The 48,128-nt window shown below is 37.2% G+C and carries 48 protein-coding genes (1 of these 48 only partly in view); 6 read left to right on the forward strand and 42 right to left on the reverse strand.

Annotated features, from left to right (window positions below; translation table 11 throughout):
- A protein-coding gene (gene leuB, locus BUA88_RS05160) for a 3-isopropylmalate dehydrogenase (protein ID WP_072913616.1) crosses the window boundary here: on the reverse strand, window positions 1-351 show its 5' portion. It extends 741 nt beyond the left edge of the window; 351 of the gene's 1,092 nt are visible here — the first part of the coding sequence; it begins with the start codon at window positions 349-351; its stop codon lies off the left edge, out of view.
- A 177-nt stretch (window positions 352-528) separates the two neighbouring features.
- Between leuB and BUA88_RS05165 the strand changes: the two genes are divergently transcribed.
- Window positions 529-1,323, forward strand: coding sequence for a biotin--[acetyl-CoA-carboxylase] ligase (locus BUA88_RS05165; RefSeq protein WP_072913620.1), 795 nt, complete (start codon window positions 529-531; stop codon window positions 1,321-1,323).
- A 23-nt stretch (window positions 1,324-1,346) separates the two neighbouring features.
- On the opposite strand, the gene BUA88_RS05170 is transcribed toward BUA88_RS05165, so the two are convergent.
- The 6 genes from BUA88_RS05170 to hcp form a co-directional block, all read right to left on the reverse strand.
- Window positions 1,347-2,045: a hypothetical protein gene (locus BUA88_RS05170; RefSeq protein ID WP_072913623.1), complete on the reverse strand. Its 699-nt coding sequence runs from the start codon at window positions 2,043-2,045 to the stop codon at window positions 1,347-1,349.
- A gap of 24 nt (window positions 2,046-2,069) precedes the next feature.
- Window positions 2,070-3,032 carry a putative ABC transporter permease gene (locus BUA88_RS05175; protein WP_072913626.1) on the reverse strand — a complete coding sequence of 321 codons (963 nt, stop codon included), beginning with the start codon at window positions 3,030-3,032 and terminating at the stop codon, window positions 2,070-2,072.
- Window positions 3,033-3,076: 44 nt separating this feature from the next.
- Window positions 3,077-4,099, reverse strand: coding sequence for an Mbeg1-like protein (locus tag BUA88_RS05180; RefSeq protein WP_072913628.1), 1,023 nt, complete (start codon window positions 4,097-4,099; stop codon window positions 3,077-3,079).
- Window positions 4,100-4,156: 57 nt separating this feature from the next.
- Window positions 4,157-4,558 (reverse strand): hypothetical protein, encoded by a 402-nt coding sequence (locus BUA88_RS05185; protein ID WP_072913630.1) that lies wholly within the window; start codon window positions 4,556-4,558, stop codon window positions 4,157-4,159.
- A 103-nt stretch (window positions 4,559-4,661) separates the two neighbouring features.
- The gene (locus tag BUA88_RS05190; RefSeq protein WP_072913631.1) at window positions 4,662-5,252 is read right to left on the reverse strand and encodes a hypothetical protein; all 591 of its coding nucleotides are present in this window, start codon (window positions 5,250-5,252) and stop codon (window positions 4,662-4,664) included.
- A gap of 11 nt (window positions 5,253-5,263) precedes the next feature.
- Complete coding sequence (gene hcp / locus BUA88_RS05195) at window positions 5,264-6,904, reverse strand: hydroxylamine reductase (RefSeq protein ID WP_072913639.1); 1,641 nt, start codon at window positions 6,902-6,904, stop codon at window positions 5,264-5,266.
- Between the two features lie 131 nt (window positions 6,905-7,035).
- Between hcp and BUA88_RS05200 the strand changes: the two genes are divergently transcribed.
- A complete protein-coding gene (locus tag BUA88_RS05200) occupies window positions 7,036-7,716 on the forward strand; it encodes a Crp/Fnr family transcriptional regulator (protein ID WP_072913640.1) in 681 nt (226 codons plus the stop codon).
- The gene (locus tag BUA88_RS05205) at window positions 7,700-8,725 is read left to right on the forward strand and encodes a PAS domain-containing protein (protein WP_072913641.1); all 1,026 of its coding nucleotides are present in this window, start codon (window positions 7,700-7,702) and stop codon (window positions 8,723-8,725) included. Before BUA88_RS05200 ends, BUA88_RS05205 begins: the two co-directional genes overlap by 17 nt.
- Here BUA88_RS05205 and BUA88_RS05210 read toward each other — a convergent pair.
- A complete protein-coding gene (locus BUA88_RS05210; RefSeq protein WP_143151401.1) occupies window positions 8,715-10,019 on the reverse strand; it encodes a S41 family peptidase in 1,305 nt (434 codons plus the stop codon). The genes BUA88_RS05205 and BUA88_RS05210 overlap by 11 nt on opposite strands.
- 72 nt (window positions 10,020-10,091) lie before the next feature.
- Window positions 10,092-11,078: a biotin synthase BioB gene (gene bioB, locus BUA88_RS05215; protein WP_072913647.1), complete on the reverse strand. Its 987-nt coding sequence runs from the start codon at window positions 11,076-11,078 to the stop codon at window positions 10,092-10,094.
- A 152-nt stretch (window positions 11,079-11,230) separates the two neighbouring features.
- On the opposite strand from bioB, the gene BUA88_RS05220 reads away from it, so the two are divergent.
- A complete protein-coding gene (locus BUA88_RS05220; RefSeq protein WP_072913648.1) occupies window positions 11,231-11,788 on the forward strand; it encodes a biotin transporter BioY in 558 nt (185 codons plus the stop codon).
- Window positions 11,789-11,870: 82 nt separating this feature from the next.
- Window positions 11,871-12,953, forward strand: coding sequence for a metallophosphoesterase (locus BUA88_RS05225; protein ID WP_072913651.1), 1,083 nt, complete (start codon window positions 11,871-11,873; stop codon window positions 12,951-12,953).
- Here BUA88_RS05225 and BUA88_RS05230 read toward each other — a convergent pair.
- The 16 genes from BUA88_RS05230 to BUA88_RS05305 all read right to left on the reverse strand — a co-directional run bounded on the left by BUA88_RS05230 (window position 12,922) and on the right by BUA88_RS05305 (window position 30,722).
- Window positions 12,922-13,866 (reverse strand): glycoside hydrolase family 3 protein, encoded by a 945-nt coding sequence (locus BUA88_RS05230; RefSeq protein ID WP_072913654.1) that lies wholly within the window; start codon window positions 13,864-13,866, stop codon window positions 12,922-12,924. The genes BUA88_RS05225 and BUA88_RS05230 overlap by 32 nt on opposite strands.
- Window position 13,867: 1 nt before the next feature.
- A complete protein-coding gene (locus BUA88_RS05235; RefSeq protein WP_083572405.1) occupies window positions 13,868-14,398 on the reverse strand; it encodes a GtrA family protein in 531 nt (176 codons plus the stop codon).
- The gene (locus BUA88_RS05240; protein WP_072913662.1) at window positions 14,385-15,848 is read right to left on the reverse strand and encodes a family 43 glycosylhydrolase; all 1,464 of its coding nucleotides are present in this window, start codon (window positions 15,846-15,848) and stop codon (window positions 14,385-14,387) included. Before BUA88_RS05240 ends, BUA88_RS05235 begins: the two co-directional genes overlap by 14 nt.
- 143 nt (window positions 15,849-15,991) lie before the next feature.
- A complete protein-coding gene (locus tag BUA88_RS05245) occupies window positions 15,992-17,128 on the reverse strand; it encodes a hypothetical protein (protein WP_072913664.1) in 1,137 nt (378 codons plus the stop codon).
- Between the two features lie 17 nt (window positions 17,129-17,145).
- A complete protein-coding gene (locus BUA88_RS05250) occupies window positions 17,146-17,520 on the reverse strand; it encodes a hypothetical protein (protein ID WP_072913667.1) in 375 nt (124 codons plus the stop codon).
- 94 nt (window positions 17,521-17,614) lie between these two features.
- Complete coding sequence (locus BUA88_RS05255; protein ID WP_083572406.1) at window positions 17,615-18,700, reverse strand: HAMP domain-containing sensor histidine kinase; 1,086 nt, start codon at window positions 18,698-18,700, stop codon at window positions 17,615-17,617.
- A complete protein-coding gene (locus BUA88_RS05260) occupies window positions 18,697-19,368 on the reverse strand; it encodes a response regulator transcription factor (protein ID WP_072913669.1) in 672 nt (223 codons plus the stop codon). The genes BUA88_RS05255 and BUA88_RS05260 overlap by 4 nt, the downstream gene beginning before the upstream one ends.
- Window positions 19,368-20,603, reverse strand: a complete 1,236-nt coding sequence (locus BUA88_RS05265; RefSeq protein WP_072913671.1) for a YkvI family membrane protein — start codon at window positions 20,601-20,603, stop codon at window positions 19,368-19,370. The genes BUA88_RS05260 and BUA88_RS05265 overlap by 1 nt, the downstream gene beginning before the upstream one ends.
- 88 nt (window positions 20,604-20,691) lie before the next feature.
- Window positions 20,692-21,363, reverse strand: coding sequence for a response regulator transcription factor (locus BUA88_RS05270; protein WP_072913674.1), 672 nt, complete (start codon window positions 21,361-21,363; stop codon window positions 20,692-20,694).
- A gap of 11 nt (window positions 21,364-21,374) precedes the next feature.
- Window positions 21,375-22,415, reverse strand: coding sequence for a HAMP domain-containing sensor histidine kinase (locus BUA88_RS05275; RefSeq protein WP_072913676.1), 1,041 nt, complete (start codon window positions 22,413-22,415; stop codon window positions 21,375-21,377).
- Window positions 22,412-23,329 carry a hypothetical protein gene (locus BUA88_RS05280; RefSeq protein ID WP_072913680.1) on the reverse strand — a complete coding sequence of 306 codons (918 nt, stop codon included), beginning with the start codon at window positions 23,327-23,329 and terminating at the stop codon, window positions 22,412-22,414. The genes BUA88_RS05275 and BUA88_RS05280 overlap by 4 nt, the downstream gene beginning before the upstream one ends.
- A 33-nt stretch (window positions 23,330-23,362) precedes the next feature.
- Window positions 23,363-24,712: an MATE family efflux transporter gene (locus tag BUA88_RS05285; protein ID WP_072913684.1), complete on the reverse strand. Its 1,350-nt coding sequence runs from the start codon at window positions 24,710-24,712 to the stop codon at window positions 23,363-23,365.
- Between the two features lie 17 nt (window positions 24,713-24,729).
- Window positions 24,730-25,452: a diacylglycerol/polyprenol kinase family protein gene (locus tag BUA88_RS05290; protein WP_072913687.1), complete on the reverse strand. Its 723-nt coding sequence runs from the start codon at window positions 25,450-25,452 to the stop codon at window positions 24,730-24,732.
- Between the two features lie 70 nt (window positions 25,453-25,522).
- A complete protein-coding gene (locus tag BUA88_RS05295; protein WP_072913692.1) occupies window positions 25,523-28,594 on the reverse strand; it encodes a glycoside hydrolase family 3 protein in 3,072 nt (1,023 codons plus the stop codon).
- A gap of 94 nt (window positions 28,595-28,688) precedes the next feature.
- On the reverse strand, window positions 28,689-30,017 hold the full coding sequence (locus BUA88_RS05300) for a sensor histidine kinase (RefSeq protein WP_072913695.1): 1,329 nt from the start codon (window positions 30,015-30,017) through the stop codon (window positions 28,689-28,691).
- On the reverse strand, window positions 30,018-30,722 hold the full coding sequence (locus BUA88_RS05305) for a LytR/AlgR family response regulator transcription factor (RefSeq protein WP_072913698.1): 705 nt from the start codon (window positions 30,720-30,722) through the stop codon (window positions 30,018-30,020). It abuts the gene before it with no gap.
- Window positions 30,723-30,884: 162 nt separating this feature from the next.
- On the opposite strand from BUA88_RS05305, the gene BUA88_RS05310 reads away from it, so the two are divergent.
- The gene (locus BUA88_RS05310) at window positions 30,885-31,316 is read left to right on the forward strand and encodes a hypothetical protein (RefSeq protein WP_072913702.1); all 432 of its coding nucleotides are present in this window, start codon (window positions 30,885-30,887) and stop codon (window positions 31,314-31,316) included.
- A gap of 7 nt (window positions 31,317-31,323) precedes the next feature.
- Here BUA88_RS05310 and BUA88_RS05315 read toward each other — a convergent pair whose 3' ends face one another.
- From BUA88_RS05315 to BUA88_RS05400, 17 genes are all read right to left on the reverse strand, one after another.
- On the reverse strand, window positions 31,324-32,421 hold the full coding sequence (locus tag BUA88_RS05315; RefSeq protein WP_072913716.1) for a radical SAM/SPASM domain-containing protein: 1,098 nt from the start codon (window positions 32,419-32,421) through the stop codon (window positions 31,324-31,326).
- Between the two features lie 215 nt (window positions 32,422-32,636).
- Entirely contained in the window at window positions 32,637-33,740 is a 1,104-nt protein-coding gene (locus tag BUA88_RS16460; RefSeq protein WP_242939582.1) for a GNAT family N-acetyltransferase, read from the reverse strand.
- A gap of 313 nt (window positions 33,741-34,053) precedes the next feature.
- Window positions 34,054-34,293 carry a hypothetical protein gene (locus tag BUA88_RS05330; protein ID WP_072913717.1) on the reverse strand — a complete coding sequence of 80 codons (240 nt, stop codon included), beginning with the start codon at window positions 34,291-34,293 and terminating at the stop codon, window positions 34,054-34,056.
- A gap of 64 nt (window positions 34,294-34,357) precedes the next feature.
- Window positions 34,358-35,047: a DNA alkylation repair protein gene (locus BUA88_RS05335; protein ID WP_072913718.1), complete on the reverse strand. Its 690-nt coding sequence runs from the start codon at window positions 35,045-35,047 to the stop codon at window positions 34,358-34,360.
- A gap of 17 nt (window positions 35,048-35,064) precedes the next feature.
- Window positions 35,065-35,649, reverse strand: coding sequence for an ABC transporter ATP-binding protein (locus BUA88_RS05340; RefSeq protein ID WP_072913719.1), 585 nt, complete (start codon window positions 35,647-35,649; stop codon window positions 35,065-35,067).
- A 75-nt stretch (window positions 35,650-35,724) separates the two neighbouring features.
- Entirely contained in the window at window positions 35,725-36,540 is an 816-nt protein-coding gene (locus BUA88_RS05345; RefSeq protein ID WP_242939583.1) for an N-acetylmuramoyl-L-alanine amidase family protein, read from the reverse strand.
- A 117-nt stretch (window positions 36,541-36,657) separates the two neighbouring features.
- Window positions 36,658-37,653 carry a dihydroxyacetone kinase subunit DhaK gene (gene dhaK / locus BUA88_RS05350; protein ID WP_072913723.1) on the reverse strand — a complete coding sequence of 332 codons (996 nt, stop codon included), beginning with the start codon at window positions 37,651-37,653 and terminating at the stop codon, window positions 36,658-36,660.
- A gap of 16 nt (window positions 37,654-37,669) precedes the next feature.
- Window positions 37,670-38,062 (reverse strand): dihydroxyacetone kinase phosphoryl donor subunit DhaM, encoded by a 393-nt coding sequence (dhaM, locus tag BUA88_RS05355; protein WP_028248097.1) that lies wholly within the window; start codon window positions 38,060-38,062, stop codon window positions 37,670-37,672.
- A 34-nt stretch (window positions 38,063-38,096) separates the two neighbouring features.
- Entirely contained in the window at window positions 38,097-38,717 is a 621-nt protein-coding gene (dhaL, locus tag BUA88_RS05360) for a dihydroxyacetone kinase subunit DhaL (RefSeq protein ID WP_072913726.1), read from the reverse strand.
- A 109-nt stretch (window positions 38,718-38,826) separates the two neighbouring features.
- Window positions 38,827-39,858, reverse strand: a complete 1,032-nt coding sequence (locus BUA88_RS05365; RefSeq protein ID WP_072913729.1) for a S66 family peptidase — start codon at window positions 39,856-39,858, stop codon at window positions 38,827-38,829.
- A 21-nt stretch (window positions 39,859-39,879) separates the two neighbouring features.
- Complete coding sequence (locus BUA88_RS05370; RefSeq protein WP_072913734.1) at window positions 39,880-44,112, reverse strand: hybrid sensor histidine kinase/response regulator; 4,233 nt, start codon at window positions 44,110-44,112, stop codon at window positions 39,880-39,882.
- A 16-nt stretch (window positions 44,113-44,128) separates the two neighbouring features.
- Window positions 44,129-44,890: a response regulator gene (locus tag BUA88_RS05375; RefSeq protein WP_072913738.1), complete on the reverse strand. Its 762-nt coding sequence runs from the start codon at window positions 44,888-44,890 to the stop codon at window positions 44,129-44,131.
- Window positions 44,891-44,909: 19 nt separating this feature from the next.
- The gene (locus BUA88_RS05380; RefSeq protein ID WP_072913742.1) at window positions 44,910-45,482 is read right to left on the reverse strand and encodes a precorrin-2 dehydrogenase/sirohydrochlorin ferrochelatase family protein; all 573 of its coding nucleotides are present in this window, start codon (window positions 45,480-45,482) and stop codon (window positions 44,910-44,912) included.
- A gap of 62 nt (window positions 45,483-45,544) precedes the next feature.
- Window positions 45,545-46,294, reverse strand: a complete 750-nt coding sequence (locus BUA88_RS05385) for a hypothetical protein (protein ID WP_072913747.1) — start codon at window positions 46,292-46,294, stop codon at window positions 45,545-45,547.
- A 110-nt stretch (window positions 46,295-46,404) separates the two neighbouring features.
- Window positions 46,405-47,103 carry a hypothetical protein gene (locus BUA88_RS05390; protein WP_072913752.1) on the reverse strand — a complete coding sequence of 233 codons (699 nt, stop codon included), beginning with the start codon at window positions 47,101-47,103 and terminating at the stop codon, window positions 46,405-46,407.
- Between the two features lie 96 nt (window positions 47,104-47,199).
- Complete coding sequence (locus BUA88_RS05395; RefSeq protein ID WP_072913755.1) at window positions 47,200-47,670, reverse strand: PDDEXK family nuclease; 471 nt, start codon at window positions 47,668-47,670, stop codon at window positions 47,200-47,202.
- Window positions 47,643-47,996, reverse strand: a complete 354-nt coding sequence (locus tag BUA88_RS05400) for a hypothetical protein (RefSeq protein WP_072913760.1) — start codon at window positions 47,994-47,996, stop codon at window positions 47,643-47,645. The genes BUA88_RS05395 and BUA88_RS05400 overlap by 28 nt, the downstream gene beginning before the upstream one ends.
- Between the last annotated feature and the right edge of the window lie 132 nt (window positions 47,997-48,128).

Genomic DNA, 48,128 nt, shown 5'->3' on the forward strand with positions numbered 1-48,128 from the left:
TTCTTCATATAAATATGCTGGACGAAGATTTGCGAAAAGATTAAGACTTTTGCGAAGCTTTAATAGACCTGCTTCTGGACGCTTGTCTGCTGGTAGCTTGTACCATGGGCTGGTGGAAGTATTTCCTCCAATAGAACCCATAAGAACTGCATCACTAGAAAGGGCAGCCTTGATTGCATCATCTGTGAGAGGTTCACCACATGCATCAATCGAGCAACCACCCATAAGAATTTCAGTGTACTTAAATTCATGTCCATACTTTGCACCGATTGCATCGAGAACCTTTACCGCCTCAGTAACAATCTCTGGACCAATTCCGTCTCCTCTAATTACGCCTACATTGAAAGTCATGATAATATCCTTCCCTTATAAAAACCATTTTTAATAGTTTAATACAGTAAAGTGTGAAATTCAAGAACGAGAACCCCTTTTTTACATCTTTGACAAATTAGCCTAAATACTTCTAAAATATATCAGAAGTGTTAGTGAACTTTACCACACTAAAGTGCTAAATATAAAGGAAATAATATGAGTTCAAAAGACAAAGTACTAGAATTTCTTGAAAATAATAAAGATAGTTACACCTCAGGCGAGGCAATTGCCACTAGTCTTGGGCTTTCTCGCAATGCCATTTGGAAGTCTATCAATGAGCTTCGCAAGGCTGGATATGCTATAGACGCTGTTAGCAATAAAGGTTATAAGCTTGCTGATAACAACGATATTTTGTCTGCAGCTGGAATTATTTCTTATTTAGATGATTCACTTAAGGATTTTTATCAGAGTGGCGATGATTTGATTCGTATATACGATAACACTACATCTACAAACAGATTAGCAAAAGAGGCTGCCATTGCAGGTGCGGTGCACGGCACAGTTATCATAGCCAAAGAACAGTCCGCAGGTCGTGGCAGAAAGGACCACTCCTTCTATTCTCCTGATGGTGGTCTTTATATGAGCATCCTCTTAAAGCCTGAACATCTTTCTACTTTAGAACCTGATGCGATTACAACTTTGACAGGTAATGCTGTTTGTGATGCTATTGAGACCTTAGTAGGTGTACGTCCGAGAATCAAGCCAATCAATGATTTATTTATAGACGATAAGAAAATCTGCGGCATCCTCACAGAAGCTGGCACAGAATTTGAAACTGGCGATGTTCAATGGATTGTCGTAGGAATCGGCATCAATTTTGATTCAGATATTTCTGCCTTTCCTACAGACATCAAAAAAACTGCCACCAGCCTTTTTGCTCCTGGTAAGAATACCATCACAAAGAATCAGCTGGCAGCAGCGATAATGAACAAAATTGTCAACTATACTTAGTTGACAATTTTATAACCCTCTGGTCATATATCCTCATTACTAAATTTGACTTGTTTCTTTAAATCCCTTCCTATAGAATCCTCCATCTTCTGCACTTCCTTCTCAACATATCTATCAACAAAGCCTTCCTTAAAATACTCTTCGTCGGCTTCACTTTCTCGGTTGTCCTTATTCGTATTAAAATCTTCCTTTTCTTCCTGAAGACTTTCAGTCAATGTTTTTACTAGATTTTCCTCATCCTGAAGATCATGTTCTCTCTTCAAATGCTTGAACAATCTGCCATCATGCAATTCCTTGTCAGCTTTAAGCTGTTCTGTAAGTCGGTTATACTCTCGGTCTTTTGCTTTTCTTTCTTCAATATACTTGCTGAGGACATCTGCTCTTTCAAATTCGAATTCACCGACCCCATCGTAGTGACCTGATACATAGCTCTCAACTTCACTGTCAAACCATTGTTGGTCTTTATTTGAAACAGTCTGGCCATTAGCTATCTTGCCAAGAATTTCATCCATTCTGGATACATATTCCCTATAAGCTTCTGAATCCCTATTAAAACTAATCGCTTTAGACTTCTCAGTGCCTTCTTTCGAAAAAGAAACAGAGCATGCCTCCAGCTTTTTTTCTTCTCCAAGTACAGGCACACCATTATTTGAAACACCATCTTTTCTTGATGGTATCACAGTTTTATTTGTTAAATTGAGATTTGAAGCTTTTACATCCATTTTGAATCTCCATAAAACATCAATTTACCAGCTTCTTTTTTCAAGTCTCAAACGCTCATGCTCAATTTCATCCATCAACGCTTTTGCAGGAACAGTAGCTGTACTCTCGTCATACAGCAATTCTATAAGCTGATTTTGCTTTTCAATTAGGTTGTTTTTAATAAAACTGGTTGGTTCTAAGTTTTCCCTGAGTTGCTCTCTTCCAGCTTTAATGCTTGCATCCCACTCAGCTTTGTTCTTTTCATACTGTTGATTTAATTCGTCGATACGTTTTTCAGCCTCAATTCGAAACTTCTCTGTCTCCAATCGGATTTCTTCCATTCTGGCCTTAACCTTTTCTGTACGATAAATTACGTCAGGATATGCATCGGCAAATCGACGGTAAAAGATTGATCTATTACTAAGTAGCAAATGTACATCCTTGCTTATGGCCTCCGTATTATCAGCTTCACTGGATTCAACTCCAATTTTTACAAGCTTTAATACAAAATGAGAAACACTATAATCAGCTAGAATAATGGCAGAAAGACATCCAGCGATTATTTCTTTACTAAATAGACTTAGTTGTTCAAAGAAGCCATATAAAACCGGATTTACGATATGGATAATTGCAACTCCACCTAATCCAAAAAGAATCAGATTTCCAATCCACACTCGTCCATTTAGATTCATTGGCTTCTGGCTATAATCCCACCATCTGGCATGAAATCGCATTTCCATAAAGTAGCTGGCGAGATATTCAATCAAGCCACATACAATCAAAGATATTGCAAAGGTGGTTCCTATACCCTTCTCCACAGGGGTGAGCCCAGCTACTGTGAGTGTGATAAGCGCAGCTCCGGCACCATAAATTGGAAGCCATGGGCCAATGAGAAATCCTCGGTTTATAAATCGGCCAAACTGTCGATATTTCAAGGTTACCTCAATGCACCAGCCTACGAATGAAAATGTAAAGAATACCAATATCAAATTTATAAAGAATTCCATATGTTCCTCCAAAAGCACCATACCTTATAACAATTTTATTAGTATTACTTTCTCTTACCCGCTTTTACTGTCTGAGAGATTGCCTTTAAGGATTTCAAACCGCCCTTCTTGAAATCTGTGAGAGTCAATGCTCCTGCTGCTTCGAATATCGAGAATAGTTCTTCCACAAAATTATCCATCTCATCTTCTGTCATCTTTGCAATACTATCCTTTATCCATTTATCAGCCATAACAGCTGCCTTTGAAATATTTTCTACTGTAACAAGTGTCTTTCCTTCCACACACCATGTAGCAATATTGTGCTGTAAAACAGCAACTGCATTGCTTTTAACCACTATAGGCTCACATACTGGTGTCATAAGAAGCCCCACAATAGTTTCCTCAGGCACAATACTTATAATCTTTGGAAGTATATCCTTAATAGTTTTGCTGGATGCCACTTTATCCATAAATCCCGGGCCATCATTACTATAAACAGTAAGTATTCTTTGCTGAATGTCTTTATTACACTTAGCAGCAGCAAAAACTGAAAGATGTCCACCTTTGGAATGTCCACCAACACGAAGTAATCTATCATTGTCTTTCGCTATACGATTAATGTATTCTACAGCCTCCTTCTCAGCCTCTGTTTCCTTGATTGCCAGCATGAAATCTTCCTTCCAGCCTACTACCGTATCGTCTGTACCTCTAAAACAGATATAGCTTGTGCCATCAGGAAGCAAAAATTCCATAGCTGCGAACTGAAGAGTACGGGAGGTATCAATCAGGTTAACATAATTTCTAATTCTCACATCTTTATAGCGACTCGTTTGAGAAATTGCTTTTAATGTAATTGGAGAATCCTTGAGAATTGAGCCATCTCGAAAGCTATCCTCATCATAAATCTTCTCAAAATAGATATCGCTTACTTCTTTTATACTCAAAACTTTTGGAGCATCACCATCAAAAATACCATCCATATCAACATAAGAAACACAGGATAGTACAAGATTATCTACTACATTGAAACCATCCTGCCAGAACTCCAAATCACCACGCCAATTTATATAATCCTTTATTGTCCCCATAGTTAATCCTCCAATTTAGAACTGAAAATAGCCCTGAGATTTTCTCAGGGCCTGATATTATTCCTCTTCTTCAAAATCAAATTCTTTGAATAGATACTTTCTACAGAATAACAATAATGCTATAGCCATGACTCTGATAAGCATACTTAGAGACTCTTCATGACCTGCAACTATTCCTCTTGCTATTGCAAATATCAATACTTCGATGATTGTATTCATAGAGTGCTTAACAAGCATTCTTACAAACTCTATTACAATAATAACGCTGAAAGCAGATACCAAAAGTGTTTCCATATAAGCCAATGCTTCTGTATCCGGTGAAGTAAATGCAAAGGCATCAATAATCAGACGATAGCCGCCGTATACTATTCCAACCAGAAGTATCGCTGCCACCAGCTTTTCAAGAATATTCGGCAGCTTAATAATGGTTCGATTAAATTTCTTTTTCTTTTCTTCCATACTGTCCGTCCCTCTATTAATAATCTAATATATACGAACTCTTGGAAAGAATTATACACAACTTATATGAAAAATCTGCAAAGTATCCTACGGGATACTTGTTCTACATACCAATTGCAATAGTATGCATGACATCACCAGAAATTTTAACCTCAGAATCAGCAAATAATCCTGTCACAAATGACTTTAATAACTGATAGTATAAATCCCCATCAAGGCCTGCTTCCTCAAAGTAGCTGGAATGAAGATCCATTGTTCTTATGATTTCACAGCTTCCATCAGCGTACTGATTCACCATAGAGGCTCTATCGCAAGGCATACCATCTAGCAAGATTTCCTGTAGTCTAGCACATGCTTCCTCTGTGCTTTTTACACCTTCAATTTTCATGGATTCGCCTGCGGATTTAACAGTAGCTTTTATCTTTTCCAATCTGTCACTGTTCTCTTTTGCAATAGCTGATACAATACATGCAAATCTCTTTTCTGCTCCATCCACCATACCAAACAAGGATGCATGGATATTACTTAAATCTACAACCTCTTCTATTGGCGGAAACTCTTGGATAACATAATTATCCACGTTTGCATTCCAACCCTCGGCCTTGGATAATTCAGCAAGAGCATTAATAACCTGTTGCATGGTTATGATTCTGCTGTACATAAGTGAATGAATTGGTCCTAAAAATGCGCTCATCTTCTATCCTCCTAGCCAATTAAAGTCTTGATGTCATCTTCTACAGTTGTAATTCCAGCAATGCCAAAGTTCTCAACCAAAACATTGGCAACATTTGGTGAAAGAAAGGCTGGAAGTGTTGGTCCAAGGTGAATATTCTTTACGCCAAGGTAAAGAAGTGCTAAAAGGACAATTACTGCCTTTTGCTCATACCAAGAAATGTTGTAAACAATTGGAAGATCATTTACATCATCAAGCTCGAATACTTCCTTAAGCTTAAGAGCAATAAGTGCAAGTGAATAAGAATCATTACACTGACCTGCATCTAGTACTCTTGGAATTCCTCCTATATCTCCTAAGTCAAGCTTGTTGTACTTGTACTTAGCACAACCTGCTGTAAGAATTACCGTATCCTTTGGAAGCGCCTGCGCAAATTCTGAATAGTAGCTTCTGCTCTTCGAACGTCCATCGCAGCCTGCCATAACTACAAACTTCTTAATAGCACCACTCTTTACAGCATCAACCACTGTATCAGCAAGAGCAAATACCTGCTCATGTGCGAATCCACCTGTAATGGTACCTGTCTCAATTTCAGTTGGAGCATCACACTTTTTAGCCATTTCAATTATTTCTGAGAAATCCTTAGTCTGGCCATACTCACTGTCAATATGCTTACAACCTGGATATCCACATGCTCCAGTTGTAAACATTCTGTCCTTATAAGAATCAGCAGGTGGCACGATACAGTTTGTTGTCATAAGAATTGGACCGTTGAAGCTTGCAAATTCTTCCTTCTGCTTCCACCATGCATTACCATAATTGCCTGCAAAATTATCGTACTTCTTGAAAAATGGATAATAATGAGCAGGAAGCATCTCTGAGTGAGTATAAACATCTACTCCCGTTCCCTTCGTCTGCTCTAAAAGCATCTCCAAATCCTTAAGATCGTGACCTGAAATAAGAATACCTGGATTATTTCTTACTCCAATATTTACCTGTGTGATTTCTGGATTTCCATAGGCAGCTGTGTTTGCTTCATCAAGAAGTGCCATTCCTGCCACACCGTATTTGCCAGCTTCTAAAGTAAGCGCAACCAAATCATCTACTGAAAGACTATCATCAAGTGTATCTGCAAGGGCCTTCTGCAAAAATGCATCAACCTCTTCATTATCTCTAATAAGTGCATTCGCATGCTTTGAATAAGCTGCAAGTCCCTTGAGACCATAAGTAATAAGCTCTCTAAGTGAACGAATATCCTCATTTTCTGTAGAAAGAATACCTACAGTCTTAGCCTTTGCATCAAATTCATCTTCTGTGCCTGTCCAAAGCGCAGCCTCTGGAAGATTAGCTTTTACATCCTCGCTAAGCTCACCTAACAACTGCTCCTTAACAAAAATAGTCTCTCTGATTTTTTCTGAAATCGCATAATAATCAAAATTTGCGTTTGTAATAGTAGTAAAAAGATTTACTGATACAAGGTGATTGATATTTTCTGATACTTCCTTGCCATCATTGCGAAGTGCAGTTGTTACAGCAGAAAGTCCCTTAGTAACATACACTAATAAATCCTGAAGATTAGCAACCTCTGGCTTCTTTCCACAAACTCCAGACATAGTACAACCGCTACATCCAGCTGTTTCCTGACATTGATAACAAAACATTTTATTTTCCATTGTTTGACTCCTTTGAAACTTGTTTTCGTTCATGGACAGCACTTTAAACCATAATTCAATCACAAATAGTTGCAAATGCAACTCTTCCCATCGTATTATTTAGGTAGTATATGGATAGGCAGGTGAACGCTATGAATAATGAAATTAGTTATAACGATGTTGAGCTTTTTGAAAATATTAAAGGAGCTGATTTAGACAAACTGTTAGTCTGCATCAGATCTTTCAAAAAAGAGTTCAAAAAGGGACAGACCATATATATGGAAACAGACCATATTCCTTATGTAGGTATCGTTCTATATGGAAGTGTTCATATGATAAAGAATGATATTTGGGGTAATAACACTCTATTTACCTTCTTTGGTCCGGGCGAATTGTTTGGAGAAAGCTTTGCTGTTCAGAAAGATGTTTCTTCATCGGTGATATTTAAAGCTGCTGAGAATACCAAGGTATTGTTTCTTGCAGCCTCTAACATAATTCACTCATGCCCTAATGCCTGCGGATTTCATGCTCAGATTGCTACAAATCTGTTTCACCTATTGGGAACAAAAAATCAGAAGTTCCTTAATAAGATAGAAGTTCTCTCAAAAGGAAGCATTCGTGAAAAGCTTTTAGCTTATATTTCACAGCTGTCACAGGAGCAGAATTCTAAATATGTTAACTCTCCTCTTTCAAGAGTGGCTCTTGCAGAATATTTATCCGTAAATCGCAGTGCAATGATACGAGAGCTCTCAAAAATGAGGGATGATGGAATTATAGATTTTGATAAGGATACGTTTATTGTAAAGGAAGGAAATCATGGAAAAGAGAATTGATAAAGCCGAGAATGTAGGAATGGGAATAGGTTCAAATGTGAAGGCTGCTCCATTAAAGAGACAGGATGGAGCTGATGAACAGTATCTTGCTCTCAAGCAAATAGAGAATCATCCACTTAACATATTTGCCCTTGAAAATGAAGCTATTTCGAAAGCTCTTAAGGAACTCAGAGCTGCTATGGAAAGCCGTGAGAATCTAATTAAAGCTTTGGACAAGGCTAGAGAATTATCTATCCACTATGCTGAAAAAGGAGATTTACTCTATCCTCTTCTCAAGCTTAAATATCATTTTGTAGGTCCTACTGATATTATGTGGACTGTGGACGATGAAATTCGTGATGAAATGAAAGCACTGTCTAACAGTGCAAAAGATTTCCCATCACTTTTAGAAGACAGCACTTGGAACGAAAGACTTGATGTGGTTATCACAAAAGCTGAAGACATGCTCTACAAAGAGGAAAATATCATCTTCCCTCTTTGCGCAAAGAACTTTTCTGAAGAAGAATGGGCTGATATCGCCAGAGATTTTGATGACTACAAGCCTTGTCTCATTGGAAAGCGTCCACTATGGGAGAAAGCTACCCCAAAGAAAAACGTTAAGGATTTGTCTCAGACTGGAGACATGATTGTTCTCCCATCAGGTCAACTTACTCCATATCAATTAGATGCTATGCTTAACACCATTCCAATTGAGCTTACATTTGTTGATGAAAATGATGTAAATAGATACTTTAATGATGGCGACGACATGAAACTTTTCAAGCGCCCTCTTACAGCTCTTGATAGAGAGGTTTATACCTGTCATCCTCCTAAGTTTGAACCTATGGTTCGCTCTATAATTGCTGATTTCAAGGCTGGCAATAGAGACTGCATTGATATCTGGAGCAGCCGTGATAACCAGCCTGTATTAATAAAATATATGGCTGTTCGCGACAAAAAACACAATTATGTGGGCACTCTGGAATGTGTCCAACCTATGGGCTTTGCCGAGAAACATTTTAGTCACTAATCAATTGTTTTGCTTTACTGAGAGCCTCCTTTGGGTCACAGACGTAGTCTGGCTCAATTGGCTCTCCTTTTTTGCTTTGATCTATTCTATGCCAATTTTTATAAGAGATTGTCAGGCCCAGCTTAGAATTTGGCAAAGAAAATCTCAGAATATCTCCGTAGGCATCTGGAAGATTTCCAGATGCCTCACCAATAACAGTTCCTAGATGATTGTCCGAAATCAGCATTGTAAAATCCATGGCAGCACTATAGGTATAAACGTCTGTGAGCACATATATATTTCCCGAAAAGGCATTTTCCTTTTTCTGAATATCTACATGGTAAGGTTCATTATGGATGAGAAAATTCCCGTATCTCACATCACTACTCCAGCCGTCATAACCATCTATATCTAGATACTGTAAAAATGCATCTGCTACATAGGAATTACCACCCCCGTTACCACGTAAATCAACAATTATATTTCCAATTTCCTTCTTATTAACCTGATTAAAGAAGTTCTCTAGAGTGCTCTCATAATAATCATTGTAGTTACATTCTTCCAAGGTAAAAACAGCAGTATTAGAACTCTCATCTATTTTATAGCCGACCCACTCATCATCCTCTTCTTCAGCACCCTTCACCTGTTCATATGGCACAAATGAATAATGGTAATCCTTTTTACCATCTTCTGTATCGTAGGTAAATCGTACTCCATCAGAGGTGTCCACACCTACCCATTCAAGACATGATTCGTTTTCTATAAAATAATCAACGCATGCTCTGGCATACTCTTCACGTTCGTACTGAAAGATTTCTAAATAATCATCTACAATCTTCTCTGTTGGAATACCATTTATTTCTGCTGGCAGTCCAAGCTCATTCAACTGTGTGAAATCATCAATGTAATATTCATCCTCATCCATGTAAGAAATTCTTGAATGTCCATCATACAGCTGATGCATTATTCTACCTATGATTCTCCATTCATCAATAACATTGTAAGTATCCACAAAATCATCAATGACCTGCTGTCTCTCGGATTCATAAGCTTCTTCTACTGCAGCAACATTCTTGTTATTATTCTCCAGCCATGCTGGATGCCTTTCTCTAAGCTTTCCGATGGTGTAATCAATATCTTCAAGCACCTGTTTTTCAGTAAGTTCAGATTCCACTGGCAATGAAGCAATAAAATTCTCTGCAGTTCCACGATATGGATTGATGAAAAGTTGATAGCCTAAAAATACTACCAGCACTAGTATCACTATTACGATTATCAACTTAAGCAATCTTTTTAAAATAGTTTTTTTCTTCATAATACTTAATCCCACTTATTTCCTTCAGTTAATGGGATTATAGCTAATAGAGTTCTTTTAATCAACGAATTTTTAAATTTGACGATATATCTTCGGTTCTTTGCGATACAAACTGTATCCCAGTCTCTCAATTGTTTGCAAATCCTCCTCGATAGATATCCCCTTCACAGTAAGCATGTTTCCAGTAATTGTCGCATTACTGCCGCCCTTGAAACATGCTATACCAGTATCATCCAGATAATCTCTTCCTGCTGCAAACCTGATGGAAGCTTTAGGAAGAATATATTTAAAGATAGCAATGATGCGACGAACCTCATCTTTACTTAGTCGATCCCTGTCCTCCATAGGTGTGCCCTTTATAGGCTTTAACATGTTGATAGGTACAGAGTCAGGCTGAATCTCCACAAGCGCGAAAGCCATATCAATTCGGTCACTCCAAGTCTCGCCTATTCCAAAGATGCCGCCACTACATAATTCAAGTCCTACTTCATGTACCAGCTTCATATATTCAATTTTTTCATCAGTTGTATGCGTGCTACATACTTTCTTGAAATATTCTGGGCTGGTCTCAATATTGTTGTGAACACGCTGAACACCAGCTGCCTTTAAAGCCAGCAAATCTTCTTTATCAATTAATCCTAATGAAATGCAAGGCGCCATATCAGTTTCTGCTACTATTCTTTTTACATTTTCACATATCTGTGCCACCTCTGATTTGTTCAATCTTCTGCCTGAGGATACCTGACAATAATGAGCAATCCCCTTTCCTGAATGAGCCTTTGCATCAGCTGCAACATAGTCTGCATCTCGTACTTCAAATGTATCAATATCAGCTTTTGAGCAGCTGGACTGAGCACAGAATTTACAGTTTTCTGAACATCTGCCACCTTTTACACTCATTATGGCGCACATATCAAATACATCACCATTAAAGTGTCTTCTCAATTCATCAGCACCGCTGCATAGCTCCTCCAATGGAGCCTCCACAAGTTCAAGCGCCTCTTCCCTTGTGATACTTCCCCCTTCAATAATTCTTTGTGTCAATTCTTTAATATCCATAGTTAGTCTCCCTTCACATGAACTCAATCTATGTAAATGATAATTATAAAAAAATAATTGTCAACCATTATCCAATTACAGGTTGACAATTAACAATCACTCAATTATTATCATTATTGTTATTTCAATAAACTACTTAGGGGGACTAAATTATGGATAACACAAGCATTAATACAAACACAAAGCAGCTACTGCCTACAAAACGTCTGGTTTTGTGCAGCTTATTCGCAGCTATTCTTTGCATATCTGCATACCTTAGCATTCCAACTCCATTACCTATGGCACCAAAGATTACAATGATGAACTTTATGGTGTTCCTTATCGCACTTCTGTTTCCAGTAGGTGAATCATTTTTAATCAGCCTAGTATGGTTCCTTCTTGGCGTTGTAGGTTTACCAGTTTTCATTGGCGGCGGCAGTGGTATTGGATATTTGATTGCACCATACGGAGCTTACACTTGGGCTTTCCCAATTGTCATGGTGGTTCTTCCACTTATCCGTGGAAAAAAATATAGCCGAATCTGGTACACAGTGTGTGCAATCATCGGCGTTTTGATTATTGATATTATTGGAATGTTCTGGCTCAAAGCTACTATGAGCTATGATTTAAAAACAGCATTCCTCACAGGCTTTGTTCCATTCATACCTCTTGATCTTGTAAAGGCTGTAGTGGTAGCTCAGATTATTCCAGCATTCAGAAGGCTTTTCTAAGCCTTCTTTTTTTGTCCTTTTCTTTTTAATAATTTCTTCATAGGTTCGAGCTATAATATCCTCTAATCGTGAGGTTTTAAATATGATTTGGATTTTAATGTTTCTTGGAGCATTTATTGCAGCCATAGCAGGAATAATATTTCTCGTTTCCTGCACAACAAAATTTAGTTTTATAAAAAATAAGATAGTCGCCTTTCTTGTAATTGCACTGTTATTCTGCTTCTTCTATTTCACCATGGAGTGGATAAATGCGCTAACAATAGTAATATATGTCACATTATTTTTCCTTGTATCTGAAGGGATTGGAAAAATAATTCAGAAGAAATGGTCGTGCAAAACAAAGTTCTATTGGCAGGGATGGCTTGCGCTTATATGCTCTGTTCTTTATTTAGGAACAGGCTATTATCTCTGCGTAACGGTAGCTGAAAAAGATTATAAATTAAGCAGTGATAAAGATATTGGCAGCCTTAGAGTTGCCATGATTGCTGACTCTCATCTGAGTACTACTTTTGATGGAGATGGATTTGCAAAGCATCTGAAAACAATAGAATCCCAAAATCCAGACATCTTATTAATAGCTGGTGATTTTGTGGATGATGGAAGTAAGAATATTGATTTAGAAAAAGCATGTGAAGCTCTAGGTAAAACCAACTTCAAATATGGCGTATGGTACGTTTATGGAAATCACGATGAGGGCTACTTTAACCACAGAGATTTTACCGCTCAGGATTTAGAAAATAATCTTCTAAAAAATGGGGTAAATATACTCTCCGACGAAAGCACCCTCATAGATAACAGATTTTATGTAGTTGGTCGTCTGGACAAAGGTGTAAGCCCAGATAGAAAGACTATCGATACATTGATTTCTGGTCTCGATACCAGCAAGTACATAATCGTTATGGATCATGAACCAGCCGACTATGATGCTGAAGCGGCAGCCAACGTTGACCTTGTTGTTTCAGGTCATACACATGGCGGACAAATGATTCCTATTCGTCACATAGGTGTCCTTGTTGGTGCCAATGACGCAACCTACGGCTATGAACGTAGCGATAATACAGATTTCATAGTGACCTCAGGTATATCTGACTGGGCTTTGAAATTCAAAACTGGTACCCGCTCGGAGTACGTCATTATTGATCTACTGTTCGACCAGATGGATTAACTTCGCCGGAAAGAATAGGGCCAATGGCAGTAAAGCCCTTTTCTCCAACATTACCCACCTGTAGAATTGCATCAGCTTCTAAATCCTTAGAAAGCAATTCTGGAATCTGAAGTGGTGCAGAGCTAGCTATAAGAACAACTACACCTCCACATTTTTCTTTTGCTATTTTAATAGTGTCTTTTTCGTTTTCAGAAAGCGCAAGATAGTGAGGTGTTCCATCCTCATAACCATCATACTTTTTATCAGAACCTTCCTGTCCGCTTCTTGTAAGTACTACAACAGCAGTTGAATTCTTTGCATCATCAAGACCTTTATAAACATCCTTGGAATATTCATAAATTTTGCTATCTCCACCCATCAGGCTGTTAGATGCACCGGCTGTCTTTGTTCCTGCAGCCTCCTTAAGTCCATCAGGATCACCAGCTTTTTTCATAAGCTTTATCGTGGAATCGTTGATGGTAAAATAATCCTTTAATCCTGCCTCTGGTGTCACTGGATCAATTACCCATTTTGCAGAACCAGCTGCTGCCATCTGACCATATACTGGCTGTAAAAATCCATATCCAAAGGGTGTTATAGTAGAACCCTTTTTTAATGGAAGAATTCCATTATTCTTAAGTAATACAGTTCCTTCTTCTTGTACCTGATTTGCAAGCTTGTAAGACTCTTCTACAAGATTTTTATCATCCTTAAGCATCTCATAATAGTTTGCATCCAAATCAGAGTTTTCTGCATTATTAACAATCTTTTGCTTTCCATTGCCTAAATAATCATTTAGAAAATCTGAAAACTGAGCTGAAGCAGCCGGGATTAATAATCCAACAATTAAGCAAAGTATAATTAATGGAATCATTATTAATCTATATGCTCTATTACTCATTTTTAATTTAGTAGTATTAACATTATTACCCATACTATTCTGTAACCCCTTTCAATACCTTATCTTCCTTTGTCTCAGGAAGTATTATAAATTTCATGGCTGTAAAGCTTATTGCAACCTGAACTCCTAAATTTATTATATTCGCACCAAATGGTAACAATGCGCTTGGAACACTAAGCTTCGCTAATACCATTTGCGTTTTTCCTGGCAGTGCTGTTGAAACAATCACAATCACTATAACCATTATTATGTATTTAGGAATAGATTTTGAAAATTCCGAATTACTTTTAAAAGTAACCTTTCTTTGAACAATATAATTAACTATCTGTCCAACTGTTGTAGCAACTAAAAAGCTTATAAATCCTGATAACATCAAAGATTCCTTAGAAGTATAATCAAAAATCCACCATTTAAATGGTGTCTCCTCCAAGCTTTTAAAAAGAAAAGTTGTTGCTATCCACATAGTAACAAAGTTAGCAAATGTGGCAACATTAGCAAAAATATTAAACTTAATAAACTGCCAAGTACCAGGATGTGATTCAATCCAGTTTTTAATGACAATCACCTCCTATCAGCTCAAAGGAAATAAAGTCAATTGTTCCTTCACCTACAAACTTAAAATATAAAGGCTTGTCCCCTTCTACACCTTTTAGTTCTGTTGTAAAACAGCAAATATCCTTTTCTCTCTTATCAAATTCAATAAGACCTATCTGATAAAAGAAATCCTCATCAGTTGCTATAATCAAGTGACCATTTGCAACGCCACCTATATTTACAGCAATAGACCTAGTATCTACAAAATCAAAATATTTAAATCCGGCAACTGCTCCATCCTTCATATTTTTAATGTACTGTCCTACCCCTTTTTCATATTCTCCTGTGTTTTTTACAAAATATGGATGATTTTTAAAAGCATGCTTTGGAAAAGATATATCATATCTTCCCGTTCCTTCGTTACTCCATAAATTGCAGGCAATGCGTGCATCGTATTTTCCTATACCACGTAAAGGCTTGCCATTTAATCCACAGCTAGTTATTTCAGCCTGTAATAGCTTTCCATCAGATGAAATCTTTAGCTTTTCAGCACAGGCCTGTCTTGCATATGAATTTCTATTGGTTTGTCTATGATAGAAGATATACCAGTCATCTTCTATTTTAAGTAGTCCACCATGGGTATTTCCAAGATAATTTCTGGCATGATTTTCATACTTAATATCATCAATACCTATATCACCGATATCTACAAGCACACCGCCGTATTTAAAAGTTCCATCAGGCTTGTCACTTGTGGCATAGCACAAATCATGGTTGTTTTCAGATGAATAAACAAAATAATATGTTCCATTAATCTTTCTAATAGAACTTGCCTCAAAGAATCTATGGCCTTTATATTCATCTGGATATCCTTCCAATGGAAAGATTAACTTAGGTCCAGATTTAATAGTCACCATGTCCTGCTCAAGCTCAAGCACAATCCCACCAGGATTTGTAAGATTATGAAATCTGGATGCAATGGCAGGAACCTTCGTAGCAAAGCCAGAATACAGCCACACTCTACCATCATCATCTACAAGAATTGCAGGATCAAATGGAAGCGGCTCACCGCTCTTTGAACCCCATGTATGTCCATCTGCAAATTTTACATGACCATAAAACTTAAACTTCCCAGCTGGTGTATCACATACTGCTACTCCCATCTGACCGAGGAAGTCATAGGCATAATATAGGTAATATCTGCCATCTACTCCTTGGCAAATATCTGGAGCAAATAAACATCTAAGTCCAGTGAAATTAGAAGGATCGTCCTTCCTTTTGAAAATTACACCTTCATATCTCCAATCTGTCAGATCGTTCACTGGTGCTGACCAACATACATAATCTTCTACACAAAAGAATGGTGCTCCAAATTTATCATGAGAGCCATAAATATATACCCTATCCCCAAACACATGTGGTTCTGCATCTGGCACATATTCATAGTCTGGCAAATATGGATTTAACCCTTGCTTTTCCATTTGTATTCTCCTTTGCAGTTTCTTTATGTTCCCATTATATATAATTATTTTCATATTCTGTGCCTGTTTCATATTCTGCATTCTCTATTTCACATATTGCAAAAGGCCATGGCATTATACCATGACCTCCACTTAAGATTTTGTTATTTCATAAAGCAGTTATCTACCTGCACCTTGTCTCCATTTTGTACAAAATGTAAGAACTGCATGTGATTATCAGCTTCCTTTGTTCCATCCTCATTTGTTGTTACAGTCCAGAAATGAATAGCTGCCCAATCCTCAGATACCAGGATATTGTTTATACGAACTCTGCTGGTATTTCCAATCTCATCCTTAACAATATCCTTGTACTCATCAAGCGAAACATCTTCACCCTTATAGTTTAGTGATGCATTTTCAGCATAGAATTCATCAGTCCACTTGTCCCATGCCGCATAGCCTGAGTTATAGTTTTCAAAATCATTAAGAATAGCTGCCTTCATCTGCTTTCCAAGCTCAGTGTCAATTGTTGTAGGATATACTACTGGATACTTCTCCTCTAAATTATCTGTATCCTTTAACTTAGTATTGCAAAGCTCATCCATAAATTTCTTCTGAGCCTTCTGTTCCTCTTCTGTCTGGAAGTGCATGGTTCCATCATAGCTTTCGTTCTTTACACCGCCCCAGCCTTCATCAACTTTGGCACCAAGCTCGCCGTAATCACCAAACTTTGCAAACTCCATTGTTGTTCCTGGGTGCTTTTCGCCTGTTGCTCTATCAATATTTACAATATCATATTGAATAGCCATCCAATCATCTACAAGTACCATGTTTTTGAAGGTACCCATCTGAATATCTAATTTCTTTAATGACATATCCATTGCTGTCTGATATTCATCAAGTGTAAGCTTAACACCATTTACATTGTAGATAGAATCATCATGATACAATACTTCGCCCCAATGCTCCCACGCATCGTAGCCCATGTTCCATCTGTTAAAGCCATTTAACATTCTGTTTTGAATCTTCTTTGAAAGCTCACTGTTTGCAGGTGTCTGATACTCAATAGGGAATGTTTTTAACAATTCATCTGTTGAAACATTATACTGAGGATCAAGTTCAATTACATAGTTTGGCGAATTAGGATCTGTCTTATCGGATACTGCATTAGCTTTTGTAGCTGCTGTCTCAGCTACAGCGGCTGCTTTCTGTGTAGGTGATGTAGCTGCAAGATTTCCACATCCTGTGGCTGCCATTGATACTGCAAGTATAGTTGATAATACTGCTGCTCTTTTTTTCATAGTGATACCTCTTCTTTCTAACCTAAATATTTGGTTACTGTTAATACGACAGGTGCATATTTTTTTCTAGCCTTTGTTACTAGATGATTATATAGGGGATATGATAAAGCGATATTGACTGCTCCTATGCAAAAAATAATTATTCCTGCTAAAAAGGAACCAGATAACCGGGTTAAAAAATTATATCCAGTAAACAATAAAAGTCCTCCAAATATACCTTGCGCTACCGCCATAGCTGTCGCCCGTCTTCTAATATTTTCATCTAGCTTTACCACTAAAGAAAATAATTCATTATCTGTAGCTGGCCTCACATATTTTGTAGCTTCCTTGTAGTAAAATTCCAATTGATGAATCCTACTTTTTTGTTCTTCTGTCAATAATTTTTCTTCCATAAAAAAACTCCTATTCAATCCCTGTCCTTTTCGATTACAGGGATATGATATAGGAGTTTTATTAGTGAAATATTAGAGTTTTGTTAGGGAATTGTTAGGATTTACATTTAGGAAGAGAAACTATAAATGTAGATCCTTCACCTAATTTGCTTGTAACTTCAATGTTTCCATTTAATAGATTAACAATCTGCCTTACCATAGCAAGGCCAAGTCCATTTCCTTTTGTCTTGTGAGATGTATCTGCCTGATAGAACTTATCAAATATATGCCTCATGGTATTTTCATCCATGCCGCAGCCATTATCTGTTATTGTAAGACTGGCAAATCTCTCCTCTTCATTTAATCTAATAGCAATATTTCCACTATCAGGTGTAAATTTAATTGCATTTGATAAAATATTATTAATTACAATTTTTAAAAGTCCTAAGTCACTTTCAATATATAATTCATCAGGGATTTCCAACTGTAAATCAATATTTTTTTCATCTAGAACTGTTTCCCGTGCAAGTATGCACTGAATCAATTCTTCGCAATAATTAAATCTTTCAATATTGGTTTTTATCTGGTTATTGTCGAGCTTGCTTATCTGAAGAATATTAGTAATTAGCTCCGATAGATCAGCCACAGTATTCTTTATCTTTTCTAAATATTCCTGCTTTTCCTTTGCAGACAAATTATCTTTCACAAGTAATGTTGAATAATTAGATATAATGGCTATAGGTGTTTTAAGCTCATGGGAAATATTAGATATGAAGCTGCTCTTTAGCATTTCTGTAGAATCAAGCTCTCTAACCATGGTGTTGAAATCTTGATATAGAGCATCAATTTCGTCAATCCTTCCATCTCTTCTATGTGGAGGAAGTTGAATTTTGTAATTACCAGCTGCCACCTCTCCTGCAGCATGTGCAAGATTTAACAGTGGTTTTGTATATTTTATATAATGAACATAGCTACTAAGGGCAGATATGCATACTGCCGCCACAACAATCAGCGTTAATATAGAGCCTACCAAAAAATAACTATTTTCAGGAGAAAAACTGATATTATCATAAATACTAAGCAATAATCCCGAATAAATAATAATTACTATCGCATTTACGATAGTTGCTTTAGGGGATAAAATAGTAACTTCGACTCTTGAATCTTGCGGACAATCAAATAGCTTTTGGATTAATCTCATTGTATTACTCCTTTATACCCTATTCCTCTAACAGTAACTATTTTAAAGCTAGTACAGCCTTCAAGCTTCGCCCTAATATTTGTAATGAATACATCTATAGAACGAGGGGTACTTTCATTATCAAGGCCGCCCAGCTCTTCTAAAAGCTGATTTCTTGAAAAGGCATGATTAGGATAGCTTAACAGCTTAAACAAAAGCTGAAACTCTTTTGTTGTAAATGGAATTTCTTCGCCGTCCAAAGTCACCGACATTGATTCCTCATCCATTTCAAAAGTTCCAATAGAAAGTTTATTTGAGCTGGAAATATTGGCCCTCCGAAGAATGGCCTCTATTCTAAGTATAAGCTCATCTAAATCAATAGGCTTTACCATATAGTCATCAATGCCTAAACGAAATCCTTGTTTTTTTGAATCAAGATCATCTTTTGCACTCATGAAAATAATAGGTATATTAGGATTCTCTTCTCTTACATTTTTTGCAAATTCAAATCCGTCAACATCAGGCATCATAATATCAGATATGATTAAGTCTATCTTATTTTCATACAGAATATCATAAGCATCCAGCGCATTAGTACAGCCGAATGCCATATAATTATTAAGATTAAGATGTCTACAAACTGTTAAATTTAAATCAGAATTATCCTCAACTAAAAGTATTTTTACCATTAATTATTATCCTGTTCTTCCTTTACAACATCCTTCACTTCTTGTTTTATATCGGAAGCATCAAGCACTGATTCCTCAGCAAGCTTCTTAAATAGCTTTTTATCCTTTAATGTATATTCCTGCTCGTCATCATATTTCTTCTTTTCTACAGCAATCATCTTCCTACGAAGCATTTTTTCTTTCATGATGTTTTGCTTTTCTCTAATCCATGCTGCAAGCAGTACTCCCAAAAGAAGAATGCCTATGTAACCTAAAACTGGATACATCAATGAAACCAGCTTTTTAAAGCCTGCAAAGCTGCACAAATACCCTACAACCACTACTGTAATCAAAATAATATGAAGCTTTTTATTATCATTTCCTGAAAGTCTCTTTGCCAAGGCATAGCTTAAGCTAAATGCTGTATTAAAGATTAACGCAAAAATAGTAAACGTATAAATATGTGCAAAAACAGGATTTATGCTTGCTACTATGGCTAACATTGGTATTTCTGCGGTAGAAATACTTTCAACGTTAGCTAAAAGAGCACCATAAGCACATAACACTATCACGCCAATTAGCGCTCCACCTATAGCACCACCCTTTTCCGCAACACCTATTCTTACTACAGAACCACCTAGCACAAATGCCATGGAAACACCTGTCACTGCACAAAGTGAGTAGTAATTAATTGCTGATAATATTACATTTGGCATTGGAGATGGAAGCTCTTCTGCCACATGATAGATATTGCTCCAATCGTAGCTATGACCTATATAAGTATATGCAGTGATTGCAACAATCATCACTATGATTATTGGAGTAAATATTCCAAGTACAGATGTAATTTTATCGAAATCCATAAATGAGACTATGATAACTAACAATGCACAAATAAGCGCACCTAACCAGCTTGGAAAATCAAACTGCTGATGAAGATTTGCACCTGCCCCTGCAATCATTACGAAAAAGATGATAAATCCCGACACAATCAATGTGAAATCTATGATTTTGGTAATAATAGGGTGGGCCACCTGCTCCAAAACATCCTGATGACTATCTGAGTCATAGTAGCATCCCAGGGTAACAATTATTTTTCCAAAAACTATATTTAAAACTGCAAGAAGAATTACGCCTATAATTCCCTGCCTTCCAAAACTCACGAAGTACTGCATCAAATCCTGTCCTGAAGAAAGGCCTGCGCCAACTATAACTCCCACGTATGCCAATGCTATCTTTAAGTATTTTTTTGTCACAACATACCTCCTTTAATCTGGTTATATTATTATTGTAACAAATTAATACTAGTAAAAACAAATTTGATGTCACATAGCACTATTTTACCTAATCATCTATCTCCACTTTATAGCCTACTCCTCTTGCGGATATTATTTCAAATTCTTTGCATTCACCGATTTTATTACGTATACGATTTATATAAACCTTTATAGTGCTATAATCTGTCTCTGAATCATATCCCCATATTTCATCCATAAGCTGCTGCTTTGTAAATATTACTCCTGGGTAGGATAATAGTTTATGTAACAGCTTGAATTCTGTTTCAGTTAAATCAACCTTTCTACCTGAAACAGTGGCGGACATGGAAGCTTCTGATAGAGAAAAATCTCCAATTACAATCTCTTTCTCGCTATTAATTTTGTATCTTCTAAGAATTGCCTCTATATGCCATGTCAATTCTTCATAATCTATTGGCTTTGTAAGGTATTCATCTATACCCAGATTATACCCTTTCTTTTTATGTAAAAACGAATCCATAGCAGTAAGCATAATTACTGGAGTTTCATCCTTTGTGCTTCGAAGCTCTGACACAAATTCATAACCATCCATGTTTGGCATCATCACATCAACGATTGTTAAATCCACCTTTTCACGTTCTAATACATCAAATGCCTTCAGTCCATCTTCGGCCTCTAGTATCTCATATTTATCTCTCAGTTTAACCTTAGTAAGCTCCCTTACTGGCTTTTCATCTTCAATTAATAATATTCGTACCATACTGCGCCCTATTAAACTGGTAAATTCACAGTGAATGTTGAGCCTTCATTTATCTTACTTGCTACCTGGATATTTCCCCCACAAAGAGTAACAATCCGCTTTACAATAGCAAGCCCTATTCCGCTGCCCTTGGCTACACTGGAGGAATCATTTTGGTAATACTTATCAAAAATTCTTTCCATGGTCTTTTTGTCCATGCCTATTCCATTATCACTTATGGAAACAATAATCTCCTCATCAGTAGAATATCCCTCTATCTCTATTCTTCCATTTTTAGATGTGAATTTAATAGCATTATTTAAAAGATTAAGCCATACCTGCTGAAGCAATTCCTCATTTCCATAATATGGCAAAGTTAAATCCTCATCCATTTCTAATTCAATGTTCTTTTTATCAAGGGCTTTCGATAATATAATAACGCATTTACGAAGTTGCTCTGCCAAGTCGTATTCTTCTTTATTATCTACAACCTGCATAGCATCTACTTTAGATAAAAGCAGTGTGTTCATTGATAGATTAAGCAATCTTTTAGATTCCTCAGAAATCATGGTGAGCTGCTCAATTCGTTCAGGGGTCTCTAAATCCCTTCCTGTTTCTAAAAGATATTCCGAGAAGCCACTGATAGCTGTAATAGGCGTTTTAAACTCATGGGCAAACTCGTTTGTAAAATCCTGCATCTCTTCCTTTGTCTTTTTAAGTTCAAGAGTCATTGCATTAAACTGACTATATGCCTTTTCAAACTCACCTGCATGCTTAATATCTATTTGATACTCAAGATTTCCATTAGCCACTTCGTCCATAGCCTTTGTCAGTTCATCAATTCTGCCAGATAACTTGTTTACCACCGGTTTCATGGCCAAATAATAAACAGTAGTCATTATAGGTATCATTGCAAGCATTGTAAGAGAACTTCTATCATCAAAATCAAATACCACTGAACCTATGGCACCATAGCCCATAACGCCGCCTATAACAACAATAGAACCAATCACATATACCCAGCGAAACCCTTTTATTTTGTTTTTCTTAGGATTTTTCTTGTTGCTCGTCATAAGGATTTCTCCATACTCCTATCTTCTAAACCAAAATTATTACTATATTTAATCAGCCAAATAACAATCCCCTGATTTATAAAAAATACTAAACTTCCAGTCAATGCATTAAAATGCTCCCTTGTTTTAACATCAGCACCACACATATGTAACAATGCTGTTTGAAATGTGAAAAGCATTACAAGAGCTACAGCTAGGTTTATCAGTTGCACCGCTTTCCATATACCAGAGTTGTGTGGCTTGTTTTGGGCTATAAAGACAATCAAAGTAATTAGCCTTACAAACACATACAAGGCCATTGCATATAAAATAATAAAATGATATTCGAATGTATCCTCATTAAAGATAATGAGTAATCCCATTACCGCAGTGACAGAGTTCATAAGAAATAGAAGCTTTGCTACATTTCTTATTATTTTACATTCATAAGGCCCCTTTTCATCTTCCCTAAGCATAACGGCTATCTTATGCTCTTTGTGGGATAAATACCACCTGATTACTGCAATACAAAGATTATAAAGGCCTATTACATAAAACCATCTAGATTTATAGATGTAGGCTACAACAAAATAAAAAACAAGGTAAAGAGTATTCATTAATCCGCCAAAATAAAGAAATATTCTTTGCCTATATCTAATATTTTTTATCATGCTCCCAACAATTGGCAAACTTTCTCCAATTCTAATAGCCCAAGGCACTCCATCTCTATATATGGCAAATCCAAGAATAAGCATAAAGTAAAAGGTTATTGCATATACGATATATTCAAGAAAATCAGGGATAATTTCACCATTAAGCAAGCATAATACTAAAACTATCCCTGATATTGAAAACCATAATAAAGCTTTCCATAGTTTAAAACTAATTGTAGTTGTGGCAAATTTCTTAATTAACTCTATTATTTTCTCAGCCATTTTATAATCTGATCCCCATTTGGTTATTTTTTCTTATAATACCATAACTGGGTCTGCACATAATACTCTAATATGATTTGTCAAAACTATTACTCCCACAATAGCTGCAACTATATCTACTACTGCAAAACAAAATATTAGTCCACTAAATCCAAATAAAGCGTTTAGTATAATCATTGCAGGGATTAGAACGCCTCCTTGTCTGATTAGAGTAATAACTGTACTTGCGGCCGCCTTATCTGTTGCCTGTAAAAAAGTAACTGCAGATTGATATATAGAATAAATTGGAGCGGTAATAAAGCATCCAATCAGGATTTGTCTTCCATACATTGCAATACTTGCATCATCTATAAAGGCTTTCATCAATATATCTCTTCCACCTATACAAAGTAGCGCTACCACCAAACCAAATATCATGCAAGCCATTGTTGTCTTAACAATGAATTCCTTAACTCTTTCAATATTTCCCCTACCAAAATTGTAAGAAACAGCCGGCTGCACACCCATACATATACCTAGTTGGGTTGTTGTGGATAAAAGCATGATTGAACGGCTAATACCAAAAGCGCCCTGGGCATCGGCACCTACATTTAGCAGTAAATTATTGAGTACCATGTAGGAAACACTCATAAGAACTGTCCCTGAAGCTATTGGCAGTCCAAGTATCATTGGATGAATTGCTGACTCATAGTTTAATTTAATATTCTTAGGGGACAATGATAAATAATCCTTCTTACCCTTTAGTAATCTGAACAAAATAACTGATGAAAGTACATTACCAATTACAGTAGCCACTGCGGCACCTGTAACCCCCATGCCAAATCCTAGTATAAAAATAGGATCTAAAATAATATTTGTTATAGTTCCTGAAAGGTTTGCAATCATAGGCTCCTTCATAGAACCATCAGCTCTCATGATATTTACAAATCCATTTGCAAACATCATAAATGGACACCCTAAAGCTAAAAATCTAAGGTATAAAGCAGCAAAATCTCTATAGCTATCAGCTGCCCCAAGCATTGAAATCAACGGTTCTGTGAAAATGTTAAGTACCAATGCCATTAATAATCCGATAACGACGCAAAACCAAAAACAAAAGCTTGAAATTCTTTTACTGTTTTCAATATCCTTCTTTCCTAATGCAACAGATATTGCTGTACAACCACCGGCTCCAATTAATGTTCCAAATGCCTGTATAATTGGGAAAATTGGCATACATACAGATATTGCATTAATCATTCGCGCGTCACCTGTTTTTCCAATAAAGAAAACATCTGCCATATTATATACAACCATTACAAGAGTAATGATTACTGTTGGAATAGCAAGGGAAGCTATTACCTGCCATACCTTTCCTGTTTCTAATTTCTTTTGTTTATCCATACTTTAAATAACTCCTTTTATATTCCACCTGCTGCTAGAGTAAGAATAATAAATCCTACCATTGATACAAGAGGACATGCCACCGTATCCAATCCATGCTTAGTAAATAATTCAGTAATAGAAGAAAACACTGCAATCCAAAAGCAAACAAGTACAACAAACCAAATGTTAGTTAATGCTGTGTGTCTGTGGTATAGAACAAAAACAGAAATAAAGGTGGTAACAAACATTCCCAATGTTCCCTCAATACTCTTTTTTCCTTCAATAAATCTTCCACTTACCTTATGCTTACCAAATCTCTTTCCTACAAGAGCTGCCACACAATCTCCTATGCCCCAAGCAATTATTGAAAGCACTGCTGCCCATCTCTGTGAAAACAATCCCCATGCAAAAAAGATAACTACCGCATAAGTACCATACAATAAAAGCATGCTTCTTGTCTGCTCACCTGCACTTCTTTGCTTCATATCAACTGCACTTTCCAGATTAGTCTTTTTGGTACCAAGGTAAGCCAAGCCCATAAACAATAGACATACAAGCACAGATGCCACCCAACTAGAAGATGGGATTACTATTGGCATAATAGAGAAAACTGATACAAGATGTAAAAGCTTTCTATATAACTCGCCAGGTAATCCCACCTTCTTATTAATGAGTATCACACTCACTGCCAAAACCCCAAAATGTAATGCCAAAAGAATAAAGCATTTAACTGTTTCAAATAAAACTGTTGCTAACATATCTAATCTCCTTTTCTTTTTTTACTGGAGATATAATATGTTCTTTTGGTTAATCCTTGGTAAATATTATTTACTCTACTGTAATTTCAGGATCTTTTTCTTTATATATTTTTGAAATAATAATTAAAAGTACTGTAAGCACAAGCCCGATTATACCAATAGTTATACCAATTGGCATAAATTCAGCAGATAAATCTGCATCATCCTTTGTAAGGAATACCATAGATAATCCTGCGCCAAATAATAATACCGTAAATACCATATCAATTATAAAGCTTGTACATCTACGCTTCTTACTATCCTCCTTTAATAAATTAAGAATTGATAGCGCTACTGGAATAAATACTAAAACAACTAATATTGCAAATAACACATATAATGCTATTTTCCACCATGGAGTAATTTGTACAATCTTAGCCCCTGCTGAAAGTCCATTCATCGCATTACTTCTTGATATAGCAAACACAATATCCTTAGCTGCACGTTGCATATTAGATATAACTGTGTTAGTCATATCTTCATCCGCAAGCTTCCATAGCTCGGAATCAGAATTCAACCATAATGAAGTTCCTGCCGCAAGGCCCTCTCTTAAATCTTCATAAGCAAACACATTGTAAGAAGCCTGATCTGTAATAACAAATCCTTCGTAGCCCCACTCATTTCTAAGCACATTTGTCATAAGACCTACATGACCACCAGTCCATGTACTTCCTATACGATTCATACTTGCCATTACACCATGTGCATCTGCATCAGTAACAGCTGCTTCAAATGCCTTTAGATAAATTTCACGAATGACCTGCTCGCTTGCAAAGATACTTACACCCATTCGGTTTGTCTCTTGGTCATTAAGCGCAAAATGCTTGATTGTGACCATAGCACCCTTGCTCTGAGCACCATTTACTGTAGCAGCTCCCATAATACCAGAAAGATATCCGTCCTCTGAATAGTATTCAAAGTTTCTTCCTGAATATGGTGTACGATGTATATTCATAGCTGGGGCATACCATCCAGCCACTTTAAGTGCAATACTATCCTCACCTATACATTTACCAAATTCTTCTGCAAGCTCTTTATTCCATGTTGATGCAAGCACTATTTCTGGTGGATATGCCATACCATTTTCACCACCAACAAGTGTGCTGGAAATACCTGCTGTACCATCCTTATCAACTGTAGCCGGAAGCTGAATAGAATCTACCGATACTGTGCCATAACCACCTACACGTACCAAATTATCTAGCTCTGTAACAGACATCTGTTCAATAAGTACTTCCCATAGTGGGTCACTATAATCAACATCTCTTAGCATAGCTACATTAAGCTTGCCATATTCATCATTAATCTTTCCTGTAACAGGAGTATCTTCTACAGTGTCTTCAACTTTAATAATTGCCTCTGCATCAATTAATTCCTTAGGCGCATCCCAGTTACCATCAGCATAAGTTGTTGGCCATGTACCACTCCAATTACTACGACTTAAATATTTAAAATCCTCATCATAATGCTTGATATCAGCATCCTCGAACTGATTAGATACCTCATATCCTGTAGCTACTGACTTTGCATATGTTGTTGCATCAAGCTCAGCCACATTAAATGAAGCTGCAAGGGATGCGTTGCCTGCATAATCCATACCATTGCTTTCGCTATATCCCTTTAAAGCTAAAATATTATTTAAAGCATCATGAGAGTTTTTACCAACTGCAAAATAATAGTCACCAGCATCAACAATATATGTTCCATTTCCATACTGGTCATATACCTTCATGCTCTCTTTTGGCACTGATACTGTTACAGTCTGTGAATCTCCTGCTGCAATCACATCTGTCTTCTCATATCCAACTAACTCGACAGCTGATTTTTCAATAGCATTCTCTTTATCATAATCTGTATAAGGGGATTGCATGTAAACCTGCACCACTTCCTTGGATGGAACTTTCCCGATATTTTTAACATCAACAGACACCTCATATGTGCTGTCTGTCTCTTGAACAGCATAATTGCTATATTCAAAATCTGTATAAGATAATCCATATCCAAAAGGATATTGCACCATAGTATTGTAATCATAGTTTGAAGCACTTTCATTACCAAGTACAACGTCCTCATATCTAGTCTCATAATACTTATAACCTACATATATTCCTTCCGAATAAACCATATAGTTAGTTCCAAATGCTTCCTCAGAACCATTAATTGTGTATGAACCAAAGTTTGCCATTGCAGGTGCACTCATGGAATCGTATGCATAAGTATCTACTAGTCTTCCTGAGAATGATGCATCACCATCTAAAAGTGCGCTAAGTCCATAAGTTCCTGTTTCTCCCAATGCACCAATCCAAGCAACTGCATCCACATCTAAATCTGTTAAAGCACCTAGCTCAATTGGATTTTGTGTATTTAGAAGAACTACTACTTTATCAAAATTCGCATTTGCCATCTTGATTAGATTTAGTTCATTTTCATCAAGTTCAAGATACTTATATCCACTAGGAAGTACACCTGTTGTTAAATCAGCACTTTCTCCACCGCTTCGTCCAATAAGTACGATAGCTGCATCATTATAATCTGCAAAACTTGCCTTTACTTCCTCGGTGTACTCACTTACAGGTACTTCGTTAACGGCGAATTCTCCATTTCCGTATGCATCAATGACAGTTTTTCTATATGATGATCCTTCACCCTCATCATAGAGTTGTTTAGTTATTGGGTTAACTGTATATCCAGCATCCTCTAATGCTGTATATAAATCCACTGCCTTTTCAGTATCAACCGAACCGGCACCGCCACCACCATAAACTAAATCAGCACTATCCTGACCTAATAAAGTAATTTTAAGATTTTTCTCAAGTGGTAATGCTCCATTATTTTCAAGAAGAACTGCTCCTTCTTCTTCAATCTTAGAGCCAACTTCTTCTAGATGTCTCTTCATCTCAGCTTCATTCGAGTAATCTGAAGTGAAATAATTAGAATCCTCTTCTTCATCATTGATAATCTTCTGGGTTTCTGCATTAAAGTATACAGATACTAGGCTTGAATATTTATTAGTGTACATATTTGCAATAAATAAGCTGACAATAATTGCAATTGCAACTAAACAAGCCATGATACATCTGCATATCATTCCTGTCTTTTTCATAAAAAACCTCCTTCATATATCCGCCCTTTGGCTTATCTAAACCTAAAATAAGCCATAGCTTGAATAAATGAAAGAGGTGTGGCACCGTTGGTATTTAGTTTGGCACAGTTGACATAGGTATCATGATTTGCAACGAAAAAACACCATCCTTATTTGCCCAGTACATATTTCCATTATATTTCTGAGCAATGTATTTTATACTCTTAAGTCCAAATCCGTGTCCTATATCATCCTTAGTAGTGGTTGGCAATTCATCTACTGTAGATGTAATTATATGACTATAGTTTTCAATCTGGAAAATGGTAAAAGCCTCTTTAGAAGAAACATTTACACTTATTACCTTTTTATTATCCTCGTCAAATTGTTCTACACATTCTATGGCATTATCAATGGCATTCCCAAGTAATGCATACAAGTCTATCACATCTATAAAATCAAGATTAGCCTTTTTTATAGAACAAGAAAAGGTTATGTTTTTTGAACTGCAATACAGGCTTTTTTCAGCAAGAATAGTGTTTAGCACTTCATTATCGCAGAAAACCAGATTTTGATATTGTTCTATATGAGACATTTGGTCGTTTATAAACTCATCCTTTAGATTATCTGGCGCATTTTTAAGTGCCTTTAGCTTATGCTTTAAATCATGAGCATTTCTATTTACTAAATCGATAAGCTCCTTGGATATAGTGTAATGAGTAGCTGAATCCTGCAATATTCTAGAGATAATAGCCTGCTCTCTTGTGGCAACTGTAGATCTGAAATTAGCATATTGAATACCTAGTATTAATACACTGGTACTTACTCCCCACATAATTCCATAATTTCTTATATCGTCCCCTATTTGGAATAAATGCTGGGCTGAAAATGTAGACAGCAACATTACTGCAATAAATATCAGATAAAAGGCCACTAAAAATGAGCTATCATCATGTAGAACACCGTAACATGCCTTTAGCTTAGATGTAAACAAAAGATAGATAATAAAATACCAAATTGAGCAAACCATCATGCTGACAAATATATACACAATCAAATGGGTCTTCAAATATGTCCAATAATATAAGGCCAAAGCTTCATGTACAACAACATACACTAAATGCTGAACTGCATAAGCTGATGCTATTACGTATAATCCATCTACTGTCCCAATAAAAAACAACCTCTTACAAAAATGCAATGTACTAAGAGCAAATATTATGTACCATCCTGAAATAAATGCAGTCCTTAAAGGGCATATACTTGTGAATGCCAGCAATGGGAAATAAAAAAGCGAAGCTAGCATGTAACCCAAGATAAGTACAACTAATTTGGGAACAAAGTGCTTTTTCATTGGAACAAATGGAATTAAAAATATCAGCTCAGCTGCTAATAATTCAACTATAAATCTAATTTCTTCAAATACATCTACAGCAGTAATATCCATTTACAGACCTCCAAGTGTTTTTGTAAATTTCTCTGTAAAGCTTGCCTTCTTACTTCTACTAATCTTAAGTGTGTAATCGCCTACCAAAACATCATCTTTAATAATCGCTTTGACATGCTTCAATGAAACAAGATATCCTGCATTGCATCTGGCAAATCCAAAGGGTGCTAGTTTATTCTCCACTGAGGATATATTTTCGCGAACTTTAAATTCCTTATCCTTAGTATGATATATACAATAGTGTAATGCAGACTCCACATAATATATTTCACTGATGTTAAGTGTGATTAATCCTTCTTTAGTCTGTATTACAATTGGCTCATCCGCCTTAACCTGCTTTACATATCTAAGAGCCTTTTTAAGTTTTAATGCAAAATCAGGATATGATACTGGTTTTATTACATAATCGATAGCATCTACCTCGTAGCCAGTAAGGGCATACTGAGGCATAGCGGTAACAAACATTAAAACTACGCTCTCATCGACCTTTCTTATGGCTCTGGCTGTGTCTATTCCATTTAGACCTGGCATATCTATATCCATAAGAATCAAATCAAACTGCCCACTAAAGTCTTCCAAAAATCTATCTCCGCTTTCATAAGTGGAGATATCAAATTCTTTCGAATCTGCTACAGCAAAATCCTTAAGATATTCCCTAAGCATTTCTAATTCAGTTTTTAAATCATCTACAATAGCTACTTTCATAAACTTTTCCTTATGTACGTTTTTCATATTTTATACAGAAAAGGGCAAAATTGTAAAGATATATACTATCCTATTCCCAAAAACACTATTCTGTCAAAAATTAATGATATTATGACTACGTAGGGGTATTTTCCATCGTCAGATGCAATAGGAGAAACATTAGTGGATAAAAAAGAACAAGAAAAATTCGTCAAAGAATTTATTGAAAGAAAACCTACTAGATGTTCTAAATGCCGGGGCCGTCTTAGATATATCGGTGCTGGCCGCTATGAATGCTTTGATTGTGGGCATGAAGAAATTGACGATTTCGGTAAAGTAAAAGAATTTATAGATGAAAATGGTGCTTGCCCGGCCATTATTATTTCTGAATGCACAGGCGTTCCGGAAGAAATTATAAATGGAATGCTTCGCCAGGGGCGACTTGAAATCCCTGATGGAAGTACTATGTATATCACTTGCGAAAAATGCGGATGCAGCATTCGCTATGGCAGATTCTGCCCTGACTGCATCCGAAATCGCACAAATACGTTAAAAAATGTATTTTTCAATCCTGAAGTAGGTGAAAAGCCTCAACATCAGCTCTTATTGATATAAACTAACTCTAAAATGAACTTCCAAGGAGTGCTTCCACTTCGTGTCTCTTCTCGTACAAAACACAGCCTCCATCATGGTCATCCATAAGCACTCCTTCTGACTGCAGTGCCTTGAATAATTTTGAGTTCATGGCATCCCTAAGAGATGTGTCTTTTACATTGATATCCGAATATGGAGAAAATGGACAAGGCTCCGCTCCTCCGTGTGAATTGATATGGAAGAATCCGCGTCCTGCTGCAATACAGCCGCCTGAGCTCTTCTCATCTCCAGGGAAAGAAACAAATACCATCTCAGGATGTTCCTGTCTCAGTCTCATTATTTCTTTTTTCAGATATTCCCTGTCATCATCCCCTGGTGCAAGGTGTTTTGAGTCATCTGTCACAGGGACAAACTCAACGAAAATCACAGCCTTACATCCCTTATCTGACAGCTTACCAATGAAGCTTTCAGATGAAACGTCCTTAAGGTTTTCTGTTGTCACTGTCACCGAAGCTCCGTAAATAAGTCCGCGTTTATCCAGTTCATCCATATTTGAGATAAGCTTGTCATAAACACCTTCGCCACGTCTATTATCTGTAGCTTCTTTCTCACCCTCGATACTCATTATCGGAATGAGGTTCCTGTTTTTATCAAACAGATCAAAATACTTATCTGTCATGAATGTTCCATTAGTAAAAATAGGGAATAGTATATTCTGTTTCTTACCAGCAGCCTCAATAACACCATTTCTAAGAAGTGGCTCTCCGCCAGCAAGAAGGATAAAGCTAACTCCAAGATCATCTGCTTCATCAAAAATCTCAAGCCACTCATCGTCTGTAAGCTGATGAACAGGCTCTGTGTCATTAGTAGCATTATTACATCTGGAATAGCAGCCAGCGCAATGAAGATTACAGCTGCTTGTTATACTGGCAATTAGAAATGGAGGAATATGCTCACCCTCTGCTTCCAGTTTTGCTCTTTTCTTCGAAGCAGCTTTTGTAGCCATGGCAAATCTGGCCATGTAAGCACTTTCCTTAGGGTTCTTAAGAGTAGCTTTTATTGCATCTGAAACTACTCTTTCAACACCGCGTGTCATATATTCCTGTATATCAAATTCCTTACTCATAAATATATCCTCTTATTACTATTTCCTTTTATTCTCCACTTACTGAATTGTGTCAATTTTGCACAATTGTATTTTGCAAAATCTATTGTTATCATATCACAAAATTTATTAACTTCAAGATATTTTTTCATTGTAACTCAATTATAACTAAAAAGAATAATTATCACAGCAAAAAAGAGAGCCGCATAAACCGACTCTCCCACGTATGTTTTGTATTATATTATTTTTGAATAAAGAAGATCTTCACAACCACCATAATTGGTAATCTCTTTAACAAATGAATATCCGTAACGTTCATATAATCCCATATTTTCTTTCGGTGTAGGAATATAGCTTCTTTCAAATCCTTGTTCCTTTAGATAATCATTGGCATATTCAATAAGCTTTTCGCTTATTCTATGTCCGCGGTATTCCTCTGATACAAACACACAAGATACCCATGGATAAAGCTCAGGCATAGGATAATAATCCTCTTTCAAAGCAGATGCCATTCCGACTATCTTACCATCTACCTTTGCAACAAAAAATGTTTCCCAGTCTGTGAACTCCCAGTTCTTTACAAGTCCGGCAAGATGATTTTTCACCTCAACCCATGAGCAGTTTTCTATAAAGGTTAAGAGTTCATCTGCAAGTCTGGTATCTCTATCAACCTTCTGAATAGATATATTCTTCAGATGATTCCAGCCAAAATGCTCTTCCACCAAGGCTGTGGTCTCTTCAACAGTTCTGCTGTAATCCCTCTCAAGCCAAAAGAACTTGCTATTCTTGATTTCATTGTATTTTTCCATGTTTAACTCATACAATGTCTGTGTACATGTCTTTTTAGCCTTTTCATAGTCAGTTGCACTATGGATGAAATCGCTAAAATCCTGATGATCTGATCTGTCACAATATGTTTCAACCAAATCTGTTGGATCAGTTATCATGAACACCGCTCTCGATGGGTCAGAAAACTGCTCTATCTGTTCCATCGTGAAATGACAGTCACAAATTATTGGCCCATTTTGGGAAAGCTTCATCAAATCCAAGATTATAAAATCAATCTGCTCTCTCAGATTTCCTAAAAGCCAGGCTTTATATTCCTCAACACTTCTACCGAAAAATTCATCAGCATCTCTGAACTGTTTTCGCATATTAGGCTGATGTATATCATCGGCAATAGCCTGGTGTCTTGGAAACATTTCATCAATGTCATACACAGGGATTCCATACTTTTTACCTAAAGCTCTTGAGATAGTAGTCTTTCCACCACATGGTGTACCTGTTACAAAATATACGTTACGTAAATACTCTTTTATTATATTGTCTTGAAATTCCATTTTAGTTATCTCCTTAATGTAAATAGTTAATTGTTCCTGATAACAAGGCACGAAACTATTTATTTAAGGTTTCATGCCTATTAGAAATTTCTAAGCTTTAAAAACATTACCATGTTGTTTTACCTCCGTTAAAATTCTTTATCACAATGCGGCTACAAACCTTATCACTGTAGCACAACCATTATTTTATACCACAAAATCTGGTAATTGTCACGTAATTTTGATGTAAATTGCCTTTAATTTAATTGCACCAATACAGATTTAATAACATCTTGCATTTAAACCTGCCTGGCTTATTTTCCATTTGGACTTATTAAAATAGAATATTAACCAATGTTGGAATAAAGGCAGCCGGAACAATAATAGCTATCAGAGCTATAATACATATTATTTTTGCTATTATCTTTTTTTCAATCTTTGAGTATAGAATTAATCCTATTATCAAAGTAATAATTGCCCCTATAATTACAAGTGATAATATGACAAGAGTAATAGCTGCACCAACATATATTGATACTCCTAACAGAGCACATAAAAACATAATCAGTATCATTTCAATTCTCCATTCTAACCAAAACCTACTGCTGCAAACTCATCTAATAATCAATACTTTCGGTTTATTTTCCATGTTTCAAGCCTCTCAGATACTCCTTCTGCTCAGGAGTAATACGATAACTTTCAATGGACTTTTGGATTGCCTTGTTGTGACACCACTGATCCAATTTTTCATTCTCGATAAAGGGAATAATTGCATCGTACTGCTTGGCAAGAGCTGTGGCAAAGTACCAGGCAATCATCATGTTTACATAGTATTCCTCTGAACGTACTGCTGCCACCTTTTCAGGATAAGATAAATCAAAATCATCATCCAGGAAGTGTTCCATAAGCATCTTTATACCAAAACGGATACTATAGGTATCCCCAGAATCTATCCAGCTATCAATTAGAGGCAATAACTCCTGTTTGTGTTTTTTGAAAATCTTCGGTGACATCTGATCACAGGTGGCCCAGTTATTCACATAGGGCAGGAATTGCTGAAGCTTTTCCACACATTTCTCATAGTCTTTCATCTCCGAAAGAATAAATGCGTGAAGCTGATTCTCATCAAAATAATCGTGTGGCAACTGCTGTAAAAACTCATCTATATCTGGACGCTTAGCAAGCGTCTTTGCAAGCTTTCGTAAATCCGGAGTTCTTACTCCTATGAAATACTCCACTCCCACTGTAGGAATCAGCTTAGACTGAAAGTCTCTATACTCGATATCCTGAAGCTTTAATAGCTCCTCCTTGATTTCCTCTGTAATCATAGTCGCCCCCTACAAAACTATTCCAGGTTTATAATCTTCGCAAAGTCCACTCCCTCTGGTTTTCTTGTAGCCATAAGAAGTGGACGTGTTCCTCGAATCTCTAAGATATATGCCTTTGCTTTTTCACGCTCCGCTTCATTCATACCTTCAAATGGCTCATCTAAAACGATGAAATCCGCTGGAACGAAAAGTGCTCTTACTATCTCCACGAATCTACGCTCAACTGGTGTTAGCTCTGAAACAGGAATAGTCTGTCTTTCAACTGGAATAAATTTTGAAAGTTCCTCTATTGCTCTTCCTTTACTGGCCCATCTGTGAACCTTTTTAACATTCCAGATAGCATTCTTCTTCATAACAAGATTCGCATCAGCCTGTGATACATATGCACTCTGAAGCGTAGGATACTTGTAATCTCCCATTCTGTGAATCTGGCCACTATCTGGCTTTTCAAGCCCCATAAAGACCTTTAGGATTGTGGTTTTGCCACAGCCTTCAGGACCTGTAAGGCAATATGCACGTCCCCACTCCACTGTAAGATTGTAATTATCTAATACCTGCAAATCCCCATAAGATTTACAGATGTTTTCTAAAATTATAGTCATAATTCCCCCATAAAAAAATGTGTCATTAGGTTAAATTTTACCCAATGACACATTCCTTTTCAATTCGTTTATACGCTATTTAAAATAATTATCCAGGCCATCTGCAATTCCCTTTGCCAGCAACTGCTGATAGGCGTCTGTAATAAGTTTTGCTTCCTCATCTTTGTTAGACAAATATCCGACTTCTATAATTGTTGTAGGTACCTTACTCCAGTTGATTCCAGACATTGAATCAACCTCTATTACCTGTCTTTTTTTGCATCCAGCTGAAGCCACTACTCCGTCTAACACACAGTCCGAAAGCTTTCTACTGCTTTCATAAAGCTCTCCGTTATAAGGATTGTCCTTTGTCTGACAAACAGTAGATGCTCCATGTACTTTGGTGTCATCCGAGCCATCGGCATGGATTCTAACAAATGCCTCTGCCTTTGCCTCATTTGCTATGATAGAGCGCTCGCTGTTACTGATATTTACATCATTAGTAGTGCGAGTCATAACAACAGTGTAACCTCTATCTTCAAGCTCTTTTTGAACTTTTAGGGCGATTTCCAAATCCAACTGAAATTCAGTAATCCCTGTATACTTTCCTGTAGTACCGCCATCAACCCTGGCCTTTTTCTTTGATGCACCCGGACCAATTGGTTCCTTCTTCATATCTGCACGCTGCTGATGTCCAGCATCGATACAAACCACATGACCAGTACCTGGTGTGACAACTTTAATTACAGGCTCTTCCACTAACTCCGATTCCTGTTCTGTGCTTTCTTCTAACTCCGCAACAGGTTCTGCCTCTGTTCCTATATCAACATAATTAATCATTAGAATAGCTACAAGGCAAAATAAAGTATATATAAGTGCAATGCATATAATGCGTTTTGTTTTTCTCTTCATAAACATTTCCCGCCAATACTAAATATGGGAGATGGCATATAACCATCTCCCATATATTATACCAAATCCTATCGGTTTCCGAATGCAAAAAATGAAATTGCATTTGGAAATCTCTCACTAAGCCTGTACAAAAGCAGGTGTATCAGCTGGAGCATCAAGAAGTTTCTTTAATTCGTCATCAACCTTTAGTAATGTGATTGAAAATCCTTCCATATCAAGTGATGTCATATAGTTACCTACAAGAGTTTTATGAATCTTAATTCCCTTTCCATCAAGAACTTCCTTCACGTGCTTGTTAGCTACGAAGAGCTCCATTAATGGTGTTCCACCCATGCCATTTACCATAACGGCAACTTCATCACCTGAGTTGTAAATGCCTTCAGCAAAAATCTTATTTAAAAGCTTATCTGCGATTTCATTTACTGTTCCTATCTTCTCACGGTTTACACCAGGTTCACCATGGATACCAATACCAATTTCGATTTCGTCTTCAGCCAAATCAAAGCTTGGTTTTCCAGCTGCTGGAACTGTACATGCATCTACAGCCATACCCATTGAACGTACATTAGCGATAACCTTCTCAGCAACACGCTTAACATCACCTAAGCTGCCACCAGCTTCAGCGCATGCGCCAGCAATCTTATGTACAAAAATTGTTCCTGCGATACCACGACGTCCTGTTGTCCATGTACTATTTTCAACAGCAACATCATCGGCTGTTATAACCTGATCAACCTCTATGCCCTCATCTCTGGCCATATCAGCCGCCATCTCGAAGTTCATAACATCACCTGTGTAATTCTTGATTACAAGAAGAACACCCTTGCCACCATCAGCGGCTTTGATTGCCTCATAAACCTGGTCAGGTGTAGGTGATGTAAATACAGCACCAGCAATAGCTCCATCAAGCATACCCTTGCCTACATACCCACCATGTGCTGGCTCATGTCCGCTACCACCACCTGATACAAGTGCTACTTTTCCATTAGAGCCCCCTGCTCTTACAACAACATCAAAACCATCAAGTCTTTTAATGTACTGTGGGTAAGCTGCCACCATACCTTCAAGCATCTCATCAACGATGTTATCAACTCCATTAATAAGTTTCTTCATAATAAAATTCCTCCTCCTAAGGTATTTTCTTTGCACCGCGGCAATCTTCTGCCGCCTTCAGGACAGCCTCCAGGTCGCTGCCCACCATGGCGCTTACTGCCGCTGCAATAGTGCCTTCTACAATTGGCGCATCTGCAAGTTTCACCTTGATGTCCTCATCCTCCAAAAGTTCGATGGCAGTTTCAGAGCTCATTACTCCGCTTCCCAAATCAGCCAAAACCACCACGCCGTCTCCATCATTTGCCTGACGGATTGCTTCGGAAATACGTATTGCATCTGTGCCAATAGATCCGTCTTCCAAGCCCCCTGCTGCAACAATCCCTTTATGAGTTGCAGCAATCTCGGAAGTCAAATCCTTTAATCCCTCAGCTATCTTTGGGCTGTGGGATACTAAAACCAGTCCTACCATAACAAATCCCCCTGTTTGTTAATTCGTATTTACGTTATGACTTCAAAAAATCTCTTATTGTTTCGAGAGTCATTGTAAGAGATGTGGCACCAGGATCCTGGTGACCAATACTGCGCTCTCCTAAATAACTTGCACGTCCCTTTGTAGCTGCGATAGTCTTTGTAAATTCAATTCCTTCGTTAGCAGCTACGCATGCATCTGTAAGTGCATCAGCAAGACTTGCTCCCCCAGCAAGCTTCTCTGTCAAAATATCTGTTGCAGGCATAAGTGCGTCAAGCATTGTCTTTTCCCCTTTTTCTGCATGACCACGCTTTTGAATTCCTGCAATAGCAGCTTCCATGGCAGCTTTGAAGTCATCCCCACTAACTTCAGTTTTTCCTGCAAACACCTTTGCCGCCTCCATGTAAGCTGTTCCATATAATGGACCTAATGCGCCACCAACAGTAGACAGCAGTGTCATTCCTGTCTTCTTTAACGCATTTCCGATATCCGCATCCTCTGGATCAACTTTTTCGATAACCGCCTGGAATCCTCTGGCCATATTTACACCATGGTCAGCGTCACCAATTTCTCTGTCTAAATCTGTAAGAAAATCCTTGTTTTCGATGATTTTTTCAGCGATTTGCTTCAGGCAGTCGTAGACTCTTGTAGACATAAAAAATCCCCCTTCTCCGTAGAATTTCGATAAATTAATTATACCAAAATTCAAGTAAAAGAGGGCAAGTTTTTTGACAATTATTTCAAGTTGTGGCAGGCATGTTACGCTATTTATAAACTATCTTAATATTGTCATCTACTATTACGTTTGCGTGTGCACCCGACACGATAGTCATGGCAGGAGCCAGATGCCCCACATCTGCATCCATCACGATAGGCACATTATATTTTCCTAAGATTCCTGTAACTGCGTTGTACTGGTCAAGTCCCATCATCTCCTGCTTCCACGCAGCCGCTGGACGCCCGATGATGAATCCCTTCGTATTTACGAACCAGCCAGCTCTGTCAAGATTCCAAAGAGCTCGACGAATAGACATTACATTTAAATCGCATGCTTCGAGAAACCAGATTACTCCCTGCTCCTTATATCTCTCATTGAACTGTGCCACCTTGTCATATTTCGTACCTACAAGGTTAGCCAAACAGTCAAGGCATCCGCCAGTAATAATTCCTGAGAACTCTGGCAAGCGATTTACCTCTGCCTCTCCCATAAAAAGACGAAGCTCTTTTTTCTCAGTAAGGTTATACCCAACAAATGGGTGGTCTTCATCCTTTAAGGATTCAATTTCAAATTTGTCGTAGCCTGAAACCTCATGCTTTTTACCTGTGAAAACCTGAATAGAATCCTCAAGAGCTGGCTCTAGCTTTTCCATTCCAAAGGCACCAATACTTGGTCCGTATATGGAAGCCACATCACAAATTGTGTTAAGCAGAAATGTGAAATTCGTATTGTCGGAGTAACCCATGTACCACTTTGGATTGGCGTTATTTACCGCTTCAAAATCAACATAATCCAAAGTCTCGCACATCAGCTCGCCACCACCGCAGGTGATAAGCATATCGTTATCACCACTACAGTAAAAATCTGTCAGCTCTTTTCCACAATTTTCAGGTGTGGAACTGATTCCTATTCCATCGCTTTTTCTACAATTTGGTCCTTCCACAAGCTTGTAGCCCATACCCTGGAATCGCTCTATTGCAGAATCAAAGCAGCTCTTGTATGGCTCAAAGGCGCATCCAAAGGATGGCGCTACCAGCCCGATAGTACCATTTTCTTTTATGTATTCTGGATATCTCATTATTCAGTCCCCTTTTCAATGTTATTTTAGTAATTCCTCTATACCATCCCAGTCAAATCGCTTAACCATCTTTGATATACTATCAATCTTTTCTGCGTCCTCTGCAGGAAGCTTATATTCCTTCAGTTCCGAAATAATCATTTCCATCATCTCATGATCCATCTGAGGAACGATTTCTCTCATGGCAGAGTATGCTCCTGCCAGTTTATTTTCTGGAACCTCAGGCAAATCATTATCCTCTGATGAATCAGCAGAAATATCTTTTATTGGTTTAAGCTTATCCTTAAAAAGCCTGTACTGGTTCAGTAGTTTTTCATGATGAGCTGTTATGTAGTCAATGTCATCAGACTTTCCAGCCTTTTCCATTTTCTCGGCAAAAGCTGAAAGCTCCATGGCACCAGTAATTCTGGCTGAAGATTTCAGTGCATGAGTCTTAATAGTGTAAAGCTTAAAGTCACCATCATTATAGGCATCTTCCAACACCTTGGTGTTTTCATCTATTGTATCAAAAAACAGCTCTATACTGTTAATAAATGCATTAATTCCTCCAGAACCCTTTATACCATCCTCGATGGAAATTCCATCAACCTCCTTTATCCAGGCCATATTCTCTGGGAATTCATCAGAAGTCTGCTTTTCAAGCTCTGATGCTGGACGTTCAGTTATCTTATCACCCAACTGATACATCATTGTATATTCCAGCTCCTCAGTATCAATTGGCTTTGCAAGATATCCATTAAATCCCTTAGACTCATAGAACTTATACGGATCAGTCATGGTGTTTGCAGTAAGGGCATATACAGGAACATCCTTGTTGATTTCTCTAAGCTTTATAAATGTCTCCAGGCCATCCATTTCTGGCATCATGTGATCCAGAAAGACGATATCATAATTATTTAACTTTATTTTTTCCAGACATTCCAAACCACTGGAGGCAGTTTCCACCTGAACCTTGGTTGGTTTTATAAGACCCTTGAAAACAGCCAGGTTCATAGTGTTATCGTCTACAACAAGCACCTTTGCATCAGGAGCATAGAACTTTGGAACATAAGGTCCCTTGGCAACATACTCTTCATGCTCTTTAAACTCTCCTATACCTTCAGCATCCACTACTTTCTGACTGAATGTGAAAATAAACTCAGAACCTTTTCCGTATTCGCTCTCGCACCAGAGTCTACCACCCATAAGTTCAGCAAAACGTCTGGAAATATCCAGTCCAAGTCCCGTACCCTGAATAGAACTGTTCTTTTCCTCATCCAGTCTTTCGTATGCTGTGAAGAGTTTGTCTAAATCCTCTGTCTTTACACCGATTCCCGTATCTTTAACGGATATACGAACTGCACAATCTTCTGCAGATTTACTCTCCACTGTTACCTTAAGTGTGAATCCACCCTGCTCAGTATATTTCACTGCATTTGTGAGAAGATTCAATATTATCTGTTTCACCTTGCCTGCATCACCATAAAGCTTTTTAGGCAACTTGTTATCTATCTCCCAATCAAATGTCAAATCCTTCTGTTGGCTTTTAACTTTAATCATAGAAATAATGGATCTTAATTGTTCTTCAGGCTCATATTCCTGCTCAACCAGATGCATTTTTCCTGATTCAATCTTAGATATATCCAGGATTTCATTAATCAGCCCAAGAAGAGATTCTGCTGCATTTCTAATATCCAGGGAGCAATTTACCACCGACATGAAATATGATTTAGGAACTCCTTCTGTATCCTCCCTAAGAATGATTTCATTCATACCCATAATAGTATTAATAGGAGTTCTGATTTCATGGGACATATTTGCAAGGAATCTGGACTTTGCAGTGTTGGCACGTTCAGCCTCATCCTTTGCCATCTGAATCTCAACGTACTGCCTTCTGATAACTGTTCCAGTCATGATTCTCCATACTATAAAGGCAACAGCTGCTGCAAGCAAAAATAGCAATAATACCCTTACACTGGTACGTTCAAATAATCTTGGCTGCTTAATAAATTTGAAAGTCTCATCCTGCCTTATTTCTCCTGTGACATTATCAAGAATCTGGATATGTAGTAGATAATCTCCATATTTAAGGCCTGTGTAATCCAGTGTGTGAAGCTGGCTTCGCTGAGAAGTCATACCTCCATCACCAACTTTATCCAAAAATACCTTAACCACAGGATTCATCATAGAGTAATCCATAACAGCAGGGCTAATCTGAATACGGTTGACATCTGGAGGAATCACGTAGGTTCCAGTCTCATCTGGTTCAAGTTTTACATCATCACAAGTAACTGAGGCGATTCCCACTCGCACGTCGCAATTAGCATCATAATAGCGATTAATATTTACTTTACTTACGCCTGTCATTCCTGCTACATAGAGGTTTCCGTAAACATCTATACCGCTTCGTTCATTGGCTATAGGCATACTGGTTAGTCCATTTGCCAGGTTATATTCTCTGTAATCTGTAACCTTGTCATCCAGCATCTGTTGTACAGGAACACTAAAAATACCACAGGACGCCAATATCCAAAGTTCATCATCATTGTCCGAATAGATATCAAAATTGTGAGTGTAAGGAAATGTTGAGACGTTAGTGATTTTCCCGTCTTTCATATATTCTATGGAATTGGATGTTGTAATCCATATAACATCCCTCTGGGAATCCTTATTCATTCTCATGACAACATCACTGGTAAGTCCCTCATCATGTCCAATTCTATCTATCTGTACGCCATCCTTTATGACATAGATGCCATCACCGTCAGTTGCCACGTATAGGGTTCCATCTTCTAGTTCCAATAAATCAAGGACAACTGGTGTTTTTAATATCTCTCCATTCATAGAAAGAGTTAATTCTCCATCGTTAATAATGGCTACTCCTTCATTGGTTCCTACCAGAATATTTCCATTAAATCCGTTCCTCAGGCATCTGATTTCATTACTAGGTAATCCATTATGGGTTCTAAAAGATGAAATTTCTCCATTTGCAGACAGGCGAATTAAGCCCATATTGTTTGAGAAAACAGCAAACCAGACATTTCCGTCATCATCATCAATAATGCATCTAACCCTATTGTCTCCAATAAATTCTGTCATTTCATTCGTTACAGGCCTTAAATTTTTATCAATAATGTACAGTCCTTCATCAGTACCCACATACAATGTACCTTTGTGATAACAGGTAGCATTAACTACCCTATCCTCAATGCCTGCCTTTTCAGTGTAGTTAATGAAATTATTAGCAACTATTTTCATTACACCCTGTCTTGAAGAGGCAAACCAAAGATTTCCCTGATAATCTGATGTAAACATTTCAATCGAACTGTTTAAAGGCAGTTTATCAACATGAACAAAACGATGAATTTGATTTATATATCCGACCTCTGTCTCTGAAGCCACCCAGATATAACCACACTCTTCAGTAATCCATTTCACAGTTTTGAGAGGGGATAATGATATCTCCTCAAGTGATTTCAATGTGGTTCCAAAGTTGCCATAGTACAAATAACCGTACTCGGTTCCTATGTATGCTTTTCCTTCATTGATTGGATCGGCATAGACGTTAGTAATCTTATTTATGCCCAGATGACCATTCTTATAAAATGATGTTAGTTTTTTAGATTCAACAGAAAATATATCACCTTTTTTTGTGTAGCCATAAATGATGCCACCCTTACCGGTTGATAATCTAAGAATACGCTGTGTATTTAATAAATCACAATCAAAATTAACCACCTTCATTTCAGGAGTAACATAGGCTATTCCCTGAGTGGTTCCTATGAAAACATTCCCCTCATCATCCTCGGCAAATGTTCTGATAGATGAAGAAGGCAAGCCTTCCTCAAACGTAAAATGGGTCCGCACACCATCATCAATAACAACTACTCCGTTGTCATTTGTGCCGACCCATATCTTACCTTTTGAATCCTGAAAGATTACTCTTCCATTTGTCATACCTTCAGAAGTATCCTGTTTGACAAAAGAGGATCCATCAAATTTTATTACTCCACTGTAGCCACAAAGCCACATATATCCTTCATTATCAGCAAGGATAAAGTTAGACTCTGAGGCTGGCAGACTATTTGTGGCGTCGTAGATTTCTGCCATATAGCTGGTATCGCCCAATTCACCTGTAACGGCGTAACCGCCACCAACCTTATATTTGACTGGATCCTCCGCTTCATGCGCCTGGGTATGCGAGTTTATGGAAAAAAAGCATGTTGCCACTAAAACAAATACAACTGCCAAACTACAAACTCTTTTAATACCCATATAATACCCCTGCTGACTACACAGCTCTTTCCATGAAAAATACCTTTATCTTGTTTAAAAATTCCTCCCTTGGCATAGTCTTTAAAAAATATCCCTGTGGCTTTAAGTTTACCACTGACATAACAGTCTCTTTGCTGTCATTTCCTGTAAGAAAAATAACCGGTATATTCTTTGTATCCTCTTCTGACCTGAGCATTTCTAATACCTGATGTCCATCTGTAACAGGCATTTCATAATCAAGTAAGATTAAATCAACCTTATTGGCCGCAAGCCATCGTATAGCACGCATTCCCGATGTGGCCATAGATATCTTGTAATCTGCCTCAAGCCATTCCCTCATAACATTTAAAAAGTTCACATCATCATCAACTACCAGGATTCGCTTTCTCAGCTCACCTGCATTTGCCTGCCTGTTGTAAGAATTTACGCAGGAAATATATTCATCATAATCAAGGGGTCTTGATAATTTTTTATAGATAAGATGTGCCGGAAAGCCCTCTTCAGCAGCAGCCACGTCAATAGGTTCACCGATGAAAATCAACCTTTTATCATCATCCTCAAGATGGTCTATCAAAAATGTTTTAATATCATCTGGCAACCTTTCATCCTTTTCCATGTAAAAGGTCACAAGAGCAGTATCTGCCCAGTGCTTATCGATTTCCTCCACATCCATCGGAGTGTTAATCACATCTAAAGATGCATCGATAAGTTTCTTTGTTAAAACTCTAATGATAAAAGAATCTTTATCCCCCAATATCATTATCTGATTCTGCCCCATAAAAACCTCCACAAAGGGTTTATAAAGTCATACTAATGGCACCAAGAAGCTCTTCCACTTCTTCGTCCGTAGGAATACCATCATAACAAAGTGCATAATCAATAAGCTGCTCAAAGGCACTATTCTGAGCAGACTTTTGTGGAAACAGTTCCTCGATAGGCTGTTTCCATTTTCCTAACATCTCATTCAGTTCCCCAAGCTTTGGTGTAAGAACTTCCTTCTCTTTATTTACAAGGAACTTTGCCAACGCAGTGCTGTGTCCACTACTTGAAAATGCCCCAACTAAGTTTCCTTCTCTTAGGTAAGCTGGGAAACTAAATGTTCCAAGATTAGGATGTCCAACGATATTTACTGGAATACCAGCATCCTTGCACATCATGGAAATCTGCAAATTGATTTCCTCATCATCTGTATCAACAAGAACCATTTTACAGCCCTGTATGTCACCCGGTGTAAATTCGTCCTTTGTCTTTACCATTACTTTTGCCCCAAAATCCAAAAGCGCATCAGACCTTCTAAGTACTGCATCAGTACTACCAATTACCAAACATTTTGCCCCTGTTATATCTATAAACATAGGAAAAAAAGCCATAACTCCTCCTTCTAAATACTCCCCACCAACGTACATTGTACCTTAAAACAATGAAATAATTGTTATCGCTTTTTTATAATTAAAATATTCGAGCAATATGCATTAACCAAATTTAAGGGATTAAGTATTCCTCCTGCGTTTCTAACAAAGTTCTCGTACTCATCATAATTAACATAATATTTTGATCCCCAGGAAGATATCTCCACCCATCTTTCTAGGTATCCATTATTCTCTCGCTCGATGATTCCTGTCACAGTAACATAGTGACTATTCACATCATCATATTTATGCTCTTTGTCTTGTTCATCAAAATATGTATCTTTGAATTTTCCATCAATATATTTATAAAACTGAATCCTATGGGAAGACTTTAGATTATAAAATGCCCAAATTACCGGCATATCTTCTAATAATGCAGCTTTCATTTTGTTATACAATGAACTCACGCCTTCGCGTCCTCTCCAGCTAGCTTTTACATTTATATTAACAGACTTGCATTTTCGCTGAATATAGGATGACATTTGCCACGGCAAAACGCCCACCCCCAGATTCAAAAGAATCTTTGAGGTGGGATACATATCAAGATAATCCTGAACCAAAGTCATAAAATCATCTTTGGAAATCTGATTTACCTGTGCAATATAAAGATAAGAATTTATAGCAGCAACGATTCCGCAACCATATTTACTAATCTTGGGACGATAGGTTTCCGAAAAAAATTCCTGCCGCCCGCCAAACAACCTAAAAAAGCCATCATTTACTGATACAAATTTGTCTTTTATTCCTATCCGAATTGCTGGTAGATTGTCCATATACATCATCCAATGATAAATAATCTTTTCTTAGTCACAAAAAGCTGATTTCTTGCTGCCTTTTCTCATTTGCCAGTAAGAATTCCAGATGAAATAAACAGCTAAACTCCCTAATCTAATATACTATAGAATGAATCAATATTCTGCTCAGGTAGTGTGACTGGGTCCCAACCCTGATCCTGATAAGCCTTGATATTTAGGTCGTTGGCAAAAACATAGTTTGAAATAATCTGTGCTCTTACCTTCTCTCTAGCCTCATCATCACTAGAGACCTTTTCAAAATCATCAAAATGCTCGCCAAAAATTTCCTTAGCAGAATCAAGATAATTACTACCATCTTCAACTATATCCATGCTTGTCACTGAATATCCTTCATCAGTAGTTTTAATATGTATGCAGCCTGGATATGAACCCCCTGAAACACACTCAAGTGTATCTCCCTCCAAATCATAATTCATGTACCAGAAATCACCATATACCTTGATATCTTCTTTATTGCTCTCATCCTGATAAATAATATTGACGATTGGAATAGCAACATCTGCCGAATCATAATTTGCTGCAAACTCATCGTTTATATATTTATACAATACACTATAAAACAACTCTGGACCTGGATATTCATATGCTGGAATGTTTGCACTTTCAGATGTGATGTTATCAGCTTCTTCTGAAGCTTCCTCTGATGCCTCAGTCTCAATTGTTTCAGTTTGAGATGCAGTTGCCTGCTCAGATGCCCCACAACCAAATAATCCCGTCACCAATGCACCTGCCATAACCAATGCCAATATTTTTCTTACTCTACACATTTTAAGCCCCCATTTTTTTCATATTTCAATGGCTTATACACTGCTTATATAATATCATAATTTAAATCACAATAGTGTCACTGTGCTGCTTATTCATTAGAGATATTCTGCTATTTTTGCTGCTACCACTTGAATATTCAAAGGTGCTTCTTCGGATTCTGTTGATATTATCAAATCTTTTCCCAACATTATTCCATTACGTTCATATTTCGCTATTTTCTTAATATTTTTCGAAGCGTACTCTTCTAAGTCACATAATCCTAAGTGTTCCCATATAAATGACTTTCGGGTTTTAACATTTAACACTATAAAATCTGGATATAATATGCCATCTTTTGCAAGTTTTAATTCAGCCTCATAAATATACGGCACTCCCGCCTTTAATAACATATCAGCGATGATTTTCTCTGATTTAGATCTAACCATTTCACCGTTCACTGTCTCATACTGAACCTTCATAGGAATACTATTTTTATTTACTTCATAGGATTTTTTCCATTCACATATGTACTGCTCTATAGGCATTTGTATTGGCTGAACTATATTTTGCGGCCTTCGCATAAACATCTATAGGTATCCTCAACACTATTTTCATTGTATCTCGATATTAGATTTTTAAGAATTTTTTGCTGATTTTTGAGTACTCTTTGAATATTCAATTCATAATCCAGCTGAGCGCGATTTTCGGCCAAATGTCTTTCAGACTTCTTTAAATATCGTGATTGTTTATCCTCAGACGTTTTCAAATAATATTGATATGTCATTCCTTTCTTGATAGCTCTGAGACTACTTGGCGGAACATTTCTTAAATTTGCCAAATTCCTTTCATTTTTTTCTAGAGCTTTATTTACTTTGCTCAATTCTTCCTGCGCAATTGATACTAGGCTTTTCATAATTATTGACTCCTAACTATTTTTTTCTGAACAAATAAATCCGTTTTCACACTTGCATACTGCATTTTCTTTTCAGACTACATACTTTTTGGCCTTTTCTGCCTTTTGGTATGCTGCTTCTCCTTGCAGACT

It is taken from the genome of Pseudobutyrivibrio xylanivorans DSM 14809, from assembly GCF_900141825.1.
Taxonomy (GTDB): Bacteria; Bacillota; Clostridia; order Lachnospirales; family Lachnospiraceae; genus Pseudobutyrivibrio; species Pseudobutyrivibrio xylanivorans.

Coding starts and splice junctions, on each gene's coding strand:
- BUA88_RS05165 (WP_072913620.1), top strand. CDS start 529: ATGAGTTCAAAAGACAAAGTACTAGAATTTCTTGAAAATAATAAAGAT.
- BUA88_RS05170 (WP_072913623.1), bottom strand. CDS start 2,045: ATGGATGTAAAAGCTTCAAATCTCAATTTAACAAATAAAACTGTGATA.
- BUA88_RS05175 (WP_072913626.1), bottom strand. CDS start 3,032: ATGGAATTCTTTATAAATTTGATATTGGTATTCTTTACATTTTCATTC.
- BUA88_RS05180 (WP_072913628.1), bottom strand. CDS start 4,099: ATGGGGACAATAAAGGATTATATAAATTGGCGTGGTGATTTGGAGTTC.
- BUA88_RS05185 (WP_072913630.1), bottom strand. CDS start 4,558: ATGGAAGAAAAGAAAAAGAAATTTAATCGAACCATTATTAAGCTGCCG.
- BUA88_RS05190 (WP_072913631.1), bottom strand. CDS start 5,252: ATGAGCGCATTTTTAGGACCAATTCATTCACTTATGTACAGCAGAATC.
- hcp (WP_072913639.1), bottom strand. CDS start 6,904: ATGGAAAATAAAATGTTTTGTTATCAATGTCAGGAAACAGCTGGATGT.
- BUA88_RS05200 (WP_072913640.1), top strand. CDS start 7,036: ATGAATAATGAAATTAGTTATAACGATGTTGAGCTTTTTGAAAATATT.
- BUA88_RS05205 (WP_072913641.1), top strand. CDS start 7,700: ATGGAAAAGAGAATTGATAAAGCCGAGAATGTAGGAATGGGAATAGGT.
- BUA88_RS05210 (WP_143151401.1), bottom strand. CDS start 10,019: ATGAAGAAAAAAACTATTTTAAAAAGATTGCTTAAGTTGATAATCGTA.
- bioB (WP_072913647.1), bottom strand. CDS start 11,078: ATGGATATTAAAGAATTGACACAAAGAATTATTGAAGGGGGAAGTATC.
- BUA88_RS05220 (WP_072913648.1), top strand. CDS start 11,231: ATGGATAACACAAGCATTAATACAAACACAAAGCAGCTACTGCCTACA.
- BUA88_RS05225 (WP_072913651.1), top strand. CDS start 11,871: ATGATTTGGATTTTAATGTTTCTTGGAGCATTTATTGCAGCCATAGCA.
- BUA88_RS05230 (WP_072913654.1), bottom strand. CDS start 13,866: ATGGGTAATAATGTTAATACTACTAAATTAAAAATGAGTAATAGAGCA.
- BUA88_RS05240 (WP_072913662.1), bottom strand. CDS start 15,848: ATGGAAAAGCAAGGGTTAAATCCATATTTGCCAGACTATGAATATGTG.
- BUA88_RS05245 (WP_072913664.1), bottom strand. CDS start 17,128: ATGAAAAAAAGAGCAGCAGTATTATCAACTATACTTGCAGTATCAATG.
- BUA88_RS05250 (WP_072913667.1), bottom strand. CDS start 17,520: ATGGAAGAAAAATTATTGACAGAAGAACAAAAAAGTAGGATTCATCAA.
- BUA88_RS05255 (WP_083572406.1), bottom strand. CDS start 18,700: ATGAGATTAATCCAAAAGCTATTTGATTGTCCGCAAGATTCAAGAGTC.
- BUA88_RS05260 (WP_072913669.1), bottom strand. CDS start 19,368: ATGGTAAAAATACTTTTAGTTGAGGATAATTCTGATTTAAATTTAACA.
- BUA88_RS05270 (WP_072913674.1), bottom strand. CDS start 21,363: ATGGTACGAATATTATTAATTGAAGATGAAAAGCCAGTAAGGGAGCTT.
- BUA88_RS05275 (WP_072913676.1), bottom strand. CDS start 22,415: ATGACGAGCAACAAGAAAAATCCTAAGAAAAACAAAATAAAAGGGTTT.
- BUA88_RS05280 (WP_072913680.1), bottom strand. CDS start 23,329: ATGGCTGAGAAAATAATAGAGTTAATTAAGAAATTTGCCACAACTACA.
- BUA88_RS05285 (WP_072913684.1), bottom strand. CDS start 24,712: ATGGATAAACAAAAGAAATTAGAAACAGGAAAGGTATGGCAGGTAATA.
- BUA88_RS05290 (WP_072913687.1), bottom strand. CDS start 25,452: ATGTTAGCAACAGTTTTATTTGAAACAGTTAAATGCTTTATTCTTTTG.
- BUA88_RS05295 (WP_072913692.1), bottom strand. CDS start 28,594: ATGAAAAAGACAGGAATGATATGCAGATGTATCATGGCTTGTTTAGTT.
- BUA88_RS05300 (WP_072913695.1), bottom strand. CDS start 30,017: ATGGATATTACTGCTGTAGATGTATTTGAAGAAATTAGATTTATAGTT.
- BUA88_RS05305 (WP_072913698.1), bottom strand. CDS start 30,722: ATGAAAGTAGCTATTGTAGATGATTTAAAAACTGAATTAGAAATGCTT.
- BUA88_RS05315 (WP_072913716.1), bottom strand. CDS start 32,421: ATGAGTAAGGAATTTGATATACAGGAATATATGACACGCGGTGTTGAA.
- BUA88_RS16460 (WP_242939582.1), bottom strand. CDS start 33,740: ATGGAATTTCAAGACAATATAATAAAAGAGTATTTACGTAACGTATAT.
- BUA88_RS05330 (WP_072913717.1), bottom strand. CDS start 34,293: ATGATACTGATTATGTTTTTATGTGCTCTGTTAGGAGTATCAATATAT.
- BUA88_RS05335 (WP_072913718.1), bottom strand. CDS start 35,047: ATGATTACAGAGGAAATCAAGGAGGAGCTATTAAAGCTTCAGGATATC.
- BUA88_RS05340 (WP_072913719.1), bottom strand. CDS start 35,649: ATGACTATAATTTTAGAAAACATCTGTAAATCTTATGGGGATTTGCAG.
- BUA88_RS05345 (WP_242939583.1), bottom strand. CDS start 36,540: ATGAAGAGAAAAACAAAACGCATTATATGCATTGCACTTATATATACT.
- dhaK (WP_072913723.1), bottom strand. CDS start 37,653: ATGAAGAAACTTATTAATGGAGTTGATAACATCGTTGATGAGATGCTT.
- dhaM (WP_028248097.1), bottom strand. CDS start 38,062: ATGGTAGGACTGGTTTTAGTATCCCACAGCCCAAAGATAGCTGAGGGA.
- dhaL (WP_072913726.1), bottom strand. CDS start 38,717: ATGTCTACAAGAGTCTACGACTGCCTGAAGCAAATCGCTGAAAAAATC.
- BUA88_RS05365 (WP_072913729.1), bottom strand. CDS start 39,858: ATGAGATATCCAGAATACATAAAAGAAAATGGTACTATCGGGCTGGTA.
- BUA88_RS05370 (WP_072913734.1), bottom strand. CDS start 44,112: ATGGGTATTAAAAGAGTTTGTAGTTTGGCAGTTGTATTTGTTTTAGTG.
- BUA88_RS05375 (WP_072913738.1), bottom strand. CDS start 44,890: ATGGGGCAGAATCAGATAATGATATTGGGGGATAAAGATTCTTTTATC.
- BUA88_RS05380 (WP_072913742.1), bottom strand. CDS start 45,482: ATGGCTTTTTTTCCTATGTTTATAGATATAACAGGGGCAAAATGTTTG.
- BUA88_RS05385 (WP_072913747.1), bottom strand. CDS start 46,294: ATGGACAATCTACCAGCAATTCGGATAGGAATAAAAGACAAATTTGTA.
- BUA88_RS05390 (WP_072913752.1), bottom strand. CDS start 47,103: ATGTGTAGAGTAAGAAAAATATTGGCATTGGTTATGGCAGGTGCATTG.
- BUA88_RS05395 (WP_072913755.1), bottom strand. CDS start 47,670: ATGTTTATGCGAAGGCCGCAAAATATAGTTCAGCCAATACAAATGCCT.
- BUA88_RS05400 (WP_072913760.1), bottom strand. CDS start 47,996: ATGAAAAGCCTAGTATCAATTGCGCAGGAAGAATTGAGCAAAGTAAAT.